The 54,895-nt window shown below is 74.5% G+C and carries 54 protein-coding genes and 4 pseudogenes; 24 read left to right on the plus strand and 34 right to left on the minus strand.

Annotated features, from left to right (window positions below; all coding sequences use genetic code 11):
• Window positions 1–62 precede the first annotated feature (62 nt).
• Genes AC3ERT_RS20360 through AC3ERT_RS20370 form a run of 3 tightly spaced genes read right to left on the minus strand, consistent with a single transcriptional unit; the run spans window position 63 to window position 2,040 of the window.
• Complete coding sequence (locus AC3ERT_RS20360) at window positions 63–947, minus strand: MauE/DoxX family redox-associated membrane protein (RefSeq protein ID WP_435175849.1); 885 nt, start codon at window positions 945–947, stop codon at window positions 63–65.
• A gap of 11 nt (window positions 948–958) precedes the next feature.
• Entirely contained in the window at window positions 959–1,591 is a 633-nt protein-coding gene (locus AC3ERT_RS20365; RefSeq protein WP_335980107.1) for a cell wall protein, read from the minus strand.
• A gap of 26 nt (window positions 1,592–1,617) precedes the next feature.
• Entirely contained in the window at window positions 1,618–2,040 is a 423-nt protein-coding gene (locus AC3ERT_RS20370) for an RlpA-like double-psi beta-barrel domain-containing protein (RefSeq protein WP_335980105.1), read from the minus strand.
• 402 nt (window positions 2,041–2,442) lie between these two features.
• Here AC3ERT_RS20370 and AC3ERT_RS20375 point away from each other — a divergent pair, with 402 nt between their 5' ends.
• A complete protein-coding gene (locus tag AC3ERT_RS20375) occupies window positions 2,443–3,519 on the plus strand; it encodes a GlxA family transcriptional regulator (RefSeq protein ID WP_435175851.1) in 1,077 nt (358 codons plus the stop codon).
• Between the two features lie 70 nt (window positions 3,520–3,589).
• The gene (locus AC3ERT_RS20380) at window positions 3,590–4,210 is read left to right on the plus strand and encodes a DJ-1/PfpI family protein (RefSeq protein WP_335980100.1); all 621 of its coding nucleotides are present in this window, start codon (window positions 3,590–3,592) and stop codon (window positions 4,208–4,210) included.
• A gap of 173 nt (window positions 4,211–4,383) precedes the next feature.
• Here the strand turns inward: AC3ERT_RS20380 and AC3ERT_RS20385 are convergent.
• A pseudogene (locus tag AC3ERT_RS20385) lies at window positions 4,384–4,860 on the minus strand (Lrp/AsnC family transcriptional regulator); the annotation flags it as partial.
• Between the two features lie 254 nt (window positions 4,861–5,114).
• Here AC3ERT_RS20385 and AC3ERT_RS20390 point away from each other — a divergent pair.
• Entirely contained in the window at window positions 5,115–6,962 is a 1,848-nt protein-coding gene (locus AC3ERT_RS20390) for a hypothetical protein (protein ID WP_435175854.1), read from the plus strand.
• A 154-nt stretch (window positions 6,963–7,116) separates the two neighbouring features.
• Window positions 7,117–8,157, plus strand: a complete 1,041-nt coding sequence (locus AC3ERT_RS20395; protein WP_435175856.1) for a lactonase family protein — start codon at window positions 7,117–7,119, stop codon at window positions 8,155–8,157.
• Between the two features lie 154 nt (window positions 8,158–8,311).
• Here the strand turns inward: AC3ERT_RS20395 and AC3ERT_RS20400 are convergent, their stop codons facing one another.
• The 8 genes from AC3ERT_RS20400 to AC3ERT_RS20435 all read right to left on the minus strand — a co-directional run bounded on the left by AC3ERT_RS20400 (window position 8,312) and on the right by AC3ERT_RS20435 (window position 15,433).
• Entirely contained in the window at window positions 8,312–9,205 is an 894-nt protein-coding gene (locus AC3ERT_RS20400) for a sirohydrochlorin chelatase (protein WP_335980094.1), read from the minus strand.
• A 151-nt stretch (window positions 9,206–9,356) separates the two neighbouring features.
• Entirely contained in the window at window positions 9,357–10,403 is a 1,047-nt protein-coding gene (locus AC3ERT_RS20405; protein WP_435175858.1) for an N-acetylglucosamine kinase, read from the minus strand.
• 3 nt (window positions 10,404–10,406) lie between these two features.
• Window positions 10,407–11,255 carry an LURP-one-related family protein gene (locus AC3ERT_RS20410; protein WP_335980089.1) on the minus strand — a complete coding sequence of 283 codons (849 nt, stop codon included), beginning with the start codon at window positions 11,253–11,255 and terminating at the stop codon, window positions 10,407–10,409.
• A gap of 26 nt (window positions 11,256–11,281) precedes the next feature.
• Entirely contained in the window at window positions 11,282–11,959 is a 678-nt protein-coding gene (locus tag AC3ERT_RS20415; protein ID WP_435175860.1) for a uracil-DNA glycosylase, read from the minus strand.
• Window positions 11,960–12,093: 134 nt separating this feature from the next.
• Entirely contained in the window at window positions 12,094–12,747 is a 654-nt protein-coding gene (locus AC3ERT_RS20420; protein WP_335980085.1) for a TetR/AcrR family transcriptional regulator, read from the minus strand.
• A gap of 140 nt (window positions 12,748–12,887) precedes the next feature.
• Entirely contained in the window at window positions 12,888–13,631 is a 744-nt protein-coding gene (locus AC3ERT_RS20425) for an HAD family hydrolase (RefSeq protein WP_335980082.1), read from the minus strand.
• Between the two features lie 144 nt (window positions 13,632–13,775).
• Window positions 13,776–14,714, minus strand: a complete 939-nt coding sequence (locus AC3ERT_RS20430) for a M56 family metallopeptidase (RefSeq protein ID WP_435134615.1) — start codon at window positions 14,712–14,714, stop codon at window positions 13,776–13,778.
• Between the two features lie 128 nt (window positions 14,715–14,842).
• The gene (locus AC3ERT_RS20435; RefSeq protein ID WP_435175862.1) at window positions 14,843–15,433 is read right to left on the minus strand and encodes a DUF5134 domain-containing protein; all 591 of its coding nucleotides are present in this window, start codon (window positions 15,431–15,433) and stop codon (window positions 14,843–14,845) included.
• Between the two features lie 250 nt (window positions 15,434–15,683).
• Between AC3ERT_RS20435 and AC3ERT_RS20440 the strand changes: the two genes are divergently transcribed.
• Window positions 15,684–16,217 (plus strand): GNAT family N-acetyltransferase, encoded by a 534-nt coding sequence (locus AC3ERT_RS20440; RefSeq protein ID WP_435175864.1) that lies wholly within the window; start codon window positions 15,684–15,686, stop codon window positions 16,215–16,217.
• A 97-nt stretch (window positions 16,218–16,314) separates the two neighbouring features.
• Here the strand turns inward: AC3ERT_RS20440 and AC3ERT_RS20445 are convergent, their stop codons facing one another.
• From AC3ERT_RS20445 to AC3ERT_RS20460, 4 genes are all read right to left on the minus strand, one after another.
• Window positions 16,315–17,133, minus strand: coding sequence for an amino acid ABC transporter ATP-binding protein (locus tag AC3ERT_RS20445; protein WP_435175866.1), 819 nt, complete (start codon window positions 17,131–17,133; stop codon window positions 16,315–16,317).
• Entirely contained in the window at window positions 17,130–18,038 is a 909-nt protein-coding gene (locus tag AC3ERT_RS20450; RefSeq protein ID WP_335980071.1) for an amino acid ABC transporter permease, read from the minus strand. The genes AC3ERT_RS20445 and AC3ERT_RS20450 overlap by 4 nt, the downstream gene beginning before the upstream one ends.
• Entirely contained in the window at window positions 18,035–18,943 is a 909-nt protein-coding gene (locus AC3ERT_RS20455; protein WP_335980069.1) for an ABC transporter substrate-binding protein, read from the minus strand. The genes AC3ERT_RS20450 and AC3ERT_RS20455 overlap by 4 nt, the downstream gene beginning before the upstream one ends.
• A 202-nt stretch (window positions 18,944–19,145) precedes the next feature.
• Window positions 19,146–19,844, minus strand: a complete 699-nt coding sequence (locus tag AC3ERT_RS20460) for a glycerophosphodiester phosphodiesterase (protein ID WP_435175868.1) — start codon at window positions 19,842–19,844, stop codon at window positions 19,146–19,148.
• A 236-nt stretch (window positions 19,845–20,080) separates the two neighbouring features.
• On the opposite strand from AC3ERT_RS20460, the gene AC3ERT_RS20465 reads away from it, so the two are divergent.
• The 4 genes from AC3ERT_RS20465 to AC3ERT_RS20480 all read left to right on the plus strand — a co-directional run bounded on the left by AC3ERT_RS20465 (window position 20,081) and on the right by AC3ERT_RS20480 (window position 24,060).
• A complete protein-coding gene (locus tag AC3ERT_RS20465) occupies window positions 20,081–21,478 on the plus strand; it encodes a DUF6421 family protein (RefSeq protein ID WP_335980065.1) in 1,398 nt (465 codons plus the stop codon).
• 23 nt (window positions 21,479–21,501) lie between these two features.
• Window positions 21,502–22,257 carry an SDR family NAD(P)-dependent oxidoreductase gene (locus AC3ERT_RS20470; RefSeq protein WP_435175870.1) on the plus strand — a complete coding sequence of 252 codons (756 nt, stop codon included), beginning with the start codon at window positions 21,502–21,504 and terminating at the stop codon, window positions 22,255–22,257.
• Window positions 22,236–23,354: a threonine aldolase family protein gene (locus tag AC3ERT_RS20475; protein WP_435175872.1), complete on the plus strand. Its 1,119-nt coding sequence runs from the start codon at window positions 22,236–22,238 to the stop codon at window positions 23,352–23,354. Before AC3ERT_RS20470 ends, AC3ERT_RS20475 begins: the two co-directional genes overlap by 22 nt.
• 106 nt (window positions 23,355–23,460) lie before the next feature.
• A complete protein-coding gene (locus tag AC3ERT_RS20480) occupies window positions 23,461–24,060 on the plus strand; it encodes a transglutaminase-like domain-containing protein (protein WP_435175874.1) in 600 nt (199 codons plus the stop codon).
• A 14-nt stretch (window positions 24,061–24,074) separates the two neighbouring features.
• Here the strand turns inward: AC3ERT_RS20480 and AC3ERT_RS20485 are convergent, their stop codons facing one another.
• Entirely contained in the window at window positions 24,075–24,485 is a 411-nt protein-coding gene (locus tag AC3ERT_RS20485) for a DUF4395 domain-containing protein (RefSeq protein ID WP_435175876.1), read from the minus strand.
• A 170-nt stretch (window positions 24,486–24,655) separates the two neighbouring features.
• Here AC3ERT_RS20485 and AC3ERT_RS20490 point away from each other — a divergent pair, with 170 nt between their 5' ends.
• The 4 genes from AC3ERT_RS20490 to AC3ERT_RS20505 all read left to right on the plus strand — a co-directional run bounded on the left by AC3ERT_RS20490 (window position 24,656) and on the right by AC3ERT_RS20505 (window position 28,509).
• Window positions 24,656–25,069: a thioredoxin family protein gene (locus AC3ERT_RS20490; protein WP_335980056.1), complete on the plus strand. Its 414-nt coding sequence runs from the start codon at window positions 24,656–24,658 to the stop codon at window positions 25,067–25,069.
• Window positions 25,070–25,296: 227 nt separating this feature from the next.
• Window positions 25,297–26,082 (plus strand): electron transfer flavoprotein subunit beta/FixA family protein, encoded by a 786-nt coding sequence (locus tag AC3ERT_RS20495; RefSeq protein ID WP_435175878.1) that lies wholly within the window; start codon window positions 25,297–25,299, stop codon window positions 26,080–26,082.
• 61 nt (window positions 26,083–26,143) lie between these two features.
• Window positions 26,144–27,106 carry an electron transfer flavoprotein subunit alpha/FixB family protein gene (locus AC3ERT_RS20500; RefSeq protein WP_335980052.1) on the plus strand — a complete coding sequence of 321 codons (963 nt, stop codon included), beginning with the start codon at window positions 26,144–26,146 and terminating at the stop codon, window positions 27,104–27,106.
• 137 nt (window positions 27,107–27,243) lie between these two features.
• Entirely contained in the window at window positions 27,244–28,509 is a 1,266-nt protein-coding gene (locus tag AC3ERT_RS20505) for a DUF6986 family protein (RefSeq protein WP_435175880.1), read from the plus strand.
• A gap of 9 nt (window positions 28,510–28,518) precedes the next feature.
• Here the strand turns inward: AC3ERT_RS20505 and AC3ERT_RS20510 are convergent.
• Both AC3ERT_RS20510 and AC3ERT_RS20515 read right to left on the minus strand, forming a co-directional pair.
• A pseudogene (locus AC3ERT_RS20510) lies at window positions 28,519–29,261 on the minus strand (helix-turn-helix domain-containing protein).
• A 112-nt stretch (window positions 29,262–29,373) separates the two neighbouring features.
• Window positions 29,374–30,585, minus strand: coding sequence for a helix-turn-helix domain-containing protein (locus AC3ERT_RS20515; protein ID WP_435175882.1), 1,212 nt, complete (start codon window positions 30,583–30,585; stop codon window positions 29,374–29,376).
• 152 nt (window positions 30,586–30,737) lie between these two features.
• Between AC3ERT_RS20515 and AC3ERT_RS20520 the strand changes: the two genes are divergently transcribed.
• Window positions 30,738–31,553: a nucleotidyltransferase domain-containing protein gene (locus tag AC3ERT_RS20520; protein WP_335980048.1), complete on the plus strand. Its 816-nt coding sequence runs from the start codon at window positions 30,738–30,740 to the stop codon at window positions 31,551–31,553.
• Between the two features lie 38 nt (window positions 31,554–31,591).
• On the opposite strand, the gene AC3ERT_RS20525 is transcribed toward AC3ERT_RS20520, so the two are convergent.
• Window positions 31,592–32,581 (minus strand): LacI family DNA-binding transcriptional regulator, encoded by a 990-nt coding sequence (locus AC3ERT_RS20525; RefSeq protein WP_335980047.1) that lies wholly within the window; start codon window positions 32,579–32,581, stop codon window positions 31,592–31,594.
• A 387-nt stretch (window positions 32,582–32,968) separates the two neighbouring features.
• On the opposite strand from AC3ERT_RS20525, the gene AC3ERT_RS20530 reads away from it, so the two are divergent.
• The gene (locus AC3ERT_RS20530; RefSeq protein WP_335980045.1) at window positions 32,969–33,934 is read left to right on the plus strand and encodes an ROK family protein; all 966 of its coding nucleotides are present in this window, start codon (window positions 32,969–32,971) and stop codon (window positions 33,932–33,934) included.
• Between the two features lie 58 nt (window positions 33,935–33,992).
• On the opposite strand, the gene AC3ERT_RS20535 is transcribed toward AC3ERT_RS20530, so the two are convergent.
• From AC3ERT_RS20535 to AC3ERT_RS20545, 3 genes are read right to left on the minus strand one after another with little or no spacing between them, the layout of a single operon-like run.
• Entirely contained in the window at window positions 33,993–34,406 is a 414-nt protein-coding gene (locus AC3ERT_RS20535) for an arsenate reductase ArsC (RefSeq protein ID WP_435175884.1), read from the minus strand.
• A complete protein-coding gene (gene arsB, locus AC3ERT_RS20540; RefSeq protein ID WP_435175886.1) occupies window positions 34,399–35,496 on the minus strand; it encodes an ACR3 family arsenite efflux transporter in 1,098 nt (365 codons plus the stop codon). Before arsB ends, AC3ERT_RS20535 begins: the two co-directional genes overlap by 8 nt.
• Window positions 35,493–35,894 (minus strand): ArsR/SmtB family transcription factor, encoded by a 402-nt coding sequence (locus AC3ERT_RS20545; RefSeq protein ID WP_435175888.1) that lies wholly within the window; start codon window positions 35,892–35,894, stop codon window positions 35,493–35,495. The genes arsB and AC3ERT_RS20545 overlap by 4 nt, the downstream gene beginning before the upstream one ends.
• Window positions 35,895–35,973: 79 nt before the next feature.
• Between AC3ERT_RS20545 and AC3ERT_RS20550 the strand changes: the two genes are divergently transcribed.
• Window positions 35,974–36,408: an ArsI/CadI family heavy metal resistance metalloenzyme gene (locus AC3ERT_RS20550; RefSeq protein ID WP_435175890.1), complete on the plus strand. Its 435-nt coding sequence runs from the start codon at window positions 35,974–35,976 to the stop codon at window positions 36,406–36,408.
• Between the two features lie 312 nt (window positions 36,409–36,720).
• Here AC3ERT_RS20550 and AC3ERT_RS20555 read toward each other — a convergent pair whose 3' ends face one another.
• Window positions 36,721–37,656 carry an NADP-dependent oxidoreductase gene (locus AC3ERT_RS20555; RefSeq protein ID WP_435175892.1) on the minus strand — a complete coding sequence of 312 codons (936 nt, stop codon included), beginning with the start codon at window positions 37,654–37,656 and terminating at the stop codon, window positions 36,721–36,723.
• 123 nt (window positions 37,657–37,779) lie between these two features.
• Window positions 37,780–38,688, minus strand: a complete 909-nt coding sequence (locus tag AC3ERT_RS20560) for a dioxygenase family protein (protein ID WP_435175894.1) — start codon at window positions 38,686–38,688, stop codon at window positions 37,780–37,782.
• A gap of 139 nt (window positions 38,689–38,827) precedes the next feature.
• Here AC3ERT_RS20560 and AC3ERT_RS20565 point away from each other — a divergent pair, with 139 nt between their 5' ends.
• From AC3ERT_RS20565 to AC3ERT_RS20575, 3 genes and pseudogenes are all read left to right on the plus strand, one after another.
• Window positions 38,828–39,301, plus strand: coding sequence for a MarR family winged helix-turn-helix transcriptional regulator (locus tag AC3ERT_RS20565; protein ID WP_435175896.1), 474 nt, complete (start codon window positions 38,828–38,830; stop codon window positions 39,299–39,301).
• Window positions 39,298–39,453: pseudogene (locus tag AC3ERT_RS20570) on the plus strand (NUDIX domain-containing protein); the annotation flags it as partial. The gene AC3ERT_RS20565 and the pseudogene AC3ERT_RS20570, both read left to right, overlap by 4 nt.
• Before the next feature lie 15 nt (window positions 39,454–39,468).
• Window positions 39,469–39,671: pseudogene (locus tag AC3ERT_RS20575) on the plus strand (IS5-like element IS4811 family transposase); the annotation flags it as partial.
• Here the strand turns inward: AC3ERT_RS20575 and AC3ERT_RS20580 are convergent.
• The 3 genes from AC3ERT_RS20580 to AC3ERT_RS20590 form a co-directional block, all read right to left on the minus strand.
• A complete protein-coding gene (locus AC3ERT_RS20580; protein ID WP_435175898.1) occupies window positions 39,658–40,218 on the minus strand; it encodes a hypothetical protein in 561 nt (186 codons plus the stop codon). The pseudogene AC3ERT_RS20575 and the gene AC3ERT_RS20580 sit on opposite strands and share 14 nt — an antisense overlap.
• A gap of 110 nt (window positions 40,219–40,328) precedes the next feature.
• A complete protein-coding gene (locus AC3ERT_RS20585) occupies window positions 40,329–41,366 on the minus strand; it encodes a hypothetical protein (RefSeq protein WP_435175900.1) in 1,038 nt (345 codons plus the stop codon).
• A gap of 118 nt (window positions 41,367–41,484) precedes the next feature.
• Window positions 41,485–42,708: an ROK family protein gene (locus tag AC3ERT_RS20590; protein WP_335980027.1), complete on the minus strand. Its 1,224-nt coding sequence runs from the start codon at window positions 42,706–42,708 to the stop codon at window positions 41,485–41,487.
• Between the two features lie 17 nt (window positions 42,709–42,725).
• Between AC3ERT_RS20590 and AC3ERT_RS20595 the strand changes: the two genes are divergently transcribed.
• Window positions 42,726–44,183 (plus strand): MFS transporter, encoded by a 1,458-nt coding sequence (locus AC3ERT_RS20595; protein WP_435175902.1) that lies wholly within the window; start codon window positions 42,726–42,728, stop codon window positions 44,181–44,183.
• Between the two features lie 81 nt (window positions 44,184–44,264).
• On the plus strand, window positions 44,265–45,041 hold the full coding sequence (locus AC3ERT_RS20600; protein WP_435134536.1) for a maleylpyruvate isomerase family mycothiol-dependent enzyme: 777 nt from the start codon (window positions 44,265–44,267) through the stop codon (window positions 45,039–45,041).
• 45 nt (window positions 45,042–45,086) lie between these two features.
• Here the strand turns inward: AC3ERT_RS20600 and AC3ERT_RS20605 are convergent, their stop codons facing one another.
• A complete protein-coding gene (locus tag AC3ERT_RS20605) occupies window positions 45,087–45,476 on the minus strand; it encodes a MarR family winged helix-turn-helix transcriptional regulator (RefSeq protein WP_335980023.1) in 390 nt (129 codons plus the stop codon).
• Between the two features lie 85 nt (window positions 45,477–45,561).
• On the opposite strand from AC3ERT_RS20605, the gene AC3ERT_RS20610 reads away from it, so the two are divergent.
• Together AC3ERT_RS20610 and AC3ERT_RS20615 are read left to right on the plus strand one after the other, a co-directional pair.
• Window positions 45,562–47,076: an MFS transporter gene (locus tag AC3ERT_RS20610; protein WP_435134532.1), complete on the plus strand. Its 1,515-nt coding sequence runs from the start codon at window positions 45,562–45,564 to the stop codon at window positions 47,074–47,076.
• 234 nt (window positions 47,077–47,310) lie between these two features.
• On the plus strand, window positions 47,311–47,781 hold the full coding sequence (locus AC3ERT_RS20615; protein ID WP_435175904.1) for a DUF6332 family protein: 471 nt from the start codon (window positions 47,311–47,313) through the stop codon (window positions 47,779–47,781).
• Between the two features lie 32 nt (window positions 47,782–47,813).
• Here the strand turns inward: AC3ERT_RS20615 and AC3ERT_RS20620 are convergent, their stop codons facing one another.
• On the minus strand, window positions 47,814–49,127 hold the full coding sequence (locus AC3ERT_RS20620; protein WP_335980015.1) for a geranylgeranyl reductase family protein: 1,314 nt from the start codon (window positions 49,125–49,127) through the stop codon (window positions 47,814–47,816).
• Window positions 49,128–49,270: 143 nt separating this feature from the next.
• On the opposite strand from AC3ERT_RS20620, the gene AC3ERT_RS20625 reads away from it, so the two are divergent.
• Complete coding sequence (locus AC3ERT_RS20625; RefSeq protein ID WP_435134527.1) at window positions 49,271–50,683, plus strand: dipeptidase; 1,413 nt, start codon at window positions 49,271–49,273, stop codon at window positions 50,681–50,683.
• A 74-nt stretch (window positions 50,684–50,757) separates the two neighbouring features.
• Here the strand turns inward: AC3ERT_RS20625 and AC3ERT_RS20630 are convergent, their stop codons facing one another.
• The 4 genes from AC3ERT_RS20630 to AC3ERT_RS20645 form a co-directional block, all read right to left on the minus strand.
• A complete protein-coding gene (locus tag AC3ERT_RS20630) occupies window positions 50,758–51,792 on the minus strand; it encodes an NUDIX hydrolase (protein ID WP_335980012.1) in 1,035 nt (344 codons plus the stop codon).
• Window positions 51,793–51,950: 158 nt separating this feature from the next.
• Entirely contained in the window at window positions 51,951–52,862 is a 912-nt protein-coding gene (locus AC3ERT_RS20635; protein ID WP_435175906.1) for a DUF2797 domain-containing protein, read from the minus strand.
• 208 nt (window positions 52,863–53,070) lie between these two features.
• Window positions 53,071–53,580, minus strand: coding sequence for an ATP-binding protein (locus tag AC3ERT_RS20640; RefSeq protein WP_335980139.1), 510 nt, complete (start codon window positions 53,578–53,580; stop codon window positions 53,071–53,073).
• Window positions 53,581–53,814: 234 nt separating this feature from the next.
• Window positions 53,815–54,741, minus strand: a complete 927-nt coding sequence (locus tag AC3ERT_RS20645; RefSeq protein WP_435175908.1) for a LysR family transcriptional regulator — start codon at window positions 54,739–54,741, stop codon at window positions 53,815–53,817.
• Window positions 54,742–54,895 lie beyond the last annotated feature (154 nt).

Here is a 54,895-nt window from a genome sequence, read left to right on the forward strand (position 1 = left end):
GCTCCCCGCGGAAAGCGGCCACCCCGGGGGCCTTGGGTGCCTCGGGGCGCCCCCGGGCCGGGTCAGACCATCCGCAGCGGCCTGTGCAGCCCGGACAGCGCCAGCAGGTCGACCGGTACGACCTCCTGGGTGCGGTCGTCGACCACCGAGACCCGCACCGCCGGGCTCGGGTTGGCGTCCGTGGTCGCCCGGTCGTCCAGCGCGAACAGCACGTTGACCGGGCGGGCGCCCCCGGCGGCGGCGTGCACCCCGGCGTACCGCAGCACCCGCCAGCCGCCCTCGTCCCAGGAGTCCAGCAGCCCGGACCGTACGATCGGCGAGGACGCCTGCCAGGCGAGCGAGCGCTCCAGCAACTCCACCGACGCCTCGACGGGCACCCGCCCGCCCGGGCCGGACGGCAGCGGGGTGCCGAACACCCGAACCCGCAGCCGCCGCAGCGGCATCCACACCCGGTCCAGGTCCCGGGACAGCGCCAGCAGCGCCGCCGCGGCCGCCGCGAGCACCAGCACCGACCAGCCCGGGTCCCGGGCCAGCCGCGACCACCAGGCGGTGCCCGCGAAGGCCGCGGCCACCCCGGCGGCCAGCACCGCGCCCGCCCGCAGGAACGCGCGCGCCCCGATCGGGCCCTCGTCGCGGGCGCTGCACCCGCATGAGGACTGCGGCGCGGTCGCCTTCGCGTAGCCGAGATAGCCGGTGAAGCCCGCCCCGAGCAGCGCGGTCGCCGCGCCGGGCAGCACCGTGCCCGGGACGGCCAGCAGGCCCGCGGCGGCGGCGAGTTCGGCGGCGCCGACCGCGCGCAGCGCGAACGCCGCCCGGTGGCCGTTGCCGAGCACCCGCACCAGCACGGTGTTCGCCGCGACCTGCGCGGTGCGCCGGCCGAACAGCTTGGCCGCCCCGGTCGCCGCGAGCAGTACACCGCACACCAGGGGAGCGAGGTCGAGGATCATCGCGCCGCCCCTCAATGCCCGACCGTGACGCGGGCGATGTCCACCGAGTCGTCCGCGGGCCGCCACGCGCCGAGCACCTGCGCGGTCTGCCCGATCCGCACCCGGGTCAGGTCCGGCGTGAGCGACCCGCCGAGGTAGGACGCGGTGGTCGTCTCGGGCACGATCCGGCCCACCACGGCGTGGTTGCCGTCGCCGTGGGTGAGGTGCAGGCGGTCCTTGGCGATGCCGCGCACCGTGCAGAACAGGTTGACGATGTTCACCCACACCGCGTCAGCGGCGATGGTGCCGTCGGGCATGTCCACACCCCGCGCGTACAGCCCGTCGCCGACCTCGATCGCCTCGGCGGTGGTGGTGCGCAGCTTCCAGACGCTGGTGGCGTTGGTGAGCTGGATCAGGTGCCGCTCGCCGGTCGAGCCGGCCACTTCCAGCACGGAGCCGTTGATGGCGGTGATCCGGCCCTCGGCGAAGGTCGATCTGGTGATCGCCGGGTCGAGCGACGGGCCGGGTGCGGCGAACGCGGCGTCGGCATCGAGCCCGCCGAGCGCCGAGGCGCCCACGATGGTGGCCCCGCCGAGCGCGGCGGTGGTCAGGAAGCGCCTGCGGTCGAAGCCGGAACGGCCCCTGGGGTCCTGGTGGTTGCTCATGTCGGTGCTCCTCCTTCCGGGCCGGGTCACTCGTAGATGTAGACCGGCAGCATGCCGGAGCTGAGGCTGCCGATCGCGGAGAAGGCCGCGGGGGTCAGGTCGATCACGCGGTTGGTGCGGCAGCTGCCGTTGCAGCAGGTGGCCTCGCCGCAGAAGCTCTGGGTGCGCGGGCCGCAGTCGGCGACGGTGACGCACACCTGCGCGCCGGAGCACTGGTGCTTGACGTTCATCACCGAGCCGCAGCCGCGCCGCGGGATGCCCTCGCCGCACACGTCGGGCCGGGTGATCGCGTAGCAGGCGGCGGTGGTGTTGGGCCAGGCGGCCATGTGGGAGCTGGACTGGCAGGTGCCGCAGGCGCCGGTGCCGGCGCTGCCGCAGGGGCCCCAGGAGCTGCCGCAGCAGAACCAGGTGCTCTCGCCTGCCCAGAGGCTGGTCGATCCGCAAGCCATGTCGGGTTCCTTTCGACTTCGGGTGGGGTGGGGGGGAAGAAATGTCGCGTGCATGACAACTACCTGTACGGCGGTGTCCCGGCGTACGGCCGGAACCGGGTGCGGCGTGCTGGGTGCGGTGTGCCCTGTGCGACGTGCGGTCTGCGACGTGCCCGTGGTGCCTCGTGGAGCCGCGCGCGGCGCCGCGAACGGGCGGCGGCCCGGGAACGGGCGGGCGCCTGCGGCCGTGCCGGGTGGGGACGGTGGGGCGGCAGTGCGGTGGGGCACGGCCATGATGCGCGTTTCTACGCGCGTCCGCCAGAGGGCGGACGCGCGTAGATGACTCCACCGCCCGGCGCGGTGGCCGGAATCGTCATAGCCGTGTCCTTGCCGCCATTCCCCGCTCGCGCCCACGATGGCCGGGTGACCAGCAGCCGGACCGTCTTCGCCGTCTACCCGAACTTCCAGATCCTCGACCTGACCGGGCCGCACGAGGTGTTCACGAACGCCGGCCGGCTGGCGGCCGCCCGCGCCGACGGGCCGCGGGGCCGCGCGCCCGGGCGGAGCGTGATCGAGGTGGTCGCGCCCGGGCCCGATCCGGTCACGTCCAGCAGCGGGCTCGTGGTGACGCCGACCCGGGCCGCCGCCCAGGACGACCGCCCGGTGGACACGCTGGTCGCCGTCGGCGGCCCGGGCGTCCACCGGGTCTGCGGGGACCGGGAGTTCGTCGGATGGTTCGCGGCGACCGCGCGCCGCGCCCGCCGGGTCGCGTCGGTGTGCACCGGCGCGTTCCTGCTCGCCGAGACCGGGCTGCTCGACGGGCGGCGCGCCGTCACGCACTGGACGAAGTGCGCCGCCCTCGCCGAGCGCTACCCGGCCGTCACCGTGGACCCCGACCCGATCTTCGTCCGCGACGGCGAGGTGTGGACCTCCGCCGGGGTCACCGCGGGCATCGACCTCGCGCTGGCCATGGTCGAGGCGGACCACGGGCCCGAGACGGCCCGCACCATCGCGCGCCACCTGGTGATGTTCGTGCAGCGCCCCGGCGGCCAGGCCCAGTTCAGCACCCAGCTCGCCGCGCAGCGCCCGGAGCGCTCCACGCTGCGGGAGGTCCTCGACTGGATCGCCGACCACCTCGGCGAGGACCTCGCGGTGCCGGTGCTCGCCGCCCGCGCCGGGATGAGCGAGCGCCACTTCACCCGCGTCTTCCGCGCCGAGACCGGCCGTACCCCGGCGGCGTACGTCGAGCAGGCCCGGATCGAGGCCGCGCGGCGGCTGCTGGAGTCGACCGGCACCACGATCGACGCGGTCGCCCGCAGCTGCGGGTTCGGCACGGTCGAGACGCTGCACCGCAGCTTCAAGCGCCGGGTCCAGGTCACCCCGGGCGAGTACCGGCGGCACTTCGCGGCATCCGCGCCCGTATCCGCGGACCGGCCGGCCGACGGGCCCGCGCCCGTATCCCGGGCCCTGCCGGCGGACGCAGTCGTACCGCCGTTCTGACAGCGGGCGGCCCGGGCGGAGGACCGCACCGGACGCGCCCGAAAATGATCATTACCGAAAGGTATCGCCCGTGCGTATCGTCGTCCCCGTCTTCGACGGCTTCACCTCGCTCGACGCCGTCGGCCCCTACGAGGTGCTGCGGCTGCTGTCCGGCGCCGAGCTGGTCTTCGCCGCGCGGTCCGCCGCGCCGGTCACCGACGACGCCGGCTGGCTGACCGTCGTCCCCACCGCGACCTTCGACGACATCGTGTCCGCCGATGTGCTGCTGGTGCCGGGAGGGCCCGGCGCGCGGCGGAACCTGGACAACGCGGCGCTGCTGGACTGGATGCGCCGCGTGCACGCCACCACCACCTGGACCACGTCCGTGTGCACCGGCTCGCTGCTGCTGGGCGCCGCCGGGCTGCTGGACGGACTCGCCGCCACCACCCACTGGAGCGAGGTCGCGCGGCTGGAGTCCTTCGGCGCCGCCTACACCGAGCAGCGCGTGGTGGAGCAGCCCGGCGGCATCATCACCGCCGCGGGCGTCTCCGCCGGCATCGACATGGCGCTGCGGCTGGCCGAGCTCATCGAGGGCCCGGTGGCCGCCCAGGCGTTCCAACTCGCCATCGAGTACGACCCGCAGCCGCCGTTCGACGCCGGGTCCCCGGCCAAGGCGCCCCAGGAGGCGAAGGACTACCTGGCGGCGCGCTGAGCCGACGGCCCGTGGGAGGGCGCCTGGTGCCGCTGCGCCTGGGACGGCACCGCGGGGATGTCCGGGGCGGGTGAGGGCACCGGTGCGGCGGTGTCCTCACCCGCCCCGCCATTCCCTCCGCCGCTCTCCCCTCCGCCGCCCTCGGCGGCGGTGTCCGGCTCCCCGGTGCGCGGCGGCTGCTCCGCCGCCTGCTTCACCGACTCCACCAGCGGCAGCACCCGTTCGGCGACGCGCTCCCGCAGCGCGATCTCGGTGCGCGTCCTGACCACGCCCGGCAGCCGTATGAGCTGCTGGATGACGTCCTCCAGGTGCGCGTTGTCGCGGGCCACGACCCGGGCGAGCAGGTCGCCGCCGCCGGTGATCGAGAACGCCTCGATGACCTCGGGCACCGCCGCCAACTCCGCGCCGGCCCCGTCGAGCTGGCCCTGCGTCACCTCGATCCGCACGAACGCCAGCACCGGGTGGCCGAGCGCGGCGGGGGAGACGCGCGGGCCCGCGGTGGTGATCACACCGTCGCGCTCCATGCGGTCCAGCCGCGCCTGGAGGGTGCCGCGGGCGACGCCGAGGATGCGGGCGTACTCGCGGACGCTGGTGCGCGGCTGCTTCAGGAGCAGCCGCAGGATACGGGCGTCCAGGGCGTCGACGGGCATGGGCCGGTGGTCCCCTCACGGCTGTGTTCTTGGCATATTCACCGTACCGACGGGCGTGCGGCCGACGATCATTTCGAGCCACCGCCTGGCCGGACGGAAAAGTCCGTCCCGGCGGGAACCGGCGGTCTGTTGACGGAATCTTTATATTTACGGGCAGGAAGCGGCCGGTACGCATAGGCTCCGCCCACGTGCGGGCGTGATCACGCGTGCCCGCGGACGGCGACGACGGTGACCGAGGGTGGGGGGAGTTCGCGGTGTCTTGGGACGGGCAGAACGAGGCCGGGGGCGGCGGGACGCAGGACGCGCGGCCGCCCGGTGACGCGGGCGGTTCGAGGGGCGCGGCGACCCCGGGCGCCCCGCGGACAGGCGGCTACGGCGCCCCGGGCGGGGCCGGCTACGGCGCCCCGGGCGGCTACGGCACACCGCCGCCGGTCCCGCCCGTGCCGCCGGCGCCCCCCGCGGCGCCCCCGGGACCGCCCACCGCGGGCGGCTACGGCGGCTACGGCGCGTACGGCGCCCCCGCCGGCGGCTTCGGCCCGCCCGGCAGCGGCGCCGGGTTCCCCCTGCCGCCACCCGCCCCGCCCGCCGCGCCCCGCCCGCCCGCCGACACGCTGCGGGCCGTCGCGGTCGGCCTGCTCAACCTCAGCGGCCTCGGCCTCGGTTACGCCGCCATGCGCCGCTGGCTGGGCCTCGCGGTCTGCCTGATCGCCACCGCCGTCCTGCTGGTGGTCGCGCTCCCCGCCAAGCCGGACGGCGTCGCCGGCGGCGTCCGCTACGGATACCTGGCCTTCCTCCTGCTGGCCGCCGCGCACGGCGCGTGGCGCGGCCTGCGCACCCGCCTGTCCTGGCCGCCGCTGGCCCCGGTCGCCGTCGTCATCGGCCTGGTGCTGCTGGCCGTACCGGCCGGCGGCGTCGTCCTCTACGACCACGCGCGCGACGACGCCACGCAGAAGATGCTGCTGGACCGCCTCGCCGCCGCCGACGGCAAGGTGACCGCCGCCAAGGGCAAGGACTTCGCCACCGCCCAGCCCAACTACACCTCGGCCCTGGACTCCTACCGCGACCTGAAGAAGCACCACTCCGGCTCCAAGGCCGCGAAGCTCGTGCCGGACCGGATGCGGACCTTCTACCGGACCGTCGCCGCCCCCTACGACCAGCAGCAGTACTGCGACGCCATACCGCCGCTGAAGTACCTGCGCAGCGTGCCCGGCACGTTCGGCAAGGACGGCCTCGGCTCGCTCGCCACCTGGCCCGACGACCGCCTGGCGACGTCGCTGTACGAATGCGGCGTGCTCGACCTGGAGAACACCTCGAAGACCACCGCGTCCGGCGGCGACGAGGACGACCTCGCCGACCTGCTCACCACCTTCCCGCAGTCGGCGCAGGCCGCGAAGGTCGAGCCGGCCGTCAGCGGCACGATCGACAAGGCCGTCAAGGCGATCGGCGGCAGCGACCCCTGCGGCGCGACCAGCCGCGTCACCGGCCTCGGCTCCTTCGCCACCACCCTCGCCGACAAGGCGCAGGGCAGCTCCAAGGACGCCCTGACCAAGGACTCCTCGCGCGCCGACAGCCATGTGGAGTCCGGCACCTACGCCTGCGGCGTGCACCAGTACAAGTCCGGCGACTTCGACTCCGCGCTCACCACGATGAACGACTTCACCGACAAGTACCCGCACGACACGCACCACGCGCTGGCCAAGAAGTTCGCCATCGCCGCCGAGATCGCCAAGGAGGAGTCCGCCGCGGGCAAGCACGTGCCCACGATGGCCTCCGGCGGCAGCATCAAACTGATCGTCAGCAACGACAGCCCCGACCCGGTCGAGATCCTCTACACCGGCAAGGTCACCGGCAGCTTCACCCTGCCGGCGTGCAGCAGCTGCTCGGACTACTCCAGCGAGATCAGCGCGCAGGGCAGCGCCTGCCAGGCCAGCGGCAAGCACTACCCGCAGAAGACCATCTACCTGCCGACCGGCACCATCTACTTCCTGCACAAACCGTCGGGTGACTCCTCCGCGACCTCCCACGCGGATTCCGAGACGCTGCGTTCGGGCAGTTACTACACCGACTGCGCCTACACCGTGTCGTCCTACGGCGGTTTCTGACCGTCCGGCCGCGCAAACCGGACCCCCGGCCGCGACCGCGCGCGTCGCGCCGGGGGTCCGCCATGCCCCCACCGGGTGACCCGGGGGCGACGTGGACCGCCACAGGTACTACTCTCAGCCGCCGTAAAGACGTCAGTCGGAAGAGGTACGGCAAGTGGCCGGACATGCGTACATCGGGTCGTTCACGTCGGCGGGCGGGCGCGGGCTCACCGCCGCCGAGGTCGACCCGGGCACGGGCGCGCTGACCGCGCTCGGCCACACCGCGGAAGTGGCGAACCCGTCCTTCCTGGCCCTGTCCGCCGACGGCGGCACCCTCTACACGGTCGGCGAGAGCGAACCGGAGGGCACCGCGGCCGCCTTCTCGCTCGCCGACCCGGCCGCCCCCAAGCTGCTCGGCGCGCCCGTCCCGGTGCGCGGCGGCTCCCCGACGCACCTGGCGCTGCACCGCGGCCACCTGGCCACCGCCAACTACGCGGCGCCCGGCAGCGTCAGCGTGCTCGCCGTCGAGGAGGGCGGCGCGCTCGGCGCGGTGCGCTGCGTCCTGAAGCACGAGGGCGACGGCCCGAACCGGCAGCGCCAGGAGGCCCCGCACGCCCACGCGGTGGTGCCCGACCCCAGCGGCCGCTGGCTGCTCACCGTCGACCTGGGCACCGACTCGGTCCGGGTGTGCGAACTGGAGCCGTCCGCCGGCGAGCTGGAGGTGGAACGCGAACTCGGCCTGCGCTCCGGCATCGGCCCGCGCCACCTGACCTTCCACCCCCGCGGCGGCCACGCCTACGTGCTGAACGAACTGGACTCCGTCGTCACCGTCTGCCGTTTCGACGCGGACAAGGGCAGCCTGCGGCCGCTCGCCGAGACGCGGGTGCTGCCCGAGGGCGCCACGGGCGACAACTACCCCTCGGAGCTGGTGGTCTCGCCCGACGGCCGCTTCGCCTGGGCCGCCAACCGCGGCCACGACAGCATCGCGGTGCTCCGCCTGGACGACAGCGGCGAGCAGCTCGAACTCCTCGACACCGTGGACTGCGGCGGCTCCTGGCCGCGCCACCTCACCCTCGACCCGTCCGGCACCCGCCTGTACGCCGCCAACGAGCGCTCCGGCGACGTGACCTGGTTCGACGTCGACGAGGCCACCGGGATGCCCGCGCGGTCCGGTGCGCTCCAGCTGCCCGCGGTGTCCTGCGTGCTGTTCGCCTGAGTCGCGCGCCCGTCCGCCCGTCGGCCGCCCGTCAGGCCGCCGGCTCGCCCCTCGGGCCGCGGCACCGTACGTCCCGCGCACGGCGCGGGCGCCCCCTCGGCAACCCGGGGAGGCGCCCGCGCCGTTCGCGTCCTGGCGGCCCTGTGACGGGCCGCTACTGCTGCTGCGCGCCGCCCGGCTGGGCGGGCTGGAGCGCGATGCCCAGCGCCGTGGCGTACTGCGTCACCACGAGCTTGCCGACGGCCGGGTACGGCCCCAGCGCGTCGGCGCCCGAGCAGCCCGCCTCCTCCGCCGCGGTGTGCAGCAGCTGCGGGGCGATCTCCGGGCCGATCAGGCACGGCGCCAGCGCCAGCGTGGAGGAGCCCGACGCCCGCAGCTGCTCGGCGGTGGTCGCGATCGCGCCGTCCACGTCCAGCGCCGCGGCCAGCACCGGCACCGCGAGCCGCGCGGCCAGCAGCAGCCCGGTCACGCCGGCCGCCTGCGCGGCCTCCTCGCCGCCCACCGTGGCCAGGATGATGCCGTCGGCCGCCGTGGCGACCGTGAACAGCCGGGCGCGGTCGGCGCGCGCGAGCCCCGCCTCCGACAGCCGCACGTGCAGCGCCTCGGCGAGCAGCGGGTGCGGGCCGAGCACGTCGGTCAGCTCCACCTGGGCCTTGCTGTCGACCACGGCCTGCCTGATCCGGCGCAGCGCCGCCGCCTCGGGGCCGGCCAGCAGGGGCACCACGACCGCCGAGGTGTCCTCTCCGGGCCGTTCGACCGCCAGCTGGTCGAGAACGCCGCGCAGCGACGGGAAGTCGCCCAGTTCGCCGTCCTCGCCGTCCACGAAGGCGATCCGGGGGTCGAGCCCGGACAGCTCCGAGCGGGCGATGCTCACGACCTCCTCGGCCAGGCTGAGCGCCGCTGCGGTCGGGGTGCCCGGCACGGCGAGGACCAGCGCCGGGGAACCCTCGGGCGCGCTGAGCGCCTCCGGGCGGCGGTGTCGTCCCGGCTGGCGCGGACGCGGCATTCGAACGGGGAGGCCGGAGGCGGGCCCTGTGGCATTGCTCATGGCGACGCATGCTAACGCGTTGCGCCGCCTCCTTGTTCGCCCGGGTGCGAAGGAGGTCGGACCTGCCCGGAAGTGTCCGTTTCGACGGCGGGGTGTGACGGGCGGTACGCCTGGGGTGTCCCGAACGGCGGCTGCCCCGCGATCGGGGGTCCTACGGTTCCGGTCGTGCCCGCGGCGGCGTCCGCGGGCGGTCCGCCACCGTGACCGAGAGCAGGCCCGGGTCGGCGGGCAGTGGCAGCGGGCCGTGCCGCAGGGCGTCCGCGATCAGCAGGGCGCCGTCCAGCGGGTCGCCCGCGGCCGGCACCAGGGCGGCCCCGGGCAGCAGTCCGGCCGCCTGCTGCCGCAGCGGGCCGAGCAGCGGCTCGCCCATCCGGAACAGCCCGCCGGCCAGCGCCACGTCGACCGGGCCGGGGCCGGGCCGTACGGCGGCGGCCGCCTCGAGGATGTGCGCCGCGGCCTGCCGCAGGATGCCCTCGGCCACCGGGTCGCTGCCGCTGTGCCGGGCCACGTCGGGCGCGAAGGAGGCGAGCACGGCGGCGCGGTCGGGCCGCGGGTAGAGCTGCCCCGGCAGCGTGTCCAGCGGCCCGAAGCGCTCCCGGGCCGCGGCCAGCAGCGCCGCGGAGCCGCCGGCGCGCCCGTCGTGGGCGCGCATGGCCGCGTCCAGGCCCGCGCGGCCGATCCAGGCGCCGCCGCCGGCGTCGCCCAGCAGATGGCCCCAGCCGTCCGCGCGCCGCCAGCCGCCGCCGTCCGCGCCGGTGCCCAGCGCGATCATCCCGGTGCCCGCGGCCACCACCACTCCGGGGCGCAGCCCGAGCGCGCCCGCGTACGCCGTCACCGCGTCGCCGGCCAGCGCGAGGTGCCGTACCCCGAAGGCGTCGGCGAGCGCGGCCGGCAGGTGGGCGCGCAGGTCGTCGCCGAGCGTGGCCATCCCGGCCGCGCCGACACAGGCCGCCGCGATCCGCTCGGCCCCTGCGGACGCCATCAGCTCCGCGGCCAGCGGCCGTACCCGCGTCAGCAGGCTCGCCGCGTCGATGCCGTGCGGGCCGGTGACCGCGGGGCGGTCGGCCGCGGCCACGGCTGCGGCCGCCGGCGCACCGGCGGGCGCGAGCCCGACGCGTACGCCCGAGCCGCCGGAGTCGATCCCCAGCACCCACGGGCCGGCGCCGTCCGCGCCCGGCTGCCCGAAGGACTCCCGCACGTGTCAGCCGAGCCCGCGCGAGTCCTGCTTGAGCGCGGTGTCCACGGTGAGCGCGGACGCCACGACCATGCTCAGCAGCGGGTCGGCCAGCTGCCGGTGGATCTGGAGGACGTAGTTGTCGGCGGTGGTGAACATCGTCTTCGCCAGGCCCTCCCACGTCTTGGTGATCCGGCCGATCTCGGTGTCGGTGTGGTCCACGATGGCGAAGTTCCAGGCCCGCCAGTTCTCGGCCTTGATCGCGCCTATCTGCTGGCCGTTGTACATGAAGCCGAACTTGATCTTGCCGAAGGCGTTCTGCTGGACGATCTCGCCCAGCGGCTCGCCGTTCGCCCGGTGCACCTGCACCTTGGACTTGATCAGCTTCGCCGGGCGGGTGAGCACCAGCTGCGGCACGCCCTGCGCGTCGCGCACCTCCAGCTTGTGGGTGAGGAACTGGTCCACGCTGGAGACGAAGCGCAGCACCTTCTTCGCGGTGCTCTGGCCGACCTCCACCACCGAGCCGAGGGTCCGGCCGTTCTGGTCGAAGACGGTGTACTCGTTGACCAGCTCGATCAGCTTCGCCTTCTGGTTCACCACCAGGACCGGCTCGGTGAACAGGGTGCCACCGCCGTAGCCGGGCGAGGCGACGCCCGCCTGGCCCTGTACCTGGTGCTGGATGCGCGCGGGGTCGGGCGAGCGGCTGACGTCCAGCTCCCAGGCGCTGCCGCCCTCCTGTGAGGGCTTCTGCTGGCCCGGGACCTGGCCGGGGTTGGTGTGCTCGGTCCACTGGGCGCCGTCCCAGTACCGCAGCAGATTCGGAGTGCCCTGCGGGTCGGCGTACCAGCCGGCCGGGGTGTTGGAATGCGTCGTCACCCGGGCAGACTACCCCGCGGCCCGGCTCAGGGCAGTTGCCAGTCCACAGGCTGACTGCCCTGCTGCACGAGCAGGTCGTTGGCCCGGCTGAAGGGGCGCGAACCGAAGAAGCCGCGGTCCGCCGACATCGGCGAGGGGTGCGCGGACTCGATCGCGGGCAGCGGGCCGAGCAGGGGGCGCGCGTTGCGGGCGTCGCGGCCCCACAGGATCGACACCAGCGGGCGGCCGCGGGCGGCCAGTGCCCGGATCGCCTGCTCGGTCACCTGCTCCCAGCCCTTGTCGCGGTGGGCGGCCGGGCGGCGCGGGGCCGTGGTCAGCGCCCTGTTGAGCAGCAGTACGCCCTGCCGCGTCCAGGGGGTCAGGTCGCCGTTGGAGGGCCGGGGCGCGCCGAGGTCGCTGTGCAGCTCGCGGAAGATGTTCTCCAGACTGCCCGGCAGCGGCCGCACCTCCGGCGCGACGGAGAAGCTCAGCCCGACCGCGTGCCCCGGCGTCGGGTACGGGTCCTGGCCGACGATGAGCACCTTCACCTCGTCGAAGGGCTGCTGGAAGGCGCGCAGCACGTTGGCCCCCGAGGGCAGGTACGTACGGCCCGCGGCGATCTCGGCGCGGAGGAAGTCCCCCATCGCCGCGATCCGGTCCGCCACGGGCTCGAGCGCCTTCGCCCAGCCCGCCTCGACAATCTCGTCCAACGGTCGCGCAGTCACAGTCCGTCACTCTACTGGCTCAACCCCCCTGCCCCGCACCCGAGTCCACGATCCACGCCCCGGGCGGCAGCGCGCGCGGGGCCCGAACTCCGTGGTCCGGGCGGCGCCGATCGGCAGCCGCGACCGCGGCCGGGTCAGGCGGGTTTGAGGGGGGTGGCGGCGTCGGGGAGGCCGGCCGGCTCGCGCGGGTCCTGCGCGCAGGGCGGCACCCCCAACTGCCAGTCCAGGCGGTAGCGCTGGAACAGCTCCGACCGCAGCCGCGCCACCGGCATCGGCGCGCCCGGCAGCAGCAGCGCCACGGTCGCGCCCATCAGCAGCGCGCGCAGCAGCCGGTACTCCTCCCGCGCGGTCTCCGAACCCCACCGCACCACGGCCTCCTCCAGCAGTGCCGCCAGCCGCTGCTGCTCCGGGCACTGGATGAAGCCCTCGTCGGCCAGGATCTGGGACATGTGGATGCGCATCAGCTTGGTGTGCGTGACGGTCAGCCCGAGGATCGCGTCGATCGCGCGGGCCAGCACCTCGTCGCCGTCGGCCGGCTCGGGTTCGGCCGCCAGCGCCGCGGCCAGCTCCCGGTTCATCAGCCGGTGCACCGCGGACTGCACCAGCGCCCGTTTCCCCGAGTAGTAGTACGACACCAGGCCGCGGGCGGAACCGGCGCGTTTGGTGATGTCGGCCAGTGTCGTGGCCTCGTAGCCGCGTTCCTCGACCAGCTCGACGGTCGCCTGCAACAGGCGTTCGCGCGAACGCTGTCGCATCGCTTCATTGACCGATGCGCTGCGAGGGGACATGATGAACTCCTGCGTTGACTGGCTCTGAGCCAATATACTCAACGCGGCTCGCCGGGCCAGATAGTGGCGGGTGTACGGGGATCGGGCGTCCGCTCCGACGACACGGGGGATCGTCGGAGCGGACGCCCGGTTGTGCCGTTCTACGGTCCGTTGCCGCCCGCTTCCTGGCGCCCGGCCCCGGCGTCCTGACGCGCGCCGGACGAGGCCGGCGGGTCCAGCAGGGCCAGCAGCGCGTCGGGCCGGTCCGCGACCGGCAGCGGGTCCACCAGCAGGAACCGGCACCCCAGCGCCGTCGCGCCGCCGTCGGCCTGCGCGCTGTCGCCGACCATCACCGTCTCGCGGGCCGCCTCGCCGCCGGCGCCGAGCGCGTCGAGCGCCACCTGGAACAGCCGCGGGTCGGGCTTCTGCACCTCGTGCTCATAGCTGAGCACGAAGGCGTCGACGAGGTCCGCCACGCCGTGCACCCGGAAGACCGGCCGCAGGTCCCACCCGATGTTGCTCACCACCGCCACCGGCACCCCGCGCTCACGCAGTGCGGCCAGTACCCGCGCGGTGTCCGGGTACGGCTGCCACGCCGCCGGACTGCGGTGCCGCTCGTACAGCGTGTCGTGGATGTCCCAGGGCAGGCCCGCCGACCGGGACAGGGCCGTGTACGCCGCCTGGTGCCGCTCCGCGGTGAGGTCCCGGGTCTGCCACAGCTCGGTCAGCTCCGCCGGCAGCGCCTCCGGTGGCGCCCCGCCGGGCTGCGCCCCCGCCCGCTCCAACTCCCGTGCGTACGTGGTGACTTCGTTGTCCGTCGCCTCGACGCCCTCGGCCGCGAGCGCGCCCCGGAGCCAGCGCTCGCAGGGCTCGATCCGGAACAGGGTGCCCGAGAAATCGAACATGACCGCCTTGATGGTGCCTCCCCGGTAGTGGTCGCTGGGTCCAGCATTCCAGACGCGTTCCGCGGCGGTTCGGATGCTCGGCGGGTGGGGCGGCGCGGGCCGACCCGGGATAGCCGCGGACGGTCCCGGCCGGTCCCGGCCGGTTCAGGTCAGGGCATGCAGGCCCGGGCCGAAGGTGATGATCAGCGGCACCGCGGGTACCAGCAGGGCCAGGACCGTCAGGCGCAGCCGCTGCGCGACCGGCAGCCGCGGGGCCGGCGCCAGCAGGCGGTTGACCCGGCCCGGCAGCTCGGCCAGCGGCTGCGGGGAGGGGCCGAAGACACCGCGGGGTTCGTTGAGTTCTACCAGTGCCAGGGCCGTGGTGAGCCGGCCGAAACGGCGCGAGGCGGTGTCGTCGGCGGCCAGTTCGACCAGGTGGTGCACCTGGTCGCGGAAGGCGGCGAAGACCGGGACCTGGGGGAAGCCGCCCGCGAGCGCGCCCGCGCAGTGCAGCAGCAGGTCGTGGCGGGCGCGGGCGTGGCCCTGCTCGTGGGCGAGGACGGCGTCGAGCTGGCGGCCCTTGAGCCGGCCCAGCGCGGCGGTGGTGATCACCAGTTGCGGCCGCGCGCCCGACAGCCACCACGCGTCGCAGCGGTGGTCCTCCAGTACGACCAGCCGCTCGCCGGGCGGCACCGTCTCCCCGGGCAGCCGCGGCGAGCGCACCTGGAGTTCGGCCCGGCGGGAGCGGCGCCGGCCGCGTGCGGCACGCACCTCGCGGGTGAGCATCGCGGCGGTCCACACGCCGCCGAGGGCGAGCGCGACCGCGAGGGTGCCCGCCCAACGTCCGTACCCGGCCAGCCCGTAGGCGTCCTCGACGCCGTGCGGCGCGAACGCGAAGACATGGCCGCGCACCGCCGCCCAGGCGGCGGACGCGGTCAGCGCCATCGCGGACACGCAGCACAGCAGCACCGCGGCGACGACGCACTGCCACACCCACAGGGCGAGTACCGGCTCGCGCTCGGGCCATTCGGCACGGGCGAGCAGACGCGGCGCCATCGCCGCCGCAAGTGCGCCGAGAACCAGCAGCACACACGGGACCGTCATGCCGATCACCCTAGGAGCCGCCCCGCGCACTGTGACGCGGCAAGGACGCCGATGTGACGTACAACTCATTGCGCCCTGCCGCCTTTGGCCACGGCACCACGCCGGCGCCCCACAGCGGGACTGCCGCACTACAGCAGGAGCAGCATCACGAGCATGCCGAGGGCCATGGACACCCGGCAGGCGGCCGCGACTTCGGCGGAGTGCCGCAGCGGGACGGGTCCGCTCGCGCCGCCGCCTGGGCCTGGTGCGCCTGGTGTGCCGGGTACGCCGGGTATGAGGGCGCCGGTGGCCGGCAGGGGTGGGAAGGCGAGGCGGACGCCGGCGCGCAGGACGTAGACCGCGAAGTAGGCGAGGAGCAGGCCGGTCGCCGCCGGGGTGCCCGCGCCGCCCATCGCCATGGCGTGGCCGTCGCCCGGGGGTGCCTGGGCCATGGCCACGGCCATGTAGACCATCGCGGCCGAGCAGACCACGTGGTGCACCCGGTGGCCGGCGGCATGGGTGCCCGGGAGCAGGGCGCGCAGCGCGGCGGCCGCGTAGACGACCGCGAAGACCGGGGCGACCCAGCGGTGCGGGTCGAGGACGGAGGCGGGCACCGCCATCACCGCCATGCCGGCGCCCATCACGGCCTCGCCCCGGTCCTTCGCCCGCGCGAGGCAGGACGCGGCCGACGCGGCGCTCAGCGCGACGAGGAGCCATGCGACCAGCAGCGGTTCGCCCATCGGTGCTCGGCCCCCCGTTCTTCTCTTCGCCCTGCCGCCCCGTTCGTCCGTCCGTTCGGGTCCTACCCGGCCCCGCGGGCGCGCAGACGAGCGCGCGGGAGTGCCCGGGGGAGTGCGCGCCGCCCCACGCGCGCCCCCAGCCCCCGGCCCCCAGACCCCAGACCCCGGCCCCCCGCGCGGCCGGTGTGATGTCGTTCCGATGCCTGCGCGGGCCTCGGCCGCGGCGCCCGCCTTCGATAATCTGACCGGCATGGACACCGCATCCCTCAGCTTCCGTCCCGCGACCGCGGCCGACGTGCCCGCCCTTGTGGACCTGGTCGAGTCCGCCTACCGGGGCGACGCGAGCCGCGCCGGGTGGACTACCGAGGCGGACCTCCTCGAGGGGCAGCGCACCGACCCGCAGGGCGTGCTGGACGTGGTGGAGAAGCCCGACAGCATGATGCTGGCGGTGGAGCGCGACGGCGGGCTCGTGGCCTGCTGCCAGCTCGAACACCGCGGGTTGCACGCCTACTTCGGGATGTTCGCGGTCCGCCCGAAGCTCCAGGGCGCGGGCCTGGGCAAGCTGATCATCGCCGAGGCCGAACGGGTGGCCGCCCAGGAGTGGGGCGTGTCCGAGATGCACATGACCGTGATCAGCGCCCGCGAGGAGCTGATCGCCTGGTATGTGCGCCGCGGCTACGCCCGCACCGGCGAGATGTCGCCCTTCCCCTACGGCCAGGAGCGGTTCGGCCTGCCGACCCGCGACGACCTGGAGTTCGAGCTGCTGACCAAGCGGCTCGGCTGACGGGCGCGGGCGCGATCTCGGCCGTACCGGCCGCCGCGGCCGGTACGACCGGCACGGCCCCCGCGCCCGCCGCTTCGACCTGCACCGCGCCCGCGGCTCACAGCCGGCCGGACTCCGTGACGCGCCGCAGGAACTCCCGGGTGCGCTGCTCGCGCGGGGCACCGAACACCTCGGCCGCGGTGCCGCGCTCCAGGACCACCCCGCCGTCCAGGAAGCACACCTGGTCGGCGACCTCGCGGGCGAACGCCATCTCGTGGGTGGCGATCACCATCGTCATGCCCTGCTCCTTGAGGTCGCGGACAACCGACAGGACCTCGCCGACCAGTTCCGGGTCGAGCGCGGCGGTGATCTCGTCCAGGAGCAGCAGCCGCGGCCGGGTGGCGACCGCGCGCAGCAGCGCGACCCGCTGCTGCTGGCCGCCGCTGAGCCGGTCGGGGTACTCCCGGGCGCGGTCGGCCAGGCCCAGCCGCTCCAGCAGTTCCTTGGCGTGGGCCTCGGCCTGCGCCCGGGGCTCCTTGTGCACACGGCGCGGCGCGAGCGTGATGTTGTCCAGCACCGTCATGTGCGGGAAGAGGTTGTACGCCTGGAAGACGACGCCGATCCGGCGCCGTACGTCGTCCACGTCGGCGCGCGGGTCGGTGATCTCCTCGCCGTCGAGGAAGATCGCCCCGTCGTCCACCTCCTCCAGCAGGTTCGCGCACCGCAGCAGCGTGGACTTGCCCGAGCCGGAGGCGCCGATGAGCGCGGTGACGGTGTGCGCGGGCACCTCCAGGGCGATGTCGCGCAGCACCACGCTGCCGCCGTAGGTCTTGCGTACGGCCTCCAGCCGCAGCACCGGCGCGGCGTCCTCGGGGGCAGCGGACGGCTTCGCCGCCGCGGCGCCCTCCGCCGCCTCCAGCGGGTCCGTCGCGCTCATACCGCGCCTCCCTGCGACTGCCGCCGGTTCATCCGCGCGGCCACCCAGTCGGTGAAGCGCGTCATGGGGATGGTGATCACCACGAAGATCAGGCCCGCGATGACGTAGGGCGTGTAGTTGAAGTCGCGGCTGGCGATGATCTGCGCCGCGTAGACCGCGTCCACCGCGCCGCCGATCGAGACCAGGCCGGTGTCCTTCTGGAGGGAGACCAGGTCGTTGAGGAGCGGCGGCACCACCCGGCGCACCGCCTGCGGCAGCACGACGTGCCGCATCGCCTGCGCGTTGCTCAGGCCCAGCGAGCGGGCGGCGGCGCGCTGGCTGGGGTGCACGCTCTCGATGCCGGCGCGGAACACCTCGGCCACGTAGGCGGTGTAGGTCAGGCAGAGTGCGAAGGCGCCCAGCAGCACCGGGTTGTTGGTCACCCCGGTCAGCCGCAGCGCCGGGATGCCGAAGACGCACAGCAGGATGCAGATGATCAGCGGCAGCCCGCGGAAGAAGTCGACATAGGCCGTCGCCAGGGCGCGGACGGGGAAGAACACCGGGCCGCGCAGGGTGCGCAGCAGGGCCATCAGCAGCCCGGCGACCAGGACGACCGCCCCGCACACCACCAGCAGCCGCAGGTTCAGCCACAGGCCGTGCAGCACCGGGTGCAGCGAGATCCGCGCGTAGTGGGCGTCGAAGAACGTCTGCCGGGTGCGGTCCCAGCCGGGCGAGTTGACGATCAGCGCGTACAGCACGGCCGCCGTCGCCGCCGTGCTGGCGGCGGCGACGGCGAAGGCGCGGCGGGTGCGGCGGCGCCGATAGCGCTCGCGGGCCAGCCGCCGCGCGGAGGGCCGGTACGGGTCCGCGCCCGCCTTGGCCGGGCCGCCCTCCCGGTCGTCCGCCCGCTGGTCCTGGACGGTCACTTGAGCACCGGGGCGTCCACCGCGTCCGACAGCCACTTCTTCTCCAGGGCGGCCAGCGTGCCGTTCGAACGGAGCGTGGTGACCGCCTGCGAGACGCAGGAGGTGAGCTTGCTGCCCTTGTCCAGCACCAGGCCGAACTGCTCGGCGGCGGCGCCCTTGGTGCCGGTGGTGGCGAACTGCCCGACGACGGTGGCCGTGGGGATCTCGGAGCCGGTGATGTAGAACGCGGTCGGCAGGTCGACCACGATGCCGTCGACCTGGCCGTTCTTCAGGGCGGCCACGGCGAGGTCGTTGCGCTGGAAGACGGCGGGCTGCTTGGTCGGCTTCACGACGTCGTCGATGACGTCGAGGCTGGTGGTGCCGACCTGGGCGCCCAGCTTCGCGTTCTTCAGGTCGGCCAGGGAGTGCGCCCCGGCGATCTTCGACCCCTTGGGTGCCACGACGGCCTGCCGCACGTCGTAGTAGCCGGGGGAGAAGTCCACCGTCTTGCGGCGCTCGTCGGTGATGGAGACCTGGTTGATGTCCACGTCGAAGGACTTGGCACCGGGGGAGAAGGCGCTGTTGAACGGCACCTTCTGCCACACCACCTGGTCGGCGCCGTAGCCGAGTTGCTTGGCCACCGCGTAGGCGACGGCCGACTCGTAGCCCTTGCCGTTGGACGGCTTGTCGTCCACGAACCAGGGGGCGTACGCCGGGTTGTCGGTGCCGACGGTGAACTTGCCGCCGGTGTGGGTGGCGAGCGAGGCGGGGCGGCACGCGGCGGCGCCCGAGGTGCTTGCCGAGGGTGCGGCGCTCGCCGAGGAGTTGTCGTCGTCCTGCGGGGCGCAGGCGGCCAGGGCCAGGGCGAGCAGGGCGGCCGCGGCGAGGGCCGCGCCGTGCCGGGACGGAGAGATCGCGGGGCGCATGGCGGGACCTTGGCACCCGGGCGGCCGGTCTGTCCACGCGATTGGGCACTCCGTCCGGATGCCGGACCATTGTGTCCGCGATGTTTCAACAGGGGGGCGCGTCCAGGCGCGGTCGGTGGCCGCACCGCGGCGCGCGGTGACCGCGGCCCGCGACGCCCGGCGCGGGCCGGGCGTCGCGGGGCCTGCGCGCAGATCCGGGCGCTCAGATCCGGTCCGCTTCTTCTTCTTTCAGGTCGCGGCCGAGCGCGGGCGGCAGGTCGGTGGCGGCGCCGTCCAGCCGCAGCGCGCGCACCAGGGCCCAGTCCTGCGGGGTGTTGACGCTCCAGGCCATGACGGCGATCCCGGCGTCGTGGCAGCGGCCGACGACCTCCAGGGTGAGCCGGGTGAGGTCGAGGCTGACCAGGCGGGCACCGACCGCCTGGGCGCGCGGCACGAGGTCCGGGCCGAGCTCACTGGCGACCAGTACGGTGGCGGCCCCGGGCAGCAGGGCGTGGATCTCGGCGAGCGCCTCGTCGTGGAAGGACAGCACGCTGACCCGGCCGGTCTCCTCGCGTTCGCGCAGCACCGAGGCGAGCACCCGCGCGGCGGCGACGTCCTTGATCTCGGCCTGGACCGGGCACCTCACCGCGTCGAGGACCTCCTCGAAAACGGGCACCTGCTCGCCGAGCCCCGCGTCCAGGCGGCGGATCTCGGCGAGGGTGAGGTCGCGGATCGGCCCGGCGCCGTCGGTGGTGCGGTCCACGGTCGCGTCGTGCATGACCACCAGGGCGCCGTCCTTGCTCAGGTGCAGGTCCAGTTCGATCTGGTCCACGCCTTCGCGCTCCGCGCGGCGGAAGGACCGCAGGGTGTTCTCCGGCTCGACGGCCATGACCCCGCGGTGGCCCACAGTCAGGAAGCTCATGACGGCACCCTAGTGCGCGGGTGCGGCCGGGCGGTGACCGTGCGGTGGCCGAGGGGTTCTTCGGCTGCACACCTGGGCGCGCGCCGCAACTTTTAGCGACCCATCCTGGCATCGAACCGTAAAATCAACGGCTTTCGGCGGCTTGGGCAGGACGTTTTCAAGGGGGTGGCCTTGAAGGCGGGGCCCGGGCGTGACTACGCTGTTCGCACGACAGTTTCTTTCGTGGAGGAGGGGTCATGGGCGAAGTTCTTTCGTCGAAGGTGGCAACCGGAGGCGGGATATCCGGCGACGGCGTGCTCGGGCACCCTCAGTGGCCGGTGCTGAAGCAGGCCGTCGAGGCGATCCGGCCGTGGCAGAAGAAGGACGGCTCGATCGACTTCGACGCCGAGGACGCGCCCTCCCGCGACGACGCCGCCCGGACCCTGGGCCGCGTCGTGGACGCCCTCGAACAGCTCGCCCCCCTGCTGCCGCACGACGCGGCCTACCACCGCGCGCTCGCCACCGACCTGCGCCGCTGGGCCGACGGCGGCTTCGCGGTACCGGACTTCCTGGACTCCCTGCTGGCGTTCCAGCCCGCCGCCGACCGGCGCGACGGCCTCCAGCACCTGGTCGTCTTCCCGATGTACACCCAGAACGGCAACCCGGACCGCAACCTGGAGGCCGTGGTCTTCCGCGTGGTGTGGCCGGAGTGGCTCGCCGAACTGGAGCGCACCCGGTACGACAACCCGCTCTTCGTGCCGATCACCTTCGAGGACTTCACCCCCGGCTACGACACCAACTCCGCGGTGCTCTTCCCCGAGACCGTCGCGGTGCGCAGCGTCCCCGAGCGCTGGACCTGGGGCGCGATCTTCTGCGACCGCGAGGCCGCCCGCTTCCGCGCGGTGACCTCCGCCGCCGTGGACACCCTCGGCCTGGAGCTGCCCGAGGAGGCCGCCCGCCTGGTCGAGGACCAGCAGCTCGCCCAGCAGACCTACGTGCTGTGGGACATGATCCACGACCGCACCCACAGCCACGGCGACCTGCCGTTCGACCCGTTCATGATCAAGCAGCGCGCCCCGTTCTGGATGTACGGCCTGGAGGAGCTGCGCTGCGACCTGACCTCCTTCAAGGAGGCGGTCAAGCTCCAGGCGGAGGGCCACCCGATGGGCCTGGGCGTGCAGTACGCGATCCTCTTCGACCGGCTCTTCCGCTTCCCGGTCACCGGCGAGCGGGTCCGCAACTACGACGGCCTCGGCGGCCAGCTGCTCTTCGCCTACCTGCACAAGCACGACGCCGTACGCTGGACGGACAACACCCTGCACATCGACTGGGAGCGCGCCCCCCAGGTCACCAACCAGCTGTGCGGCGAGATCGAGGCCCTCTACCGCGACGGCATCGACCGGCCCAAGCTCGTGCACTGGCTGGCCGCCTACGACCTGGTCGCGACCTACCTGTCCCCCCACCCCGGTTCCGTCTGGGCCAAGGGCGCCGGTGCCCTGGACCTGTCGCTCCCGCCGCGCAAGCTGGTGGACGACGTGCTGCCGGACGAGTTTCCGCTCAGCATGTTCTACGAGGCCCTTGCCAAGAAGCTCCGTGAGGTGATCGCCTCGACCAAGGGGATCACCGGCGACAGCGCGCTGCGAGGTGCCGCGTGACCGGTGCCGGCGAGGAGGCGGAGATGACGACCGAGACGTACGCGGGAGGGCTCGACGGCGCGGTGATCGCGGTCGCGGGCGCGGGCGGTCCGGCCGGCCGGGCGGTGCTCCAGCAGCTGGCCCGGGCCGGCAGCCATGTGATCGCCGCCGACGCGGACCCCGAGCGGCTCGCGCAGGCGGTCGACGCCGCGCGCTACGACGCGGGCGGCGCGGACATCACCGGCGAGGTGGTGGACCTGCTGGACCTGGACGGCACGCGGGAGTGGGCCGGGCGGATCGAGAAGGCCCACGGCCGGGTCGACGGCCTGGTGCACCTGGTCGGCGGGTGGCGCGGCTCCGCGACCTTCACCGAGACCGACCTCGCCGACTGGGACCTGCTGCACGACCTGCTGGTGCGCACCGTGCAGCGCACCACGCTCGCCTTCCACGACGGCCTGCTGCGCAGCCCCGGCGGGCGCTACGTCCTGATCAGCGCGGCCGGCGCGAGCGCGCCCACCGCCGGCAACGCCGCCTACGCGGCGGCCAAGGCGGCGGCCGAGGCATGGACGCTGGCGATGGGCGACTCCTTCCGCAAGCTCGGCGGCGAGAATCCCACTGCGGCGGCCACTGTCCTGGTGATCAAGGCGCTGGTGCACGATGAGATGCGGGCCCAGCGCCCGAACGCCAAATTCGCCGGCTTCACCGACGTACGCGACCTCGCCGACGCGATCGCGGACGTCTGGCACGCAAGCCCCCAGCAAGTGAACGGGACCCGACAGTGGCTGACGCCCCGACCGTGACCGACCCTCTCGACCCCGCCGCCGCCCCCGGCGGCCGCACCGACGCCGTACGGCGGCACGACCCGGACATCCGGGGCTTCGCCAGCGACAACTACGCCGGGGTGCACCCCGAGGTGCTGGCCGCCCTCGCCCTGGCCAACGGCGGGCACCAGGTGTCCTACGGCGCCGACGCGTACACCGACCACCTCCAGGAGCTCTTCCGCGGCCACTTCGGCCCCACCGCGGAGGTCTTCCCGGTCTTCAACGGCACCGGCGCCAATGTCACCGCCCTCCAGGCGGTCACCGAGCGCTGGGGCGCGGTGGTCTGCGCGGAGTCCGCACACATCAACGTGGACGAGTGCGGGGCGCCCGAGCGCGTCGGCGGGCTGAAGCTGCTCACCGTGCCGACGCAGGACGGCAAGCTCACCCCCGAGCTGATCGACCGGCAGGCGTACGGCTTCGAGGACGAGCACCGCGCGCAGCCGCAGGTGGTGTCGATCACCCAGAGCACCGAACTGGGCACCTGCTACACGCCCGAGGAGATCAGGGCGATCTGCGACCACGCCCACGCGCTGGGCATGGCCGTGCACATCGACGGCGCCCGGATCGCCAACGCCGCCGCGAGCCTGGGCCGGCCGCTGGCCGCCTTCACCACCGAGGCGGGCGCGGACATCCTGTCCGTCGGCGGCACCAAGAACGGCCTGCTGCTCGGCGAGTGCGTGGTCGTGCTCAACCCCGAGCGGGTCCGCGCGCTCAAGCACCTGCGCAAGCTGTCCATGCAGCTCGCCTCCAAGATGCGCTTCGTGTCGGTGCAGTTCGAGGCGCTGTTCGCAGGCGACCTGTGGCTGCGCAGCGCCTCCCACGCCAACGCGATGGCCCGCCGGCTGGAGCGCGCGGTGAGCGGCATCGACGGCGTGACGGTCACCCAGCGGGTGCAGGCCAACGCGGTGTTCGCGCTGCTGCCCCGCGAGGTCAGCGAGCGGCTCCAGAAGCGCTACCGCTTCTACTTCTGGGACGAGGCGACCGGCGAGGTGCGCTGGATGTGCTCCTTCGACACCACCGAGGCGGACGTGGACGGCTTCGCCGCTGCCATCGCCGAGGAGATGCGGGCCGGCTGAGGCGGCCCGCGACCCCGCGACCACCGCGCGACGGCCGGCCGCATGGATATGCTGTCGCATGCAAACTCATTGACCGACGGGTCGGTGGCTCCCTAGGCTCCCCACCATGGAGCCCGTACCGGAGACCGCCGACCCGTCGGCGTATCTGCGCGCCGACGACGTCATCGACCACGGCCACCCGCAGGTCCTGCGCACCGCCGCACTGCTGCGCGCCGGCGCGCCCGGACCGTATGAATATGCGGAAGCGGCGTACACCTACGTACGCGACGAGGTGCCGCACACCTTCGACAGCGGCGACGACCGGGTGAGCCTGCGCGCCTCGGAGGTGCTGGCCACCCGCAACGGCATCTGCTACGCCAAGTCCCACGCCCTGGTGGCGCTGCTGCGCGCCGAGGGCATCCCCGCCGGGCTGTGCTACCAGCGGCTCGCGGACGACGGCGGCGGCACCGTCCTGCACGGGCTGATCGCGCTGCTGCTGCCCGGCACCGGCCGCTGGGCGCGGCAGGACCCGCGCGGCAACAAGCCGGGGGTCGACGCCCGCTTCCGCCTCGACCGGGAGCAACTGGCCTTCCCCGTACGGCGTGCGTACGACGAGCTGGACTACCCGGCGGTGTACGCCGCCCCGCCCGCGCCGGTGCTCGCCGCACTGCGCGGCGCCGGCAGCCGTACGGAACTGGCCGCGCGGCTGCCGACCGGGCTGCCGTGACCGGGCGGCGGCACTCAGGCGGTCGTGGCCCGCTTCAGCAGCAGGTACATCTCGCAGCCCAGGCAGTAGGCGAAGGCCGCGTTGAGGAAGGCGGCGGCGAGCGCGCACCCAGTCGCCGCCAGCCCCAGCCACTGCGGCCCGACCAGGTAGCCGACCGTGCCCAGCGCCGCGAAGAACAGCCCGACGGCCTGCGCGAAGCGCGGCGGCGCCGCGTCCTCCGTCCCGGCCGGCGGCCCGAGCCGCGGCCGGACGAGGGTGCGGAACACCCAGCCGTACGGCGACCTGGCCACCCCGGCGGCCGCGCCGACCGCGAAGACCACCGCCTGCGCGGCCAGCAGCCAGCCGCTGCCGGTCACCAGCACCACCGCCAGCACCACCGTGGTCACCGCGGCGCCGAAGCGGGGGCCGCGCACATCGATCTCCATGGCTGGAATCATCACCCACCCGCGACACGCCGGAGCCGCGGGAATCATTGCGGTCCTGTGAACGCTTGCCCGGTAGGGCTTGCCGTGGGCGGCGGGCCCATAGGCACATGGAGCGGAGAGTGCCCGCGGCGCGCAGCGGACGGGCCGGTGGCGGAAGGGGAGTGGGCGGCATGGTCGGAGCGATCGTCTGCCTCGCCGTGCTCGTCGTCGCCGGCGGCTACGGACTGGTGCACCGGCGCAGGGACGGGAGGATCAGGGTGCGGGCCAAGGACGGCGGGCAGCGGCTGACGGCGGGCGACCTCGGGGAGCCGCTGGGCGAGCGGGCCACGCTGGTGCAGTTCTCCAGCGCCTTCTGCGCGCCCTGCCGCGCCACCCGCCGCATACTCGGCGAGGTCGCGGGCATGGTGGAAGGGGTGCGGCACGTGGAGATCGACGCCGAGGCGCACCTCGAACTCGTGCGGCGGCTGGACGTGTTGAAGACGCCGACGGTCCTCGTGCTCGACGCGGACGGCGCGGTGGTGCGCCGCGCCGCCGGGCAGCCGCGCCGGGCCGACGTGATCGCCGCGCTGGGCGCGGCGGTCTGAGCGGACGGCCGCCGGCGCTTTCCGGCCACCGGGTGTGGCGGGGCGCGGGTCGGGCACGTCACAGTTCGCGGGCCTTGCGGAGGGACCCGCACCTCTGTGTACTGACGAGTAATATATTCGCAGGGGCAGTTGCCGCGCCCTGGCAGAACGCGGCCACCGCGCGCGCCCAGGCCCTAATCTGGGCAGTTCACGAAGACGTGCAGGACGGAAGCAGTAGGAGAGCAGGCGTGAGCTTGAGGATCGTAGTCGCAGTGAAGTATGTGCCCGACGCCACGGGCGACCGTCACTTCGCCGAGGACCTGACCACCGACCGCGACGCGGTCGACGGCCTGCTGTCTGAGCTGGACGAGTACGCCGTGGAGCAGGCGCTCCAGATCGCCGAGGCCGCCGACGACGCGGAGGTCACCGCGGTCACCGTCGGCCCCGAGGACGCGCGCGGCGCGGTGCTCAAGGCCCTCCAGATGGGCGCGGCGAAGGGCGTGCACATCGAGGACGACGCGCTGCACGGCACCGACGTCATCGGCACCTCCCTGGTGCTGGCCAAGGCCATCGAGCACATCGGGTACGACCTGGTCGTCACCGGCATGGCCTCCACCGACGGCACCGCGGGCGTGGTGCCCGCGCTGCTGGCCGAGCGGCTGGGCATCCCGCAGGTGACGCTGCTGTCCGAGGTCGCGGTCGCCGGCGGGAAGGTCACCGGCCGCCGCGACGGCGACGTGGCCAGCGAGGAGCTGGAGGCGGCGCTGCCGGCCCTGGTGTCGGTCACCGACCAGTCCGGCGAGGCCCGTTACCCGTCCTTCAAGGGCATCATGGGCGCGAAGAAGAAGCCGCTGGAGACGCTCGACCTGTCCGACCTGGGCGTGGACGAGGCCGAGGTGGGGCTCGGCGGCTCCTGGACCGCCGTGCAGGACGCCACCGCGCGCCCGGCGCGCACCGCCGGCACGATCGTCAAGGACGAGGGCGAGGGCGGCAAGCAGCTCGCCGAGTTCCTGGCCGCGCAGAAGTTCATCTGAGTCCGCGCCGCCCCGATCCGCCGGCCGCCGCCCCTTCCCGAACCGCAGGAGAACGATTCCCATGGCTGAAGTCCTCGTCTACGTCGACCACGTGGACGGTGCCGTCCGCAAGCCGACCCTCGAACTGCTCACCATCGCCCGCCGGCTGGGCGAGCCCGTCGCGGTCCACCTCGGCCCCGGCGCCGAGGCCGCCGCGGCCGTCCTCGGCGAGCACGGCGCCACCCGCGTCCTGACCGCCGACGCGCCGGAGTTCGCCGACTACCTCGTCGTCCCGAAGGTCGACGCGCTCCAGGCCGCCGCCGAGGCCGTCGGCCCGGCCGCGATCCTGGTGCCGTCCTCCGCGGAGGGCAAGGAGATCGCCGCCCGCCTGGCGCTGCGGCTCGGCTCGGGCCTGATCACCGACGCCGTCGACGTCGAGGCCGGCGCCGACGGCCCGGTCGCCACCCAGTCGGTGTTCGCCGCCGCCTTCACCACCAAGTCCGTGGTGAGCAAGGGCACCCCGGTCATCACCGTCAAGCCGAACGCCGCCCCGGTCGAGCCCGCGGCCGCCGCCGGCGCCGTGGAGCCGCTGACCGTCGCCTTCGGTGAGCTGGCCACCGGCACCAAGGTCGTCTCGCGCACCCCGCGCAAGTCCTCCGGCCGCCCGGAGCTGACCGAGGCCGCGATCGTGGTCTCCGGCGGCCGCGGGGTCAACGGCGCGGAGAACTTCGCCGTGATCGAGGCGCTCGCCGACTCGCTCGGTGCCGCGGTCGGCGCCTCGCGCGCCGCGGTGGACGCCGGCTGGTACCCGCACAGCAACCAGGTCGGCCAGACCGGCAAGTCAGTCTCCCCGCAGCTGTACATCGCCAACGGGATCTCCGGCGCGATCCAGCACCGCGCCGGCATGCAGACCTCGAAGACGATCGTCGCGGTCAACAAGGACGCCGAGGCGCCGATCTTCGACCTCGTCGACTACGGCGTGGTCGGCGACCTGTTCAACGTCGTCCCGCAGCTGACCGAAGAGGTCAAGGCCCGCAAGGGCTGAGCCGCACCAGCGCCGCCCCGGCCCCCGTACGCCTCACGCGTGCGGGGGCCGGTGGCGCTGTTGACCGCCCCGCCCGCCCCCGCTAGCTTGCGCTTCAACGGTTTGTTGAAGTTTCTTGAAATCCGGGGAGGGCGCAGATGCCGGCCGAAACGACACTCGCGGACGCCGTACGCACGCGGATCGGTGCCGCGCTGGCCGCCACCGACGCCGAACTGGCCCGCCGCTACCCCGGCGAGCGCGCCACCCGCCAGCCCGTGCACACCGTCTACGTGCCCGCCGACGCCTACGACGCCGGCACCGTACGCTCCTGGGGCGACCAGGCGCTGGCCGCGCTCGACACCCACGCGCCCGACGCCGCCGCGTTCGGCGCCGTACTCGGCCTGACCGGCGAACTCGCCGCCGACGTCCACGAACGGGTCCGCGCCAAGCTGCGCCGCGAGCCCGTGGAGGACCTGCGGATCGACTTCGAGGACGGCTACGGGGTGCGCCCGGACGCCGAGGAGGACGCCGCGGCCGTCACCGCCGCCCGCACCCTCGCCGCCGCGGCCGCCGACGGCACCGCCCCGCCCTACGCCGGCATCCGCATGAAGTGCATGGAGGCCGCCGTACGCGACCGCGGCATCCGCACCCTCGACCTGTTCCTCACCACCCTGCTCGACGCCGGCCCGCTCCCCGACGGGCTCGTCCTCACCCTGCCCAAGGTCACCTTCCCCGAGCAGGTCGCCGCGATGGCCGAGCTGTGCGGGGAGTTCGAGCGGGCGGCCGGACTGCCCGAGGGGCGGCTCGGCTTCGAGATCCAGATCGAGACCACCCAGGCAGTCCTGGGGCCCGACGGCACCGCCACCGTGCCCCGCCTCATCGACGCCGCCGCCGGCCGCGTGACGTCACTGCACTACGGCACCTTCGACTACAGCGCGGCCTGCGGGGTCAGCGCCGCCCACCAGGCCCCCGACCACCCCGCCGCCGACCACGCCAAGGCCGTCATGCAGGTCGCCGCCGCGGGCACCGGCGTACGCCTGTCCGACGGCTCCACCAATGTGCTCCCGGTCGGCTCCACCGCCGACGTGCACGCCGCCTGGCGGCTCCACTACGGCCTGGTGCGCCGCTCCCTGGCCCGCGCCTACTACCAGGGCTGGGACATGCACCCCGCCCACCTCCCGACCCGCTACGCGGCCGCCTACGCCTTCTACCGCGAGAGCCTGCCCGCCGTCGCCGCCCGCCTCGCCGCCTACGCCTCCCGCGCCGCCGCCCCCGCCCCGGCCGTCCTCGACGAGCCCGCCACCGCCCGCGCCCTGGCCGCCCACCTCCTGCGCGGCCTCCACGCCGGCGCCCTCACCCCGGCCGAACTCCCCCTCCCCCTCCCGACCTTGACCGCCCTGGCCACCCCGGGTACGCCCGCCTGACCCGGCCCCTCACGGCCGACCCCCGTCGGCGCTGTGCCCGTCGAACAGGCGACGGAGGAAGGCCAGCGACTCCGCCGGGGCGAGCGCGGTGTCCCGCAGGACGTCATAGGCGAGTCGGAGCGGCTCCACGTCCTCGGGGTCTCCGAGCAGGCGGCTGCCGCAACTGCTCCGGGCGTAGGCGACGGTGCGCCCGTCTGCGGGTCACGGGCTTCGCGGCGCAGCACCGCTTCGTCGATCAACGCCCGGTAGTGCACAGGGTCCTGACCGGTCAGCCGCTCCTGGCGCTTCAGCCGCGCGGCGACCTGCGCGTCCAACTTCTGCCCGCTGCCCGGACGGCAGGCGCGAAGCTGCTCCTCGGCGTAGGCGCGGACCTGGAGCAGCTCGGGTACCGCGCTGACGGCGTACTCCTGGATGCCGGCCGCGCCCGCCTCCAGCGACGCCAGCCCCAGGAACGGCCTGTCCCTGCTCTCCCGCTTCGCCAGGTGCCACAGCTTTGCCAGCAACTCCCCGGTCCCGTAGACGCGGTCCAGCGCGCTTGCCGTCTCCAGCGTGCCCAGGCGTGTTCCGCGCTCCAACCGGTGCAGGTACGACTGCTCGTAGTGGCACAGCTCTGCGAGCTGGACCAGCGTCATTCCCGACTGCTGCCGCCGGTGGGCCAGTTCGCTCGCGTACAGCTCCCTCGCCGACAACCACTCCCAGCCGGTTCCCTCTGCTGCGCTGTCTGTGCTCATGGGCGGTCGCCGGTCCTTCATCGCACCTGCGTGGACGTCGGCCCCGGCTCGTCGGTGAGTCCGGGGTGTGCGGGTCCAGGCTTTCTGTCCGGGGGAGGGGGCGACAGGGACGCTGCGTACTACTTTCGGGACGCTAAGCGACGATGCCCAGGAACTCGGCCAGGGAACGGAGGCCGGGCGGGTGGTTGGGGAGGGACCACAGGTCGCGGACGACGGCGACGGCGAGGGTGTGGTGCTGCATCCACGTCGGGGCGACGCGGCGCAGGGATTCGAGGGTCCGGACGGCGCCGGGCGCGTCCCCGAGGTCGGTGTGGGCGCGCGCGACGTCGAGCAGCAGCCAGGTCCGCCACGACGCGGGGGTGTCCTTGGACAGCCGCATGCCCTCGGCCAGTTCCAGGGCCTGGGCGGAGTGGCCGTACTGGACGGCCAGCCGTACCCGCTCGATGCGGACGGACGACGGACTGAAGACGCTGATCATCCGGTGGTCGGTCCCGGCGGGCAGTTTGGACACGCGGGCCGCTTGCCTCTCGGCCGTCTCCATCATCGCTGCCGCGCGCTCGTAGTCGCCGCTGCGCGCGGCGGACGTGGCCGCGCTCATGGTCAGGCCGCCCCACACCTTGAGCCCGTCGGCGGTGCCGGTGTGCCCGGCCTCCTGCATCGCGCCGGCGGCGCGCTCGGCGACGTCGAGGGCGTCGGCGAGCCGGCCTTGCCGCTGGTAGGTCCACGCGACGGAGTTCACGATCATGGGAACGAGCAGCGGGTCCGCCGAGCGCTCGGCTGCCTCGATCGCGCGCTCCAGGCCGGTCAGCGCCAGGTCGGTCTTCCCCATGCGCACCGCGACGTGCCCGCCGAGCTGAAGCGCCTTGCCCAGGGCGGCGAATCCGTCCGCCCGGCCTGCCTCGCTGCCGGCGGCGGCCGACCGCGCGTCGGCGATCAGGTCGGGAAGTACCTTCATGACGGTGTCGAACTCGGCCGCGTGGTAATGCGTCCAGGCGTCGGCGATCCGTTCCCGCAGCCGGTCCGGCGAGAAGTCGGCCTCGGGCGGGGGCGGCCCGGGGCCCCACAGCGGCGGCATGATCGCCCGGCGTACCGCGACAAAACGCGGGCCGTCGTGGTCGCCGCCGGCCGCGAGCCCCGGCGGGTCCCCGAGCAGCGTCGTCAGCTCCACCCCCAGACCGTTCGCCAGGGCGTGCAACGTGGGCAGCCGAGCGGAGTGCTTGCGCCGCTGCTCCAACTGCCGGATGACGTCGACCGAAACGCCGGAGCGTTCCGCCAGTTCCTCCTGCGTCAGACCCGCCGGTCTCCGCAGGCGCCGCAGCGTCCGCCCCAGATCCTCGTTTGCCACGCCCTCACGGTACGCCCGCGCGCCGTGACGCCCCGCGTCGTACGGTTGCCCCGCGGTCCGGGCGATCCGCGGGGTGGGGCGATGCGCGGTCGGGGTGATCCGCGGTACGAAAATGCGCGGCGGGCGGGGCACGACGCTTGCAGACTGGGTCCATGGAGCGCTTGGTGGAGGTCGGGGAGCGGCTGGCGCGGGTGGGCGGGGTGGTCGGGGTGTGCCTGGGCGGGAGCCGGGCGGTGGGGGCGCATGGCCCCGGCTCCGACTACGACCTCGGGCTGTACTACCGGCAGCCGCTGGACACCGCGGAGCTGCGGTCGCTGGCGGCCGAACTGACCGGTGCGCCCGTGGAGGTGACCGAGCCGGGCGGGTGGGGGCCGTGGGTGGACGGCGGCGCCTGGCTGACCGTCGACGGGCACCGCGTCGACTGGATCTACCGCGACCTGGACCGGGTGCACCGGATCTGGCGGGAGTGCCAGCAGGGGCACTTCGAGATCGGCACCCAACCCGGCCACCCGCTGGGCGTGTACTCCCACGCCTACGTCGGCGAGGTGGCCGTCGGGCGCGTACTGGCCGACCCCGGCGGCGAGATCCGGGCCCTAAAGGAGCAGGTGCGCCACTACCCGCAGCCGCTGCGCGAAGCCCTCGTCGCCAACGCCCGCTGGGAGGCGCCGTTCATCCTGGCCGGCGCGCGCAAAGGGGCGGCCCGCGGCGACGCCTTCTACGTCGCCGGATGCCTCTTCCGCGCCGTCGGGCTCCTGGTGCACGCGCTCCACGCCCACGCCGGCAGCTGGGTGCTCAACGAGAAGGGCGCGGTGCGGGCGGCCGGTCAACTCGCCGGCGCCCCCGCGGACTTCGCGGCCCGCGCGCAGCGGCTGTTCGCCGCGCTCGGCACCGGCCCGGATGCACTTGCAGCCGCCCTCGACGACGCCGACCGGCTGACCGGCGACGTATGCGCCGCGCTCGCCCGGTGAACCGGGCCCGACCCGGACAGGGCCCGGCCGGGCCCCGCTTACCGCGGGGGCGGGAACTCGGCGGAGCCGCGGGCGATCAGCCGTACGGGCAGCTCGGTGCGGCTGGTGCCCTCGGAGATGATGCCGTCCAGCCGGCGGAAGAGCTGCTGCGCGGCCACCCGGCCGATGCCCGGGGCGTCCTGGGCGACCACGGTGATCGCCGGGTCGAGGACGTCGGCCAGTTCGAAGTCGTCGAAGCCGACCAGCGCGATCCGCTCCAGCCGCCCCGCCAGCACCCGCACCGCGGTGACCGTGACCCGGTTGTTCCCCGCGAACAGCGCCGTCACCGGCTCGGCACCGCCCAGCATCGCGTCGAGCGCCGCCTCGACCCGCTCGGGCGTCGTCGGGCCCATCGCGTACCACTCCGGGCGGATCGGCAGCCCGGCCGCCGCCATCGCCTCGCGGTACCCGCGCAGGCGCTCGCCCGCGGTGTGGATGCCCGGCTGGTCGCCGATGAAGCCGATCCTGCGGTGGCCGTGCGCGATCAGGTGCGCCACGCCCTCCCGGGTGCCGCCCGCGTTGTCGGTGAGCACCACGTCCGCGTCCAGCCGCCCGGCCGGCCGGTCGACGAAGACCGTCGCGACCCCGGCGGCGATCTCCGGCAGCAGGTAGCGGTGGTCGTCCCCGGCGGGCACCACGACCAGGCCGTCCACCCGGCGCGCGCAGAACGCGAGCACCAGCTCCTGCTCCCGGCGCGGGTCCTCCGCGCTGGACCCGGTGAACAGCAGCGCGCCGTGCGACCGCGCCACGTCCTCCACGGCCCGGCTCAGCGCGGCGTAGAAGGGGTCCGCCAGGTCCTCCAGCACCAGTCCGACGCTCGCCGTACGCCGGGTCCGCAGCAGCCGCGCGCTGTCGTTGCGCCGGAAGCCGAGCGCGTCGATGGCGGCCTGCACCCGGGCGGCGGTGTCGGGCGTGACACCGGGTTCCTCGTTCACCACCCGCGACACCGTCTTGAGGCCGACGCCCGCCCGCGCGGCGACATCCTTCATCGTGGGCCGGGGTGCACGTCCAGGTGTTTGGGTCACGGTCGTAGTATTCCCTGCGACAAGAGATGGACAACGTTGTCACGATCAGGCGAGACTACCCTCGTCCGCACCCTTGCCGACAGGGAGCCCGCAACCAGCACCGGATGAACACAAAGCGATCGAACGCTCACGCTGCGTATCGGCTCCGCCGTGACGGAACGCATACGCCGCGTACGGCGTCCGACTGACACGTACGACGTACGTACGCACGTCCCCGCACCACGCACGACGTACCCCGCGCGCACCACGCGCCACGCACGCACCCCGTATGACATGCACGACGCACGACACGCACGCACACCCCCACCGCGGGCACCACGCACGCACAACGCACAAGGAGACGCCGCAGCGATGCACCCTGACAGCGCGACCGGTCCGCTCGTGGCCGCACTGGACATCGGCGGCACCAAGATCGCCGGAGCCCTCATCGACGCCGAGGGGCGGTTGCTGGCGCGCGCACTGCGCCCCACGCCCGGCGGCCCGGACGGCGAACTGGTGATGAGCGCGGTCAGAGCGGTGCTCTCCGAACTCCGGACCGCCGCGCAGTGGGGCGGGGTCGTGGCGGTCGGCATCGGCAGCGCCGGGCCGGTGGACGCGGCACAGGGCACCGTCAGCCCGGTCAACGTGCCCGGCTGGCGCGAGTTCCCCCTCGTGCCGCGGGTCTCGGAAGCCGTCGGCGGCCTGCCCGTCGTCCTGACCGGTGACGGGGTCGCGATGACCGCGGCCGAGCACTGGCAGGGCGCCGCGCGCGGCTACGACAACGCGCTGTGCATGGTGGTGTCCACCGGCGTCGGCGGCGGGCTGGTGCTCGGCGGCGCGCTGCTGCCCGGGCCGACCGGCAACGCCGGGCACATCGGGCACATCAGCGTGGATCTCGACGGCGACCGCTGCCCGTGCGGGTCGCGCGGCTGCGTGGAGCGGATCGCCAGCGGGCCGAACATCGCGCGGCGCGCCCTGGACGAGGGCTGGCGGCCGCTGCCCGGCGCGGCGCCGACGGCCGCGTCCGTCGCGGAGTCCGCGCGCCGCGGGGACGCCGTCGCGCTGGCGTCGTTCGACCGGGCCGCCCAGGCGCTCGCCGCCGGGATCGCGGCGACCGCCACGCTCGTGGAGATCCACGTCGCCGTCATCGGCGGCGGCGTCTCCGCGGCCGGGCCGCTGCTCTTCGACCCGCTGCGCGAGCACCTGGCGCGGTACGCCACGCTCTCCTTCGCCGCGGGCGTCGAGGTGGTGCCCGCCAAGCTCGGTACGGACGCCGGGCTGGTCGGTGCGGCGGCCGCGGCCGCGCAGGCGCTGCGCCTATTCCCGACCACGGCGTAGGGCTCCGCCGGGGCGCCCCGCCGGCCCGCGCGCATCGGCGCGGGTGCGGGGCGCCCCGTCAGACCGCGATGCCGAGTTCCGCGAGCAGACGGCGTACGCGCCGCTCGATCTCGTCGCGGATCGGCCGTACCGCGGCCACGCCCCGCCCGGCGGGGTCCGGGAGCGCCCAGTCCAGGTAGCGCTTGCCGGGGAAGACCGGGCAGGCGTCCCCGCACCCCATCGTGACCACGACGTCGGACGTCTCGACGGCCTGTGCGGTCAGGACCTTGGGCACCTCGGCGGAGAGGTCGGCGCCGACCTCGGCCATGGCGGCCGCCACCGCGGGATCGACCTCGTCGGCGGGCAGCGAACCCGCCGACCGGACCCGCACCCGCTCTCCTGCCAGAAGCGTGAGGTAGGCGGCGGCCATCTGCGAGCGGCCCGCGTTGTGCACGCAGACGAAGAGGACCGAGGGCGGGGCGTGTTCAGGCATGGGCGGGTTCCTCCGGAGCCGCGGCCGCGGCGGGGACGGCGAAGTGGCGGCGGGCGTGGTGGGCGACGTGGACGAGGCCGATGAGCGCGGGGACCTCGACGAGCGGGCCGACCACTCCGGCCAGGGTCTGGCCCGAGGCGGCGCCGAAGGTGGCGACGGCGACCGCGATGGCGAGTTCGAAGTTGTTGCCCGCCGCGGTGAAGGCCAGCGTCGTGGCGCGGGCGTGGCCGAGTCCGACGGCGCGGCCCAGGGCCATGGAACCGGTCCACATGAGGGCGAAGTACGCCAGCAGGGGCAGGGCGACGCGGACGACGTCCCAGGGGTGCGACGTGATCGCGCGGCCCTGGAGCGCGAAGAGCACGACGACGGTGAACAGCAGCCCGTACAGGGCGAACGGGCCGATGCGGGGGACGACCGCGGCTTCGTACCAGGTGCGGCCGCGCGCCCGTTCGCCGAGCCGGCGGGTGAGGTAGCCGGCGGCGAGCGGAACGCCGAGGAAGACCAGCACGCTGCGGGTGAGGGTCCACGCCGAGACGTCAAGGCCGGTCTGCCGCAGGCCGAGCCACCCCGGGAACACGGTGAGGTAGAACCAGCCCAGCAGGGAGAACGCGAGGACCTGGAAGACGGAGTTCAGCGCGACCAGGACCGCCGCGGCCTCGCGGTCGCCGCACGCGAGGTCGTTCCAGATGACGACCATCGCGATGCAGCGGGCCAGGCCCACGATGATCAGGCCGGTGCGGTAGGCGGGCAGGTCCGGCAGGAGGAGCCAGGCCAGCGCGAACATCAGGGCCGGGCCGGCGACCCAGTTCAGCAGCAGCGACGGCACCAGCAGGCGTCGGTCGCGGGTGACCGCGCCGATCCGGTCGTAGCGGACCTTGGCCAGCACCGGGTACATCATCACCAGCAGCCCGAGCGCGATCGGCGCGGACACCCCGGCGACGGTGGCGCCGGACAGCCTGCTGCCCAGGCCCGGCACCGCACGGCCCAGGCCGATTCCGGCGGCCATCGCGGCCGCGATCCAGGCGGCCAGGTAGCGGTCGAGGAACGACAGCCCCTTCGCCACACCCCCGCGGGCCGAAGGGGCGCTCATCGGGCGCTTTCCGGGACCGCGGGCAGCGGTTCGCCCGCGGGGCGGGTGAGGAGGGCGGCGAGGCGGTCGGTGGTGGCGGGCAGGGGGCGGTAGTAGACCCAGGTGCCGCGGCGTTCGCTGTCGATGAGGCCGGCCTGCTTCAGCAGCTTGAGGTGGTGCGAGATCGTCGGCTGCGACAGGTCGAACGCCGGGGTCAGGTCGCACACGCAGACCTCGCCGCCCGCCCGCGAGGCGATCATCGACAGCAGCCGCAACCGGACCGGGTCGCCCAGCGCCTTGAAAACCGCCGCCAGCTCGGCCGCCTGCTCCTCTTCCAGCGGCGCGGTCAGCAGCCCGGGGCAGCATCCGGTGCCGCCGTCGTCGTCCTGGCCCAGCACCACCAGCTCTTGCTTCGACATACTTCTATATTGACGGCCTTCGATCCACGGCGCAAGCTTGTATCGACAGATATCAATGCACGCTGATGGGAGTCCCGCCATGTCCCGCGCTCAACTCGCCCTGCGCGTCAGCGACCTGGAGGCGTCGATCGCCTTCTACACGAAGCTCTTCGGCGCCGAACCGGCCAAGCGGCGCCCGGGCTACGCCAACTTCGCCCTCACCGAGCCCCCGCTCAAGCTCGTCCTGATCGAGGGGGAGCCCGGCCACGACACCCGCCTGGACCACCTCGGCGTCGAGGTGGAGTCCACCGAGCAGGTCGACGCCGCCACCACCCGCCTGAGGACCGCCGGCCTGGCCACCTTCGAGGAGGGCGACACGTCCTGCTGCTACGCCCTCCAGGACAAGGTCTGGGTGCACGGTCCGGGCCGGGAGCCCTGGGAGGTCTACGTCGTCAAGGCCGACGCCGACACCCTCGGCGCGCGCGGCGACGGCCCGCGTGCCGCCACCGGGGACGGCTGCTGCGCGGGGACCTGACCGGCGGCGGGGGCCGCCGCCGCGCGGGCTCGGACGTTCAGGCCGCCGCGGCGGAGGACCGCCAGCACTCCGGGCAGCCACTCCGGCTACCGAACAAGCTTTTCCTTGGCCTCCGGCCGCGGGCCGGTCTGTTGAGCCGTTCCCGGAGCCGCGCCCGCGTGCCATCCTCCCTGGTCAACGTGGTCGCGCGTCGCTGCGAGGACGCCGAGGCACCCTGCCCGCCGCCGGTGGTGGCGGAGCGGATCTCCTTTCTCGCCGGTGGGACGAGAAAGGAGATCCGGTGGTGTCGCCGGCAGTGCGGGACCGTGGGGGTCAGGGGGCGAGGATGACCGTCTTGCCGGGCAGTCGCCCGGCGGCGGCGTCCTGGTGGACGGCGGCGAGTTCGGTCACCGGACGGCGGGCGGCCACGTGGACCCGGAGCTTGCCGGCGTCCACCTTGGCGGCCAGCTCGGCCAGCTGGGCGCCGTCGGGGCGGACCCACAAGTTCGCGTTGCGCACGCCGCGGGCGGGGTCCTCGGGAATCGCGCCACCGCTGCTGGCGGCGACGCCGCCGTCGGCGACGTAGGCCGTCAGCCGCGCGAGGTCTTCCGGGGAGTGCCGCACGTGGTTCACCACGACCTGGAAGGGGCCTCCCACGGCGGCCGGACCGGCGGCGAGGTGGAGGGGCTCGACGACGCGCTCCGCGCCGTAGCCCAGGAGGCGGTCGGCGTGCTGCGGGCCGTCCACCGCGGTCACGTGCGCTCCCGCGTCGACGGCGAGCTGCACCACGATGCTGCCCACCGCGCCTGCGGCCCCGTTGACCAGGACCTTCTGACCGGGCTTCAGCTCGGCCAGTTCGAACACCGTCTGCCAGGCCGCGAGGCCGGTCAGCGGCAGCGCCGCGGCGTCGGCCAGGGCGAGGGTCTTCGGCGCCGGTGCGATGGAGTCGGCCGGGACGACGGCGTACTCGGCGGCGCCGCCGGCGGTGTCCAGGGGCAGCATGGCCACGACATGGTCGCCGACCTCCAGGCCCGTCACACCCGCGCCGAGTTCGGTGATGGTGCCCGCGAGGTCGATCCCGGTCACGTAGGGGAGGGGGGTCGGCATGAGCTCGGCCAGGTGGCCGGCGCGGATGTGGTCGTCGACCGGGTTGAACGAGGTGGCCGCGACCCGGACCAGCACCTGCCCGGCGCCGGGAACGGGCCGGTCCACGTCTTCGAAGCGCAGGACCTCGGTGCCGCCGAACTCGTGGAAACGCATGGCCTTCATGAGGGTTTTCTCCTGGGTGTGTTGATGCCGTCGCCGCGGATGGGGCGATGGGGCGATCGGGCGATCGGGCGATCGGGCGATCGGGCGTGAGGGTGGAGCACGTCGACCGGGGTGTCGAGGTGTTCAGGTCAGTTGCAGCGACCGGGTCGAGTTGCCCATCACCATGCGGTCGATGGTGCTGATCGCGCTGCTGGGGTCGTCGGCTGCGCCGAGGGAGCACAGCAGCGGGACGAAGTGGTCGGCGGTGGGATGGGCGATGTCGGCGCCGGGCGCCTTGCCGCGGTAGTCGATGAGGGCGTCGGCGTCGCCCCGGGAGAGGGCGTCGACGGCCCACGCGTCGAAGGCAGTGGTGGCGGCGGCGAGTTCCGGCTGGCGGAAGACGGCGAAGCTGTGGGTCATGAAGCCCGAGCCGAGCACGAGGATGCCTTCTTCGCGCAGGGGCCGCAGCCGCGCGCCGAGGCCGAGCAGGTCGTCGGCGTCGAGGCTGGGCATGGATAGCTGCACGACGGGGACGTCGGCCGCGGGGTACATGGCCATGAGCGGGATGAAGGCGCCGTGGTCGAGGCCGCGGCCGGTGAACTGGTGCACCGGCGTGGGGCCCATCAGGCCCGCCAGGCGCCGGGCCAGGTCGGTGGCGTCCGGGGTCGCGTAGGGGAGGGTCTTGTAGCGGGGGTGGAAGCCGCCGAAGTCGTAGTGCAGCGGGGTGCCGGCCGCAGCCCCGGAGATCGCGACCGGCGCCTGTTCCCAGTGGGCCGAGACGACGACGATGGCCCGCGGTTTGGGCAGCGACCGGCCCCAGTCGAAGAGGGCATCGAGCCACTGCGGATCGTCGAGGGTGAACGGGGCCCCGTGGCTGACGAAGAGGCTGGGCAGGGGTCCGTCCGACGGCTCCCACATCCTCTGCTCGCGTGCCTGGGGCAGGACCCGGGCGAGCAGGTCGTCGTACGCCGCGGCGGGTCCGCGTGATGCGAGAGGCGAGGTCAGATTGGTTGCCGGCGGCACAGTGATCAGCTCCTTGACTTGCCTGGGCAAGCGATTTTCCTTGCCGAGGCAAGTGAGAAGATACTCCGAAAGGAGTTACCCAGGCAAGTGATGTCACTTGACCGGGCAAGTGATCACGGGGTTGCCGAGGCATGTGACGTGGGTTGCCTGGGCAAGTACGATGGGGTTCATGGACACGCCGTCACCCTGGCTCGACGACGAACAGCAGGCCCTGTGGCAGGCGCTGCTGACAGTCGTGATCGCCCTCCCCGCGACCCTCGACCGCCAGTTGCAGCGAGACGCGGGTGTCTCCAACTTCGAGTACGGGGTGCTGGCCCGGCTGTCCATGGCGGATGGGGACACGATGCGGCTCAGTGAGCTGGCGCGGGACTGCGACAGCACCCAGCCGCGCCTGTCGAAGGTCATGGACCGCTTCGAGGCGCGCGACTGGGTCACCCGCCGCCCCGACCACGGCGACGGCCGGTACACCCTCGCCACCCTCACCGACGCCGGCCGGCAGAAACTCGCCGAGAGCGCGCCGGAACACGTCGCCCAGGTCAAACGGCTCGTGTTCGACCCACTCACCGCCGCTCAGCGGCGCCACCTCACCACCGCGCTCACCCGCATCGCCGCCACGCTGCGCCAGGAACTCGACAGGGGGTGAGCGCCGCCTCGGACGGAAACCTCTCACCAGGCGCGAACCTCCTCCTCCCCTGGGCGGAACCGTGTTGCGGGCGGCGCCCGGCGGCGGGGATCGAGGCGGGGGAGACCCCGCGGGCCGCGCTGCGCCGGGAGCTGCGGGAGGAGGCCGGGCTCGTGGTGGGGGACGATCCGAAGAACGTCCCCGGATGCGTCGTCCTGCCCCGCCGCTGGGCCGTGGAGCGCTCCCACGCCTGGATCAGCACGCCCGCAGACACGCCCGCGGCTATGAACGCCTCATCCAGCACTCCGAATCACTGATCACCTGGGCCGCCATCACTCACATGCCCCGTGGGAGCGTTGATGCCCCGCCGAACGCAGCTAGCGTCGGGTGGCAGTACGTCTGCCTGGCCGGCGCTGCCGTCCAAGGAGAGCTGTCTGCTCGGACTTGAGGCGTGCGAAGTTCTCGCGGGCGTAGGCGCGTATCGCGGTTGCCGGGAACGCGCGTGGCGGGTGCTCGATGGTCAGGTCCCCGCATTCCCATTTCGCGGCGGACAGTTCGTGCCAGGCTGCGTGCGCGTAGACCTCCAAAAGGAGGGGGGACATTTCGGCTTCGTCCATCAGGTCCGCTTTGGCGTTGACGAGGTCGCGGATGGCGCGGTGAGTGGGCAGGAAGACGGTGTTGATCCACAGCCGCCATTCGACCTGCTCGTCCTGGTGGGACAGCGGCTCGCGTCCTTCGGGGCGGGGGTGCTTCTCGCTGAAGGCTTGATACAGACGGCTGTTGACCTCAACCAATGCGAGAAGCGGCCCGTAGAACTCGGAGAGCTGGCGGTTCACCCGCGCCAGCCGTTCCTGCCGCTGCGTCAACCGCAGGCTGTTGAAGTAGGTGACGAGGTACCCGGCGAAACCTGCCGTGATGGTGACAACTACTGCGCCCATGGATGGCAACGCTAACGTCTGGCAGACGCCTGGGGACATGGCGTTGCAAGGCGTTCGGCGGCTCACCGGGCGGTCGGTGAACGGGCCTCCCCGCAGCGGGAGTTCGCCGACTACCCGTGGATGCCGGGGTTGGCGGCCATGACGTCCTCGGCGGTCCCCCACAGGCGGGGCAGGAAGCGCAGGGTCCGCTGGGCGCCGGCCAGGAGGTCCGCGGTGGAGGTGATGCCGAGGTCGGCGACGGCCGCGCGGAAGGCGGGGGACAGGGCGCGGTGCAGGCCGGGGGCGTCCGCCGCCAGGATCGTGTGGCAGCGGGCGAACGTCGCGATGATCCAGAAGACGGCTTCGCGGTGGTCGCCGCGGTCGATGAGGTCCCGGCTGCCGTCGATGGCGATCGGGCGGGCGGCCGCGGTGATGTCGCTGCTGAAGAAGAACGGGGTGCGGGCCGCGGCGGCGGTGGCGTCGAACGTCTCGGCGAGCGCGGCCAGATGGTGCCGGACGCGGTCGGCGGTCAGCTGCCGGCAGCCGAGGAGGTCCAGCAACTCGGGGTAGCGGCCCGGGAGTCCGTGGTCGGCGAGGGCCACGCGTGCGGCGGGGTAGCGCAGCCGCACCGTCGGGTTGCGCAGCGCGGCGGCCAGCAGGACGTGGGTGGTCACGCCGGTGGGGAAGAGCCAGGACGTCACCTGCTGGTGGAAGGGCGCGGCGGGGTCGAGGGCCGCGAGGCCGGTCTCGATCCGCCGGCGGGCGTCCTCGCACCTGCGGCGGACCCAGGGCAGCGCGGCGAACCGCGCCGCGATGTCGGCGTGCAGGGCGCGCAGGTGCCCGGTGGGGTCGTCGATGACGGAGTCGGTGCGGAAGCTGCCCGCCAGGTGGTAGGACCCGAGGACGCCGTCGGCGGTGGCGAGCAGCGACCAGGGCAGGTAGCTGACTTCCAGGAGGACACCGCGGTGGCGGAGTTTGCCCGGCTTGGCCGGCGGGGCGTCCGCGGCGGTGACGACCACCACGTCGACGTCGGAGGACGGTGCCAGCTCGGCGCCGTCCGGCAGCCCGACCGTCGAGCCGCTGAAGTACGCCCCGCGGAAGCCCGCGTCCGGCCGGGCGTACCGCTCGACCCACGCGGCCGCGGCGGACCGCCCCCTGCCCACGTTCACGTCGTCCCCTCCTCCCGCGCCCCCGCCCGGGGCCGCACCACAGTACGGGCTCAGGCCGCTCCGACGAAGCGGCCGGAGCCCGCGTCACCCCGCGCGTCACCCTGCCGGGCCAGGGCGGTCAGGAGCTGAGCGCGCCCAGCGGGTCGTCCAGCACCGGCTGCCACGCCAGTTCCGCGGCGCCGACCAGCCCGTTGTGCTTGAGCTCGCACGCCAGCAGGGGCACGCTCCCGCTGCGCCCCCACAGGCTGCGGTCGGCGACCACGGCCCGCAGCCGGTCGGGGTCGGCGTCGAGCAGGTGGCCGTGGAGGCCGCCGAGCAGGATGCGGTCGGGGTTGAGCACGTTGACCAGCCCGGCCAGGCCCGTGCCGAGGCGGTCGATCAGGGTGTGCGCGGCGCCGCGTACGGCCGGGTCGTCGTACTCCGCGCGCAGCAGGTCGCGGCTCTGCTCCAGCAGCGAGACCTCCGGGCCGGCCGGGCGCCCGGCGGCCTCGAGGAAGGCGAGCGGGTCGGCCTCGACGTCGAGGCAGCCGCGCGAGCCGCAGTGGCAGGGGCGGCCGTCCGGCCGGACGGTCAGGTGGCCGACCTCCAGGGCGAGCCCGGAGCTGCCGGTGTGCAGGCGGCCGTCGAGCACCAGGGCGCCGCCGACCCCGCGGTGGCCGGAGGCGACCACCAGGAGGTGCTGGGCGCCGCGCCCGGCGCCGTGGCGGTGCTCGGCGAGCGCCGACACGTTGACGTCGTTGCCCACGAAGCAGGGCACCGGGCGGCCGGTGGGGCCGGTGATGCCGGCCTTGGCGACCTGCTCGGTGAACACGCGCCGCACGGGCGCGCCCGCCGGCCACGCCAGGTGCAGCGGGTTGAGCGCAGTGCCCTCGGGCTCGGCGACCGCGGACGGCACGGCGAGCCCCGCGCCCACGCACACCCGCCCGTGGGCGCGCAGCAGTTCCGCGCCGGCGGCGACGACCTCGCCGAGGACGTGCGCCGGGTCGGCCGGCACGGTCATGGAGCCGGGCGCGGTGGCCACGGTCCCGCCGCCGAGGCCGACCAGCGCGGCGCGGAACCCGTCGGCGTGCACCTGCGCGGCGAGCACGACCGGCCCCTCGGGGGCCACCTCCAGCCGGTGGGAGGGGCGGCCCTGGGCGCCGGAGGGCCCGGTCGGCCGGGTGTCGACCCGGATCAGGCCGAGTGCTTCGAGTTCGGCCGCGACGGCGCCTGCGGTGGCCCTGGTCACGCCCAGTTCGGCGGTGAGCAGGGCGCGGGTCGGGGCGCGGCCGGTGTGCACCAGGCCGAGCGCCGGACCGAGCGCGCCTCGGCCGCGCTCAAGCCTTGTCCGAATCTGTGTCACCAATCTATTCTCACTTTGTGCCGACGCTGAACAAAATAGGGACAGCGCTGTCCCGATCCCACCACACATTCGCCGCCGATCCGGGCCTGCGGGCCCTGCGCGTCGCGGTCACCGTCTTCTTCGCGGTCGACGGTTTCCTCTTCGCCGGGTGGGTGGTGCGCATCCCCGCGATCAAGGCCCAGGTCGGCGCCTCGGCGGGGCAGTTGGGGCTGGCCCTGCTGGGGGTGTCGGTCGGTGCCATCGCCACGATGGTGCTCACCGGGCGGCTGTGCCGCGTGTTCGGCAACGAGCGGGTGACCGTCGCGACCGCGGCCCTGCTGGCGGTGAGCGTGGCCCTGCCGCCGCGCACCCACTCCGCCCTCGCCCTCGGACTGGTGCTGCTGCTGTTCGGCGCGTCCTACGGCGGCCTCAACGTCGCGATGAACAGCGTCGCGGTGGACCTGGTCGCCGCGCTGCGCCGCCCGGTGATGTCCAGCTTCCACGCCGCCTACAGCCTCGGCGGGCTGCTCGGCGCGGGCATCGGCGGCCTGCTGGCCTCGCACCTGTCGCCCGCCACCCATCTGATGCTGCTCACGCCGATCGGCTTGTTGACGGTCCTGTTCGCGGGGCGGGTGATGCTGGCGCACCGGATCGGCCACGCACGCGTGACGGCGCCCGCCGCCCGGGCCGAGGCCGCGCCCCGTCCGGAGGCGGCCGGGTCTGCCGGGACCGTCGGGACCGGCAACAGCGGTACAGCGTACGGCGATACGGCGCACGGCGGAACGGTCCGCGCCGATCCGGTCCCCGGCGGGTCCGCCGGCGGCGGGCGGCGCACGACGGCGCCAGGGGCCGTACCGGAGGCCGTACAGCGAGCCGTGGCCGAGGTCGCGGCGGAGGACCCACCGGCGCGGGCCGGTGCGCGCGGTGCGGCGGCCGGGCACCGGACCGCCCTGCTGGTCGCCGTGTTCGGCCTGATCGCGGCGTGCTCGGCGTACGGCGAAGGGGCGCTCGCCGAGTGGGGCGCCCTGCACATCCAGCAGGACCTGCACAACGGGCCCGGCGTCGCGGCCGCCGGCTACGCCTGCGTCACCTCGGCGATGACCCTCGGGCGGCTGTCGGGCACCGTGCTGCTCACCCGCCTCGGGCAGAGCCGCGCGCTGGTGCTCGGCGGCCTGACCGCCTGCGGCGGCATGCTGGTGGGCGCGCTCGCGCCGGTCACGGCGCTGGTGATGGTGGGCTTCGCGCTCACCGGGCTCGGTCTGGCGAACCTCTTCCCGACCGCCATCGCGCGCGCCGGGGCGCTGACGGGCGCCGGCGGGGTGGCCGCCGCCTCCACCCTCGGCTACGGCGGGATGCTGCTCGGCCCGCCCTCGATCGGCTTCCTGACCGACGCCGTCGGCCTGCCGACCGCGCTGACCACGGTCTCCGCGCTCGCCGCCGTCGCCGCGGTGATCGCCTGGTCGGTCCGGCACACCTCGCCGCCGCAGGCGGCCTGACCTACGGAAAGCGGGTCCTCGAAGGGCTCCCCCACGGCGGCGCGCGGTTGACGGGCGGCGCTGGAGCCGCACAATTCCCTTGTGGAGAACACCGAGTTCGTCGAGACGCTGCGCCGTGAGGGACCGCTGCTGGCCGGGGCGGCGCGGCGCGCGGGCCTGGACGCGCCCGTGCCCGCCTGCCCGGGCTGGCAGGTGCGCGACCTGCTGCGGCACACCGGGGCGGTGCACCGCTGGGCGGCCGGGTTCGTCGCCGAGGGGCGGACCGAGCCGGTCGGGATGGACGAGGAGGCGGCGCCGAGCGGCAAGGGCGCCGACGGCAGCGGGGACGACGGCGGCGAACTCGCCGACTGGTATCTGCGCGCGCACGCGCGGCTGGTGGAGGTGCTGGCCGCAGCCCCGGCGGACGTGGCGTGCTGGACCTTCCTGCCCGCACCCTCGCCGCTGGAGTTCTGGGTGCGCCGCCAGGCCCACGAGACGGCCGTCCACCGGGTCGACGCCGAGTCCGCCGCCGGCCTCGCCCCGGCGCCGATCGACCCTGCCTTCGCCGTGGACGGTGTGGCCGAGATGCTGCTCCGCTTCGAGCTCAAGGGCCGCAAGCGGGCGCGCAGTCCGCAGCCCCGCACCCTGCGGGTCCGTGCGGACGACGTGGCGGGGGACCCCGGCTGGACGCTGCACTTCACCCAGGAACCGCCCCGCGCCGAGCGCGGCGGCCCGGACGGCCCAGCCGACTGCGAAGTGAGCGCGCCCGCCGCCGAGTTGTACCTCGCCCTGTGGAACCGCCTCCCGCACGACCGCCTCGTCCTGCGCGGCGACCGGTCCGTCATGGACCTGTGGCACGCCTCGGGCGCCGCGTCCTGAGCCGCGCCTTGAGGAGCTGAAGCAGGACGGGCCCGGCGGGACGGCTCAGGACTTGACGAGCATCCGCTCCAGGACGGCGCGGTGGTGGGGGCGGGCCTGCTCGTAGCGCCTGCGGCCGGCCGCGGTGATGGCGACCTTCACCCCGCGCCGGTCCTCGCTGCAGGTGCCGCGGTCGACCAGGCCCTCCTTCTCCAGGCGGGCCACCAGCCGGGACAGCGCGCTCTGGCTGAGGTGGACGCGGTCGGACAGCTCCTGCACGCGGAAGGAGCAGCCGTCCTCCGCGTCGCCGGCCAGTACGTCCAGCACCTCGAAGTCGCTGGCGCCGAGTCCGTACTGATGCAGCTCGCGGTCGATCTCACAAGCCGTACGGGCGTGAACAGCGAGGATGTCCCGCCATTCCTGCACGAGCGCGCGCTCACCCTTGTCGCCGGTCATGGCGCCACGGTAGCAGAAAACGGACGATTATGCACGAGCAATTAATGCACTTGCATTGGATGCGTCTGCATGTACTCTTCTCGGCATGACCTCTCCGTCATTGCCGTCCCCTACCGTCCCCCGCCACGACGAGCGATGGAGCGCCCTGCAATGGGGCACCCTCCTCGTGCTGTGCGCCGCGCTCTTCCTCGACGCCCTCGATGTCTCGATGGTCGGCGTCGCGCTGCCCTCGATCGGCAGCGACCTCCACCTGTCCACGTCCTCGCTGCAATGGGTCGTCAGCGGCTACATCCTCGGCTACGGCGGCCTGCTGCTCCTCGGCGGCCGGGCGGCCGACCTGCTCGGGCGGCGCCGCGTCTTCCTGATCGCGCTCGCGGTCTTCGCCGTCGCCTCGCTGCTCGGCGGCCTCGTCGACTCCGGCGACCTGCTGATCGCCACCCGCTTCGTCAAGGGCCTCAGCGCCGCGTTCACCGCGCCCGCGGGCCTGTCCATCATCACCACGAGCTTCGCCGAGGGCCCGGTCCGCAACAAGGCGCTGACCATCTACTCCAGCTGCGGCGCCACCGGCTTCTCGATGGGCCTGGTGCTCTCCGGCTTCCTCACCGAGGCCGGCTGGCGCTGGACGATGCTGCTGCCCGCGCCCGTCGCCGTGGTGGCCCTGGTCGCCGGGCTCAAGCTGATCCCCAAGTCGCCGCGCGAGAAGGCCGGCGGGCGGGGCTTCGACCTCCCGGGCGCCGTCACCGGGGCCGGGGCCATGCTGCTCCTGGTGTTCACCGTGGTCTCCGCGTCGTCCGCCGGGTGGGCCTCCGCCCGCACCCTCGGTTCCTTCGCCGCGGTCGCCGCCCTGCTCGCCGCCTTCACCGCCATCGAGCAGCGCTCGTCCCACCCGCTGGTCCGGCTCGGGGTGCTCCGCGACTCCCGGCAGGTGCGCGCCAACCTCGGCGCCGCCACCTTCTTCGGGTCCTACGTCGCCTTCCAGTTCCTGGTCACGCAGTACCTCCAGAACATCCTCGGCTACAGCGCCATGCAGACCGCGCTGGCGTTCCTGCCCGCGGGCTCGCTGGTGGCGATCCTGTCCACCCGGATGGGGCCGGTCGTCGACCGCTTCGGCACCCCGCGGGTGATCGCGGCCGGCTTCACCTCGCTGGTCGTCGGCTACGTCCTGTTCCTGCGGCTGAGCCTGCACCCCAGCTACGCGGCCGTCATCCTGCCGTCGATGCTGCTGCTGGGCGCCGCCTTCGCCACCGCCTTCCCGGCGCTGAACATCCAGGCGACCAACGGGGTGCGCGACGAGGAGCAGGGCATGGTCTCCGGGCTGCTGAACACCTCCTTCCAGGTCGGCGGCGCGATCTTCCTCGCCGTGGTCACCGCGGTGGTCACCTCCGGCGCGAGCGGCCACGCCGCCAGCCCGCAGGAGACCCTCGACAGCTACCGGACCGGCCTGTGGGTCGTCACCGGCGTCGGCTTCGCCGGGCTGCTGCTGACCCTGAGCGGGCTGCGCCGGCGCCGTCCCAGCTACGGCATCCTCGTGGCCTCCTCCGAGACCGAGGCGGCCCGCGCCGCCGAGGACGACGGCAGCCGGGTGACCGTACGCGACTGACCCGCAAGACCGTACGCGACCGAACCACCGGAGCGTCCCCACGGACGTCCCGGCACGACCGGCCGGCCCCGCGCGAGGAGGGAACGCGCGGGGCCGGCCCGTTGTTGTCACCGGCGGCCGACCGCCGGGCGCAGCACGCGCCCTTCGGGGGAACGCGGCCGGACCGTACGCCGTCTACCGCCGTGCCGGCGCCATGGCGAGGGGCGGGCGGCGCGAGCGCAGGGGGAGGCGGACATGAGGAACACCGGGAACAGGGGCGGCAGCGGCGGGCACGGGCTGACCGGGCGCCGGACCCAGGCCGAGCGCGAGGCCGCCGCGGTCGAGGCGATGTACGCCCTGGCCACCGCCGCGGTGCTCGGCGCGGCCGGGTTCGTGGTGGCGGCCGCGCCGGTGCTGGCGGGCGCGGTGCACGGCCCGGTCCGCGACACGTGGCTCGGCGCCGCGGCGGTCCTGGCGGCCGGGCTGTTCTTCGGCCGGGTCGTGCTCACCCTGCACCGCTTCGAACGCCGCACCCGGCAGCAGCTCCGGGCCGCGCCGCCCGCACCGGCGCTCCTCCCGCGCGGCTACGGCGGCGGCCCCGGCGACACGGCCGCCCCTGACACGGCCGCGCCGCTCGTACCGCTGGTCACCCCGCACCGGCCGCGGCGGGTGGTGCGGCAGGCCGCCCGCAGCGGCGGCGAGCGGCGGGCCGACCGGCCCGGCTGAGCACCCGCCGGCCCGGCCCCCCGCGCGTCCGGTCAGGTGCGGTCGACGGCGTCCAGCGCGCGGCGGGCGAGGGAGTGCGTACGCACCAGCTCGGCCAGCGACCGCTTGCCGCGGGTTATCCCGGCGAACGCCCGCCAGGCCGGCGGGAAGGTGGTGAGCGCCGCGTGCAGCAGCCCGGGGCGCCGCTCGAACAGCGCCAGCATCCGCCGCCCCACGCCCATCTCGACGCCCAGCCCCGCCTTGACCGCGAAGGCGTAGTTGAGTGCCTGGCGGCGCGCGTCCACCGCGTCATGGGCCTCGGCGATCCGCACCGCCCACTCGCCGGCCAGCCGGCCGGAGCGCAGCGCGTACGAGATGCCCTCGCGGGTCCAGGGCTCCAGCAGCCCCGCCGCGTCGCCGCAGACCAGCACCCGGCCGCGGGAGAGCGGCGAGTCGTCGGCGCGGCAGCGGGTCAGGTGCCCGGAGGAGACGCTCGGCTCGAACCCGGCAAGGCCCAGCCGGGCCACGAAGTCGTCGAGGTAGCGCTTGGTGGCACCGCCGTCGCCGCGCGCGGAGATCACGCCCACGGTCAGCGAGTCGCCCTTGGGGAAGACCCAGCCGTAACTGCCCGGCAGCGGGCCCCAGTCGATGTGCACCCGGCCGGCCCAGTCCTCCGCGACCGACGCGGGCACCGGGATCTCCGACTCCAGGCCCAGGTCGACCTGGTCGAGCTTCACCCCGACGTGTGCTCCTATCCGGCTGGCACTGCCGTCGGCGCCGACCACCGCGCGGGCGTAGACGGTCTGCTCCTCGCCGCGCCCGGCCCCCGCGCTGCCGGTCACCACCACCGCGACCGTACGGCGGTCGGGCACGCCCGGGCCGTGCTGCTCCACCCGGGAGACGGTCACCCCGGTGCGCACCTCGGCGCCGGCCTCGCGCGCCGCGTCCACCAGCCCGGCGTCGAACTCCGGCCGGTTGATCAGGCCGAAGAGCATCTGGCGCGAGCGCTTGGTGCGGGTCAGCCGGCCGTTGAGGCTGAAGGTCACCGCGTGCACTCGGTCGCGCAGCGGGAGTTCGAAGCCCGGTGGCAGCGAGTCCCGGGACGGCCCGATGATGCCGCCGCCGCACGTCTTGTAGCGCGGCAGCTCGGCCTTCTCCAGCAGCAGGACCCGCCGGCCGGTCACCGCCGCCGCGTGGGCCGCCGAGGCGCCCGCCGGTCCCGCGCCGACCACCACGACGTCCCAGACCGGCTCGGTCCCGTCGTTCTCCGCACTGCTGCCCTGGGCCGGCTGCTCACCGCTCACGTCGTTTTCGCTCCCGCTCGCCACGCTCGGCTGTCCTCGCTGTTCAGCGCTGTCCGCAAGCATCCTATTGCGCCCGTGGCCTAGGGCTCGCTGTGGCACCATCGGCAGCGGCCCGCCGGCCCCGGCGGGGGCACCGGTCTGCCGGTGCCTGTCACGCTTTGCCGGTGTTCGTCCGGCCGTGCCGCCCGTCCCTACCAGGAGCGTTCATGTCGTCAGATCCGAAGTCCGAGGCCCCGCAGCCGTCCGAGCCGCAGGCTGAGCCGTCCGGCCCGCTGGCCGGCACCGTCGCGTCGCTGATGCCCCGTGCCAGGACCGAACTGGCCGAGCTGGTGTCCTTCGCGTCGGTGGCCGACGAGCGGCAGTACCCGCGCAGCGAGTTGCGGAAGGCGGCGGACTGGATCGCGGCGGCGCTGACCGCGGACGGCTTCGAGGACGTCGCCCTGCTCGACACGCCGGACGGCACCCAGTCGGTCTACGGCCTGCTGCCCGGCCCGGCCGGCGCGCCCACGGTGCTGCTGTACGCGCACTACGACGTGCAGCCGCCGCTGGACGAGGCGCAGTGGCTGTCCCCGCCGTTCGAGCTGACCGAGCGGGACGGCCGCTGGTACGGGCGCGGCGCGGCCGACTGCAAGGGCGGCCTGCTGATGCACCTGACCGCGCTGCGGGCGCTTCGCGCGCACGGCGGTGTACCGGTCAACGTCAAGGTGATCGTGGAGGGTTCGGAGGAGCAGGGCACCGGCGGCCTGGAGCGCTACGCCGAGGAGCACCCCGAACTGCTCACCGCGGACGCCATCGTCATCGGCGACACCGGCAACTTCCGGGTCGGCCTGCCCACGGTCACGGCCTCGCTGCGCGGCATGGCGATGGCCGAGGTGCGGGTGTCCACCCTCGCGGGCAACCTGCACTCCGGGCAGTTCGGCGGCGCCGCCCCCGACGCGCTGGCCGCGCTCATCCAGATGCTCGCCTCGCTGCGCGACGCCTCCGGCGCGACCACCGTGGACGGCCTGGACAACACCGGCGAGTGGACCGGACTGGCCTACGAGGAGGCCGACTTCCGCAAGGACGCCAAGGTGCTCGACGGGGTCGGCCTCGTCGGCGGCGGCGCCATCGCCGACCGCCTGTGGGCCCGGCCGGCCGTGACCGTCCTCGGCATCGACGCCCCGCCCGTGGTCGGCGCCACCCCGTCCGTCCAGGCGGAGGCCGGCGCCCTGGTCAGCGTCCGGGTGCCGCCCGGCACCGACGCCGCCGAGGCCGCGGAGGCGCTGGAGAACCACCTGCGCGCGGCCGCGCCGTGGGGCGCGAAGGTGCGGGTGGAGCGGCGCGGCAGCGGCCAGCCCTTCGCCGCCGACACCGCCAGCCCCGCGTACGCCTCGATGTCCGCGGCCATGCGGGAGGCGTACGGCCAGGAGATGGCGATCGCCGGCCAGGGCGGTTCGATCCCGCTGTGCAACACCCTCGCCACCCTCTACCCGTCCGCCGAGATCCTCCTCATCGGCCTCAGCGAGCCGGACGCGCAGATCCACGCGGTCAACGAGAGCGTCTCGCCGCAGGAACTGGAGCGCCTGGCCCTGACCGAGGCGCTCTTCCTGCGCCGCTACGCCGCCGCCCGGGCGAACTGACCCGTCCGCGCTCCCGCGGCGCGCCCGGCACCCGGGGAACGGGGCCGGGCGCGGCGCGGCCGGTCAGCGGGCGGTCAGCGGGCGGGCTGGCCGGCGGCGAGGTTGAGGGCGCGGCCCTGCTCGCGGGCGCGCAGCGCCCAGCGCAGCCGGTCCAGCCGGATCGGGGGGAGCAGTCCGGCGGCCTCGTCCTCGGTGACGAAGCGCCAGCCGCGCAGTTCGGTGTCGGGCAGCAGCAGCCGGCCGATGTCGGAGGAGGGCATCCGGCCGCCGTCGAAGAGCAGGCGCAGCCCGCCGTGGCCCGGCGGCTGGGGCGGTTCCCAGTCCACGACGAGCAGTTCGAGGCCGCCGGTCAGCTCGATGCCCAGTTCCTCGGCGACCTCGCGGTGCCCGGCCCGGACCGGCGACTCGCCGCGCTCGACGATGCCGCCGGGGAACTCCCAGCCGGGCTTGTAGGTCGGGTCGACCAGCAGCACGCGGTCGGCGTCGTCGAAGAGCAGGACACCCGCGGCCACCGTCTCCGCGCGCGGCTCGGGCGTCTGCACGATGCCGCACACGCCCTCGCCGCGGCCGACCGCCTCGGCGACGGCCACCGCGGTCTGCCGCGGGTCGAGCCCCGCGGTGTCGACGACGTACGCGTCGCCGGTCAGCCAGGGCAGCGCCGCGGTGTAGTCGGCGATACGGTCCAGTGCCCAGCGGCGGGCGGCGTCGTCGGCGCCCGGCTCGCCGGGGTGTTCGGCCCGGGCGGTGATCCGGGCGCGCAGGATCGTTTCTCCCGGGTCGAGCAGGATGTGCCGCACCTCGATGCCGCGGGCCGCGAGCGCGCCGAATATCTCGTCGCGGTGCTCCTGGCGCAGCAGCGTCATCGGTGCGACGAGCACCCCGCCGACCTCGGCGAGCAGCGAGGCCGCGGTCTCCACCACCAACCGCCGCCAGATCGCCAGGTCCTGGTAGTCGGTGGCCTCCTGGAGCCGCTTCTCCGGCAGCAGTCGGCGCAGGCACTCGCCGAGCACCTCGGGCTCGTACAGGGTGCTCTCCGGTACCAGGTCCAGCATTTCCCGCGCCGCGCCGGACTTGCCGGCGCCGAACGCCCCGTTCACCCAGATGATCACGGTGCCCCCTTCTCCGTAGACCCCTACGAATTGCCCGGAACTTCGGGCCCGGCAAACGCGCCCGGTCACGTGGTGAGACCCGCCCGGTCCACCGCGCGCCCGCGCAGGGCCGGCGCACGGTGTCCGGCGCGCAGTCGGAAGCGCGGTCGGAAGCGCGGTCAGAACAGCGCCTCCGGCAGCGGGGGAGGGGAGCGCAGCGGCGCGGTCGGGGCCGGGGCGGACGCCGCCGGGTCCTGGCCGGCGGCAGGACGGCGCAGTGGCCAGCCCGCCGCCAGCCGCGCGTCGAAGAGCAGCGGGCCGCCGGGCGTGTCCAGGTACACGTCGTGCCCGGCGACCGCGCGGACCGTGCCGGCCAGGGCGTGCCCGGGCAGCAGCGCGGTGACCTCGGCGGCCGGGGGAGGGGGCGGCGGGTCGGCGGCGAGCCCGAACAGCCCGGCGTGGTCCACGCAGCGCGGCTCCGCGAGGGCGAGCGCGTCCGGCAGCCGGTCGCGCAGGGCCGTGACCCGCGCGTGCAGCCGCGCCACCTCCGCGGCGCGGTCCGCCGGGCCCGGCAGCCGGTGCCGGGCCGCCCGTTTGGCCGGGTCCGCGATCCGGTCCGGCACGCCGAGGGCGGCGCCCAGCACCGATTCGGTGCGGCGTGCCGCCATCAGGGGGCCCTCGCCGAGGAAGGCGAAGCACACCGCGGCCTGCTCCAGCAGCCGCAGCCGCCCGCGGGCCGCCGCGGTGATGCCGACCTTGAGCAGGCCGGGCCCGAAGTACGCCAGGTACACGCGGTACGGCCGCGGGTCGTCCGGCACGGTGTCCGCGGCCACCGACGACCTGCGGTCCAGCGCACCGCACTCCTCGCACTGGTCGCGCCGCGCGGCCGGCGGCAGTTCGGCGCCCCGCGGGCAGGGGACGGCGCGGTCCGCGCGCCACACGCCCGCGCAGCGCCGGACCGCGGCGGCGTCCAGCGCCAACCGCAACTCGGCGCCGAGCGGCAGCGGGCTCGCACGCCGGCCGTACGAGGGGTGCCACCACGTCCAGCGGGCGCCCTCCTCCCGCCAGCCCATGCCTGTGCTCCGCCACATGCCTCCACGGTAGGGCGAGGGTGTGACAACGCCGCCGGCCCGCCGGACGACAACGCCGCCCGCCCGCCCGCCGGACCGGCCGCCTCCTCCCTGCTCACGGGAGGCGGCGGCCGGTCCGGCGCTCATCTCTGCGGTGCACGCCCGCGGCCTGCGGCGGGTCGGGGTCGGGCCGCTCGGGCCGGTCGTGTCCGGCGGGCCCGGCGGGCGGTCAGGCGACCGAGGCGACGGCGAGTTCCGGGGCCGCGGTCGCCGCGGTCTCCTCCAGCGGGACCGTGACGGACCGCAGCGGGACGAGCTTCGGCTGCTGGGTGGGCGTGCGCAGCACGAACCACACCACCTTGCCGCTCTCGTCGGGCAGCAGGTCGGTGCCCCAGCTGTCGCACATCGCCTCGACCATCGCCAGCCCGCGGCCGGTGGTGGCGGTCGGCTCCATCGGCTGGAGGTGCGGCAGCCGGGTGTCGTGGTCGGTGACGGCCACGGTGAGGCGGCCGGGCACCAGGGTGAGCTGCACCGCGCACTGCTTGTCCGGACGCGCGTGCCGGTGCACGTTCGCCAGCAGTTCGCTGATGCCGGTGGAGGCCGCGTCGACGAGCGACTCCACCCGCCAGTAACGCAGTTGGGCCGACACGATGCGGCGGATCTGCTGGATGCGGTACGGATGCGCCTCGAGTTCGAGTGCGCACTCATGGCGTACCGGGTCGGTCTGGTCGGATTGCATGATCACGGCTGCGACTCCCTCCGCGGTGGGGCCGGCGCCCTGCGGGGCCGGGATGCACCGCTCCGATGGGAACACTTGAGCGGGAATGCGTAGAGTGACTGCGGCAGTACTCCGTGATGCGTAATCAGGTTCACCCGTTGTGGGGGCGGGCGCAACTCGGAGTCTTACGGCGCCTTTACCGCCCGCCCGTCCGGAGCGCCCCCGCACCCGCGGCCCGCCGGCGCGGCCCCGGCGCTACCAGGCGGCCGCGGCCTGCCGCAGCCGGTCCTGGACGCGGCGCACGTCGGGATGGGTGTCGGCGCCCGGCCGCCGGACGAGGAAGAGGGTGTTCAGCGGCGGCTCCGCTGGGTCGTGCAGGAGCGCCAACCGGCCCGTGTCCAGGTACTCCTGGCACAAGGAGCGCGGCAGCACGCTGTATCCGGCGCCCGCGTTCACCGCCGACAGCACCGCGTACAGGTTCGGCACGGTGACCGCCGGGCGGGTGCCGAGCGGCCGGCCGAAGACGGTGCGCCAGTAGCGCCGCACGATCGGCAGGTCCTCGGCGTACGCCACCAGCGGGACCTCGCGCAGCGCCGCGCACAGGCCGTCCCCGCCGGTGCGCGGCGGCAGGCGCCCGGCCCAGGCGGGGGCGGCGACCAGGACGTACTCCTCGTCGGCGAGCGGCACCGACTCCAGGGCCCGGCCGCGCGGGCGCCGGGTGGCGATCACCAGGTCGTGCCGGCCCGAGCGCATCTCCTCCAGCAGCGGTTCCGGCAGCCCCTGGGCGACCCGGAGCCGTACGCCGTCGGCCGTCAGCGGGGCCAGCGCGGGCAGCACGCGTACGCACAGCAGCTCCGACGGCCCGGCCAGCCGGACCGGCGCGGCCACGGCGCCGGTCTCCGCCAGCGCGGCCAGGGCGTCCAGCGGTCCGGCCGCCTGCCCGGCCAGCTCGTGCGCGTACGGCGTGGGCTGCGCGCCGCGCGGCAGGCGGGTGAACAGCTCGCGGCCGGTCTGCTGCTCCAGGGCGCGGATCTGCGCGGTCACCGTGGGCTGGGAGAGCCCGAGGCGCGGCGCGGCCGCCGTGAAGGAGCCGGTCCGGTACACCGCCAGGAACGTCCGCAGCAGGTTCAGGTCCGCGTGTGGCGGCAGCTGCTTGCCGTCGGCCGGTATCGGGTGTCCCATGGCCGCCACCGTAACAATCGGCGGCATCGGAGTTCCGATGGCGGACATCGGCGGACCGATTGGTTGCCGGATGGCGTTTCGGCCTACGGTCGAAGAGGCAGCCCGTCGGCCCCGGCGCCGACGCGGGCGGCGGCCGCCCCGGCCACGGCGGCGG

The organism is Actinacidiphila sp. bgisy145, assembly GCF_057708125.1.

Coding starts and splice junctions, on each gene's coding strand:
- AC3ERT_RS20360 (WP_435175849.1), bottom strand. CDS start 947: ATGATCCTCGACCTCGCTCCCCTGGTGTGCGGTGTACTGCTCGCGGCG.
- AC3ERT_RS20365 (WP_335980107.1), bottom strand. CDS start 1,591: ATGAGCAACCACCAGGACCCCAGGGGCCGTTCCGGCTTCGACCGCAGG.
- AC3ERT_RS20370 (WP_335980105.1), bottom strand. CDS start 2,040: ATGGCTTGCGGATCGACCAGCCTCTGGGCAGGCGAGAGCACCTGGTTC.
- AC3ERT_RS20400 (WP_335980094.1), bottom strand. CDS start 9,205: ATGAGCAATGCCACAGGGCCCGCCTCCGGCCTCCCCGTTCGAATGCCG.
- AC3ERT_RS20420 (WP_335980085.1), bottom strand. CDS start 12,747: ATGTCCCCTCGCAGCGCATCGGTCAATGAAGCGATGCGACAGCGTTCG.
- AC3ERT_RS20425 (WP_335980082.1), bottom strand. CDS start 13,631: ATGTTCGATTTCTCGGGCACCCTGTTCCGGATCGAGCCCTGCGAGCGC.
- AC3ERT_RS20430 (WP_435134615.1), bottom strand. CDS start 14,714: ATGACGGTCCCGTGTGTGCTGCTGGTTCTCGGCGCACTTGCGGCGGCG.
- AC3ERT_RS20435 (WP_435175862.1), bottom strand. CDS start 15,433: ATGGGCGAACCGCTGCTGGTCGCATGGCTCCTCGTCGCGCTGAGCGCC.
- AC3ERT_RS20440 (WP_435175864.1), top strand. CDS start 15,684: ATGGACACCGCATCCCTCAGCTTCCGTCCCGCGACCGCGGCCGACGTG.
- AC3ERT_RS20445 (WP_435175866.1), bottom strand. CDS start 17,133: ATGAGCGCGACGGACCCGCTGGAGGCGGCGGAGGGCGCCGCGGCGGCG.
- AC3ERT_RS20455 (WP_335980069.1), bottom strand. CDS start 18,943: ATGCGCCCCGCGATCTCTCCGTCCCGGCACGGCGCGGCCCTCGCCGCG.
- AC3ERT_RS20460 (WP_435175868.1), bottom strand. CDS start 19,844: ATGAGCTTCCTGACTGTGGGCCACCGCGGGGTCATGGCCGTCGAGCCG.
- AC3ERT_RS20465 (WP_335980065.1), top strand. CDS start 20,081: ATGGGCGAAGTTCTTTCGTCGAAGGTGGCAACCGGAGGCGGGATATCC.
- AC3ERT_RS20470 (WP_435175870.1), top strand. CDS start 21,502: ATGACGACCGAGACGTACGCGGGAGGGCTCGACGGCGCGGTGATCGCG.
- AC3ERT_RS20480 (WP_435175874.1), top strand. CDS start 23,461: ATGGAGCCCGTACCGGAGACCGCCGACCCGTCGGCGTATCTGCGCGCC.
- AC3ERT_RS20485 (WP_435175876.1), bottom strand. CDS start 24,485: ATGGAGATCGATGTGCGCGGCCCCCGCTTCGGCGCCGCGGTGACCACG.
- AC3ERT_RS20490 (WP_335980056.1), top strand. CDS start 24,656: ATGGTCGGAGCGATCGTCTGCCTCGCCGTGCTCGTCGTCGCCGGCGGC.
- AC3ERT_RS20500 (WP_335980052.1), top strand. CDS start 26,144: ATGGCTGAAGTCCTCGTCTACGTCGACCACGTGGACGGTGCCGTCCGC.
- AC3ERT_RS20505 (WP_435175880.1), top strand. CDS start 27,244: ATGCCGGCCGAAACGACACTCGCGGACGCCGTACGCACGCGGATCGGT.
- AC3ERT_RS20520 (WP_335980048.1), top strand. CDS start 30,738: ATGGAGCGCTTGGTGGAGGTCGGGGAGCGGCTGGCGCGGGTGGGCGGG.
- AC3ERT_RS20525 (WP_335980047.1), bottom strand. CDS start 32,581: ATGAAGGATGTCGCCGCGCGGGCGGGCGTCGGCCTCAAGACGGTGTCG.
- AC3ERT_RS20530 (WP_335980045.1), top strand. CDS start 32,969: ATGCACCCTGACAGCGCGACCGGTCCGCTCGTGGCCGCACTGGACATC.
- AC3ERT_RS20535 (WP_435175884.1), bottom strand. CDS start 34,406: ATGCCTGAACACGCCCCGCCCTCGGTCCTCTTCGTCTGCGTGCACAAC.
- arsB (WP_435175886.1), bottom strand. CDS start 35,496: ATGAGCGCCCCTTCGGCCCGCGGGGGTGTGGCGAAGGGGCTGTCGTTC.
- AC3ERT_RS20545 (WP_435175888.1), bottom strand. CDS start 35,894: ATGTCGAAGCAAGAGCTGGTGGTGCTGGGCCAGGACGACGACGGCGGC.
- AC3ERT_RS20550 (WP_435175890.1), top strand. CDS start 35,974: ATGTCCCGCGCTCAACTCGCCCTGCGCGTCAGCGACCTGGAGGCGTCG.
- AC3ERT_RS20555 (WP_435175892.1), bottom strand. CDS start 37,656: ATGAAGGCCATGCGTTTCCACGAGTTCGGCGGCACCGAGGTCCTGCGC.
- AC3ERT_RS20565 (WP_435175896.1), top strand. CDS start 38,828: ATGGACACGCCGTCACCCTGGCTCGACGACGAACAGCAGGCCCTGTGG.
- AC3ERT_RS20580 (WP_435175898.1), bottom strand. CDS start 40,218: ATGGGCGCAGTAGTTGTCACCATCACGGCAGGTTTCGCCGGGTACCTC.
- AC3ERT_RS20605 (WP_335980023.1), bottom strand. CDS start 45,476: ATGACCGGCGACAAGGGTGAGCGCGCGCTCGTGCAGGAATGGCGGGAC.
- AC3ERT_RS20610 (WP_435134532.1), top strand. CDS start 45,562: ATGACCTCTCCGTCATTGCCGTCCCCTACCGTCCCCCGCCACGACGAG.
- AC3ERT_RS20615 (WP_435175904.1), top strand. CDS start 47,311: ATGAGGAACACCGGGAACAGGGGCGGCAGCGGCGGGCACGGGCTGACC.
- AC3ERT_RS20620 (WP_335980015.1), bottom strand. CDS start 49,127: ATGCTTGCGGACAGCGCTGAACAGCGAGGACAGCCGAGCGTGGCGAGC.
- AC3ERT_RS20625 (WP_435134527.1), top strand. CDS start 49,271: ATGTCGTCAGATCCGAAGTCCGAGGCCCCGCAGCCGTCCGAGCCGCAG.
- AC3ERT_RS20635 (WP_435175906.1), bottom strand. CDS start 52,862: ATGTGGCGGAGCACAGGCATGGGCTGGCGGGAGGAGGGCGCCCGCTGG.
- AC3ERT_RS20640 (WP_335980139.1), bottom strand. CDS start 53,580: ATGCAATCCGACCAGACCGACCCGGTACGCCATGAGTGCGCACTCGAA.
- AC3ERT_RS20645 (WP_435175908.1), bottom strand. CDS start 54,741: ATGGGACACCCGATACCGGCCGACGGCAAGCAGCTGCCGCCACACGCG.